The organism is Paenarthrobacter sp. NPDC092416 (genome assembly GCF_044755025.1).
Taxonomy (GTDB): Bacteria; Actinomycetota; Actinomycetes; order Actinomycetales; family Micrococcaceae; genus Arthrobacter.
Genome location: NZ_JBIVQG010000008.1, coordinates 56,605 through 113,006 on the forward strand (window position 1 = coordinate 56,605; position 56,402 = coordinate 113,006).

Annotated in this window: 53 protein-coding genes and 1 tRNA gene (2 of these 54 only partly in view); 20 read left to right on the forward strand and 34 right to left on the reverse strand. The window is 63.0% G+C overall.

Translation table 11 applies throughout. The annotated features are described in order from the left end of the window. Positions 1-565, forward strand: the 3' portion of a protein-coding gene (locus ACIQC5_RS15470; protein ID WP_400284038.1) for a hypothetical protein. Its footprint begins 254 nt before the window's first position; 565 of the gene's 819 nt are visible here — the last part of the coding sequence; its start codon lies beyond the left edge, outside the window; it ends in the stop codon at positions 563-565. Positions 566-595: 30 nt separating this feature from the next. Here ACIQC5_RS15470 and dnaB read toward each other — a convergent pair whose 3' ends face one another. Next, positions 596-1,984, reverse strand: coding sequence for a replicative DNA helicase (dnaB, locus tag ACIQC5_RS15475; RefSeq protein ID WP_400284040.1), 1,389 nt, complete (start codon positions 1,982-1,984; stop codon positions 596-598). A gap of 626 nt (positions 1,985-2,610) precedes the next feature. Between dnaB and ACIQC5_RS15480 the strand changes: the two genes are divergently transcribed. Both ACIQC5_RS15480 and ACIQC5_RS15485 read left to right on the forward strand, forming a co-directional pair. Next, entirely contained in the window at positions 2,611-3,084 is a 474-nt protein-coding gene (locus ACIQC5_RS15480; RefSeq protein ID WP_400284510.1) for a hypothetical protein, read from the forward strand. A gap of 7 nt (positions 3,085-3,091) precedes the next feature. Further along, positions 3,092-3,667 (forward strand): hypothetical protein, encoded by a 576-nt coding sequence (locus tag ACIQC5_RS15485; RefSeq protein WP_400284043.1) that lies wholly within the window; start codon positions 3,092-3,094, stop codon positions 3,665-3,667. A 6-nt stretch (positions 3,668-3,673) separates the two neighbouring features. On the opposite strand, the gene ACIQC5_RS15490 is transcribed toward ACIQC5_RS15485, so the two are convergent. Both ACIQC5_RS15490 and ACIQC5_RS15495 read right to left on the reverse strand, forming a co-directional pair. Further along, the gene (locus tag ACIQC5_RS15490; protein ID WP_400284045.1) at positions 3,674-4,036 is read right to left on the reverse strand and encodes a zf-TFIIB domain-containing protein; all 363 of its coding nucleotides are present in this window, start codon (positions 4,034-4,036) and stop codon (positions 3,674-3,676) included. A gap of 49 nt (positions 4,037-4,085) precedes the next feature. Further along, positions 4,086-4,712, reverse strand: coding sequence for an FMN reductase (locus ACIQC5_RS15495; RefSeq protein ID WP_400284512.1), 627 nt, complete (start codon positions 4,710-4,712; stop codon positions 4,086-4,088). Between the two features lie 181 nt (positions 4,713-4,893). Here ACIQC5_RS15495 and ACIQC5_RS15500 point away from each other — a divergent pair, with 181 nt between their 5' ends. Further along, positions 4,894-5,076 carry a hypothetical protein gene (locus ACIQC5_RS15500; protein WP_400284048.1) on the forward strand — a complete coding sequence of 61 codons (183 nt, stop codon included), beginning with the start codon at positions 4,894-4,896 and terminating at the stop codon, positions 5,074-5,076. Between the two features lies 1 nt (position 5,077). Here the strand turns inward: ACIQC5_RS15500 and ACIQC5_RS15505 are convergent, their stop codons facing one another. Beyond that, positions 5,078-6,061 (reverse strand): alpha/beta hydrolase, encoded by a 984-nt coding sequence (locus tag ACIQC5_RS15505; protein ID WP_400284051.1) that lies wholly within the window; start codon positions 6,059-6,061, stop codon positions 5,078-5,080. 228 nt (positions 6,062-6,289) lie between these two features. After that, positions 6,290-6,802: a GNAT family N-acetyltransferase gene (locus ACIQC5_RS15510; protein WP_400284054.1), complete on the reverse strand. Its 513-nt coding sequence runs from the start codon at positions 6,800-6,802 to the stop codon at positions 6,290-6,292. Between the two features lie 137 nt (positions 6,803-6,939). On the opposite strand from ACIQC5_RS15510, the gene ACIQC5_RS15515 reads away from it, so the two are divergent. From ACIQC5_RS15515 to ACIQC5_RS15540, 6 genes are all read left to right on the forward strand, one after another. Then, positions 6,940-8,382, forward strand: coding sequence for a GntP family permease (locus tag ACIQC5_RS15515; RefSeq protein WP_400284057.1), 1,443 nt, complete (start codon positions 6,940-6,942; stop codon positions 8,380-8,382). A gap of 45 nt (positions 8,383-8,427) precedes the next feature. Then, positions 8,428-9,678 (forward strand): CaiB/BaiF CoA transferase family protein, encoded by a 1,251-nt coding sequence (locus ACIQC5_RS15520; protein WP_400284060.1) that lies wholly within the window; start codon positions 8,428-8,430, stop codon positions 9,676-9,678. Continuing rightward, on the forward strand, positions 9,675-10,655 hold the full coding sequence (locus tag ACIQC5_RS15525) for a hydroxymethylglutaryl-CoA lyase (RefSeq protein ID WP_400284063.1): 981 nt from the start codon (positions 9,675-9,677) through the stop codon (positions 10,653-10,655). The genes ACIQC5_RS15520 and ACIQC5_RS15525 overlap by 4 nt, the downstream gene beginning before the upstream one ends. 2 nt (positions 10,656-10,657) lie before the next feature. Beyond that, positions 10,658-11,647 (forward strand): 2-hydroxyacid dehydrogenase, encoded by a 990-nt coding sequence (locus tag ACIQC5_RS15530; RefSeq protein WP_400284066.1) that lies wholly within the window; start codon positions 10,658-10,660, stop codon positions 11,645-11,647. Continuing rightward, positions 11,644-12,636 carry a glycerate kinase gene (locus ACIQC5_RS15535; protein ID WP_400284069.1) on the forward strand — a complete coding sequence of 331 codons (993 nt, stop codon included), beginning with the start codon at positions 11,644-11,646 and terminating at the stop codon, positions 12,634-12,636. Before ACIQC5_RS15530 ends, ACIQC5_RS15535 begins: the two co-directional genes overlap by 4 nt. Positions 12,637-12,727: 91 nt before the next feature. Then, positions 12,728-13,603: a hypothetical protein gene (locus tag ACIQC5_RS15540; protein WP_400284072.1), complete on the forward strand. Its 876-nt coding sequence runs from the start codon at positions 12,728-12,730 to the stop codon at positions 13,601-13,603. A gap of 13 nt (positions 13,604-13,616) precedes the next feature. On the opposite strand, the gene ACIQC5_RS15545 is transcribed toward ACIQC5_RS15540, so the two are convergent. After that, positions 13,617-14,408 carry an IclR family transcriptional regulator gene (locus tag ACIQC5_RS15545; RefSeq protein WP_400284075.1) on the reverse strand — a complete coding sequence of 264 codons (792 nt, stop codon included), beginning with the start codon at positions 14,406-14,408 and terminating at the stop codon, positions 13,617-13,619. Positions 14,409-14,479: 71 nt separating this feature from the next. After that, positions 14,480-15,331, reverse strand: coding sequence for a PhzF family phenazine biosynthesis protein (locus tag ACIQC5_RS15550; RefSeq protein WP_400284078.1), 852 nt, complete (start codon positions 15,329-15,331; stop codon positions 14,480-14,482). 58 nt (positions 15,332-15,389) lie between these two features. Here ACIQC5_RS15550 and ACIQC5_RS15555 point away from each other — a divergent pair, with 58 nt between their 5' ends. Next, positions 15,390-15,839, forward strand: coding sequence for a DUF1801 domain-containing protein (locus ACIQC5_RS15555; protein ID WP_400284081.1), 450 nt, complete (start codon positions 15,390-15,392; stop codon positions 15,837-15,839). 26 nt (positions 15,840-15,865) lie between these two features. On the opposite strand, the gene rplI is transcribed toward ACIQC5_RS15555, so the two are convergent. From rplI to rpsF, 4 genes are all read right to left on the reverse strand, one after another. After that, a complete protein-coding gene (gene rplI / locus ACIQC5_RS15560; RefSeq protein WP_400284084.1) occupies positions 15,866-16,318 on the reverse strand; it encodes a 50S ribosomal protein L9 in 453 nt (150 codons plus the stop codon). A gap of 18 nt (positions 16,319-16,336) precedes the next feature. Further along, on the reverse strand, positions 16,337-16,576 hold the full coding sequence (gene rpsR, locus ACIQC5_RS15565; RefSeq protein WP_003800144.1) for a 30S ribosomal protein S18: 240 nt from the start codon (positions 16,574-16,576) through the stop codon (positions 16,337-16,339). A 127-nt stretch (positions 16,577-16,703) separates the two neighbouring features. Next, complete coding sequence (locus tag ACIQC5_RS15570; protein WP_400284087.1) at positions 16,704-17,294, reverse strand: single-stranded DNA-binding protein; 591 nt, start codon at positions 17,292-17,294, stop codon at positions 16,704-16,706. A 50-nt stretch (positions 17,295-17,344) separates the two neighbouring features. Beyond that, complete coding sequence (gene rpsF / locus ACIQC5_RS15575; RefSeq protein ID WP_021473324.1) at positions 17,345-17,650, reverse strand: 30S ribosomal protein S6; 306 nt, start codon at positions 17,648-17,650, stop codon at positions 17,345-17,347. A 231-nt stretch (positions 17,651-17,881) separates the two neighbouring features. On the opposite strand from rpsF, the gene ACIQC5_RS15580 reads away from it, so the two are divergent. Next, entirely contained in the window at positions 17,882-18,220 is a 339-nt protein-coding gene (locus ACIQC5_RS15580; RefSeq protein ID WP_400284091.1) for a YnfA family protein, read from the forward strand. A 71-nt stretch (positions 18,221-18,291) separates the two neighbouring features. Here ACIQC5_RS15580 and ACIQC5_RS15585 read toward each other — a convergent pair. Beyond that, positions 18,292-18,374: transfer RNA gene (locus tag ACIQC5_RS15585), tRNA-Leu, on the reverse strand. Between the two features lie 125 nt (positions 18,375-18,499). Between ACIQC5_RS15585 and ACIQC5_RS15590 the strand changes: the two genes are divergently transcribed. Together ACIQC5_RS15590 and ACIQC5_RS15595 are read left to right on the forward strand one after the other, a co-directional pair. Next, complete coding sequence (locus tag ACIQC5_RS15590; RefSeq protein WP_400284094.1) at positions 18,500-19,159, forward strand: DUF1345 domain-containing protein; 660 nt, start codon at positions 18,500-18,502, stop codon at positions 19,157-19,159. A 27-nt stretch (positions 19,160-19,186) separates the two neighbouring features. Continuing rightward, positions 19,187-19,621 (forward strand): hypothetical protein, encoded by a 435-nt coding sequence (locus tag ACIQC5_RS15595; RefSeq protein ID WP_400284097.1) that lies wholly within the window; start codon positions 19,187-19,189, stop codon positions 19,619-19,621. 69 nt (positions 19,622-19,690) lie between these two features. Here ACIQC5_RS15595 and ACIQC5_RS15600 read toward each other — a convergent pair whose 3' ends face one another. The 16 genes from ACIQC5_RS15600 to ACIQC5_RS15675 all read right to left on the reverse strand — a co-directional run bounded on the left by ACIQC5_RS15600 (position 19,691) and on the right by ACIQC5_RS15675 (position 42,650). After that, complete coding sequence (locus tag ACIQC5_RS15600) at positions 19,691-21,109, reverse strand: amino acid permease (protein ID WP_400284100.1); 1,419 nt, start codon at positions 21,107-21,109, stop codon at positions 19,691-19,693. Positions 21,110-21,380: 271 nt separating this feature from the next. Further along, the gene (locus ACIQC5_RS15605) at positions 21,381-22,688 is read right to left on the reverse strand and encodes a M18 family aminopeptidase (protein WP_400284102.1); all 1,308 of its coding nucleotides are present in this window, start codon (positions 22,686-22,688) and stop codon (positions 21,381-21,383) included. A 37-nt stretch (positions 22,689-22,725) separates the two neighbouring features. Beyond that, positions 22,726-23,646, reverse strand: a complete 921-nt coding sequence (locus tag ACIQC5_RS15610) for an intradiol ring-cleavage dioxygenase (RefSeq protein WP_400284515.1) — start codon at positions 23,644-23,646, stop codon at positions 22,726-22,728. Between the two features lie 84 nt (positions 23,647-23,730). After that, positions 23,731-24,417: a response regulator gene (locus ACIQC5_RS15615; RefSeq protein ID WP_400284107.1), complete on the reverse strand. Its 687-nt coding sequence runs from the start codon at positions 24,415-24,417 to the stop codon at positions 23,731-23,733. Beyond that, positions 24,414-25,703: a sensor histidine kinase gene (locus ACIQC5_RS15620; protein ID WP_400284110.1), complete on the reverse strand. Its 1,290-nt coding sequence runs from the start codon at positions 25,701-25,703 to the stop codon at positions 24,414-24,416. Before ACIQC5_RS15620 ends, ACIQC5_RS15615 begins: the two co-directional genes overlap by 4 nt. A gap of 9 nt (positions 25,704-25,712) precedes the next feature. Continuing rightward, entirely contained in the window at positions 25,713-26,564 is an 852-nt protein-coding gene (locus ACIQC5_RS15625; protein ID WP_400284113.1) for an ABC transporter permease, read from the reverse strand. A 2-nt stretch (positions 26,565-26,566) separates the two neighbouring features. Next, positions 26,567-27,511, reverse strand: a complete 945-nt coding sequence (locus tag ACIQC5_RS15630) for an ABC transporter ATP-binding protein (RefSeq protein WP_400284115.1) — start codon at positions 27,509-27,511, stop codon at positions 26,567-26,569. A 157-nt stretch (positions 27,512-27,668) separates the two neighbouring features. Continuing rightward, on the reverse strand, positions 27,669-29,174 hold the full coding sequence (locus ACIQC5_RS15635; protein WP_400284118.1) for a phosphatase PAP2 family protein: 1,506 nt from the start codon (positions 29,172-29,174) through the stop codon (positions 27,669-27,671). A gap of 167 nt (positions 29,175-29,341) precedes the next feature. Continuing rightward, a complete protein-coding gene (locus ACIQC5_RS15640) occupies positions 29,342-30,535 on the reverse strand; it encodes an MFS transporter (protein WP_400284120.1) in 1,194 nt (397 codons plus the stop codon). Beyond that, on the reverse strand, positions 30,532-31,299 hold the full coding sequence (locus tag ACIQC5_RS15645; RefSeq protein ID WP_400284123.1) for a DeoR/GlpR family DNA-binding transcription regulator: 768 nt from the start codon (positions 31,297-31,299) through the stop codon (positions 30,532-30,534). Before ACIQC5_RS15645 ends, ACIQC5_RS15640 begins: the two co-directional genes overlap by 4 nt. 186 nt (positions 31,300-31,485) lie before the next feature. Next, entirely contained in the window at positions 31,486-33,168 is a 1,683-nt protein-coding gene (locus tag ACIQC5_RS15650) for an ABC-F family ATP-binding cassette domain-containing protein (RefSeq protein ID WP_400284125.1), read from the reverse strand. Positions 33,169-33,235: 67 nt separating this feature from the next. Further along, positions 33,236-34,492, reverse strand: coding sequence for an FAD-dependent oxidoreductase (locus tag ACIQC5_RS15655; RefSeq protein ID WP_400284128.1), 1,257 nt, complete (start codon positions 34,490-34,492; stop codon positions 33,236-33,238). A 13-nt stretch (positions 34,493-34,505) separates the two neighbouring features. After that, positions 34,506-36,527, reverse strand: a complete 2,022-nt coding sequence (locus ACIQC5_RS15660; protein ID WP_400284131.1) for a penicillin-binding transpeptidase domain-containing protein — start codon at positions 36,525-36,527, stop codon at positions 34,506-34,508. Between the two features lie 96 nt (positions 36,528-36,623). Continuing rightward, a complete protein-coding gene (locus ACIQC5_RS15665) occupies positions 36,624-40,505 on the reverse strand; it encodes an NPCBM/NEW2 domain-containing protein (RefSeq protein ID WP_400284134.1) in 3,882 nt (1,293 codons plus the stop codon). Between the two features lie 163 nt (positions 40,506-40,668). Further along, positions 40,669-41,325 carry a response regulator gene (locus tag ACIQC5_RS15670; protein ID WP_400284137.1) on the reverse strand — a complete coding sequence of 219 codons (657 nt, stop codon included), beginning with the start codon at positions 41,323-41,325 and terminating at the stop codon, positions 40,669-40,671. Next, positions 41,322-42,650: a sensor histidine kinase gene (locus ACIQC5_RS15675; protein ID WP_400284140.1), complete on the reverse strand. Its 1,329-nt coding sequence runs from the start codon at positions 42,648-42,650 to the stop codon at positions 41,322-41,324. The genes ACIQC5_RS15670 and ACIQC5_RS15675 overlap by 4 nt, the downstream gene beginning before the upstream one ends. 194 nt (positions 42,651-42,844) lie before the next feature. On the opposite strand from ACIQC5_RS15675, the gene ACIQC5_RS15680 reads away from it, so the two are divergent. After that, positions 42,845-43,930: an ABC transporter permease gene (locus tag ACIQC5_RS15680; protein ID WP_400284143.1), complete on the forward strand. Its 1,086-nt coding sequence runs from the start codon at positions 42,845-42,847 to the stop codon at positions 43,928-43,930. 30 nt (positions 43,931-43,960) lie between these two features. Next, positions 43,961-44,662, forward strand: a complete 702-nt coding sequence (locus tag ACIQC5_RS15685; RefSeq protein ID WP_400284145.1) for an ABC transporter ATP-binding protein — start codon at positions 43,961-43,963, stop codon at positions 44,660-44,662. 15 nt (positions 44,663-44,677) lie between these two features. Here the strand turns inward: ACIQC5_RS15685 and ACIQC5_RS15690 are convergent, their stop codons facing one another. Beyond that, positions 44,678-45,073: a winged helix-turn-helix transcriptional regulator gene (locus ACIQC5_RS15690; RefSeq protein ID WP_400284147.1), complete on the reverse strand. Its 396-nt coding sequence runs from the start codon at positions 45,071-45,073 to the stop codon at positions 44,678-44,680. An 82-nt stretch (positions 45,074-45,155) separates the two neighbouring features. On the opposite strand from ACIQC5_RS15690, the gene ACIQC5_RS15695 reads away from it, so the two are divergent. Continuing rightward, positions 45,156-45,761 (forward strand): NAD(P)-dependent oxidoreductase, encoded by a 606-nt coding sequence (locus ACIQC5_RS15695; protein WP_400284150.1) that lies wholly within the window; start codon positions 45,156-45,158, stop codon positions 45,759-45,761. Between the two features lie 6 nt (positions 45,762-45,767). Here the strand turns inward: ACIQC5_RS15695 and ACIQC5_RS15700 are convergent, their stop codons facing one another. The 5 genes from ACIQC5_RS15700 to ACIQC5_RS15720 all read right to left on the reverse strand — a co-directional run bounded on the left by ACIQC5_RS15700 (position 45,768) and on the right by ACIQC5_RS15720 (position 51,805). Continuing rightward, positions 45,768-47,210, reverse strand: a complete 1,443-nt coding sequence (locus ACIQC5_RS15700) for a phytoene desaturase family protein (protein ID WP_400284153.1) — start codon at positions 47,208-47,210, stop codon at positions 45,768-45,770. Further along, a complete protein-coding gene (locus ACIQC5_RS15705) occupies positions 47,203-48,753 on the reverse strand; it encodes a glycosyltransferase family 87 protein (RefSeq protein ID WP_400284156.1) in 1,551 nt (516 codons plus the stop codon). Before ACIQC5_RS15705 ends, ACIQC5_RS15700 begins: the two co-directional genes overlap by 8 nt. Positions 48,754-48,918: 165 nt before the next feature. Continuing rightward, on the reverse strand, positions 48,919-49,059 hold the full coding sequence (locus ACIQC5_RS15710; RefSeq protein WP_400284159.1) for a hypothetical protein: 141 nt from the start codon (positions 49,057-49,059) through the stop codon (positions 48,919-48,921). A gap of 607 nt (positions 49,060-49,666) precedes the next feature. After that, a complete protein-coding gene (locus ACIQC5_RS15715) occupies positions 49,667-50,251 on the reverse strand; it encodes a histidine phosphatase family protein (RefSeq protein ID WP_400284162.1) in 585 nt (194 codons plus the stop codon). Next, positions 50,252-51,805, reverse strand: a complete 1,554-nt coding sequence (locus tag ACIQC5_RS15720) for a CCA tRNA nucleotidyltransferase (RefSeq protein ID WP_400284165.1) — start codon at positions 51,803-51,805, stop codon at positions 50,252-50,254. A 196-nt stretch (positions 51,806-52,001) separates the two neighbouring features. On the opposite strand from ACIQC5_RS15720, the gene ACIQC5_RS15725 reads away from it, so the two are divergent. The 3 genes from ACIQC5_RS15725 to ACIQC5_RS15735 form a co-directional block, all read left to right on the forward strand. Further along, a complete protein-coding gene (locus tag ACIQC5_RS15725) occupies positions 52,002-52,505 on the forward strand; it encodes an NUDIX hydrolase (protein WP_400284518.1) in 504 nt (167 codons plus the stop codon). Between the two features lie 26 nt (positions 52,506-52,531). Then, positions 52,532-54,559, forward strand: a complete 2,028-nt coding sequence (gene murJ / locus ACIQC5_RS15730) for a murein biosynthesis integral membrane protein MurJ (protein WP_400284168.1) — start codon at positions 52,532-52,534, stop codon at positions 54,557-54,559. A 140-nt stretch (positions 54,560-54,699) separates the two neighbouring features. Next, positions 54,700-56,402, forward strand: partial view of an ABC transporter substrate-binding protein gene (locus ACIQC5_RS15735; protein WP_400284171.1) — the 5' portion only. Its footprint extends 7 nt past the window's final position; only the first 1,703 of its 1,710 coding nucleotides appear in the window; its start codon is at positions 54,700-54,702; its stop codon lies beyond the right edge, outside the window.

Genomic DNA, 56,402 nt, shown 5'->3' on the forward strand with positions numbered 1-56,402 from the left:
CTTCGTTCCTCAGTACACCTTTGACTGGTGCGTTGCAGCGAGCATCCAGATCGCACACAACCTCATGGACGACACCGGGGGCGGCTCCTGGGCCGGCCGTACCCAGCAGAACGAACTGTGGGAGATGGCCCGCGCGCGGTCGTCCGACTCCTTCAATGGTGCGAACCCGTTTGGTTGGGCGAAGGTGCTGACCGACGTTGGGATGGGGCCGTACACCGTTGTCAGTATCGCCGACTACAGCCAAGCGCTCACGACGGCGGCGCGCGCCATGTCTGATACAGGCCGCCCCGTTGGGCTGGTCATGTGGAGTGGGCGCCACGCCTGGGTGATGAGCGGGTTCGAGTCGGTTGGCGATCCCCGGCAGTTCCAGGATTTCGCCGTCACCGGCATACGCGTCCTGGATCCGCTGTACCCGTACGGCAGCGGACAGTGGGGTCCTTCGCCGGCGCCCAACAGCCTGCTCACCCCCGAGCAGTTGGCGACACAATTCGTGGTCCGTGAGCCGCGACGCTGGAGCAGCGCACTGCCGGCCGGCTACCTGTTGGTTCTACCCGTTTCTGCCTGACCAGCCCGGCGCGCCGCCCGTCGCAACTACCTAGAACCCGCCGCCCCCACCTGCCGAATCGCCTGCCATGTTGGCAAAGCGCGAGTAGTGGCCTTGGAAGGCAACCACAATGTCCTTCGTGGGACCGTTACGGTGCTTGGCGATCAGGATGTCGGCCTCACCGGCGCGCGGCGATTCCTTGTCGTAGACGTCCTCACGGTGGAGCAGGATGACCATGTCGGCGTCCTGCTCAATGGAGCCGGATTCACGGAGGTCGGACACCATGGGGCGCTTGTCCTGGCGCTGCTCGGAACCACGGTTCAGCTGCGAGAGGGCGATAACCGGGACTTGGAGTTCCTTGGCGAGCAGCTTGAGTGCACGGGAGAATTCGGAAACTTCCTGCTGGCGGGACTCGACCTTCTTGCCGGAGCTCATGAGCTGGAGGTAGTCGAGGATCACGAGCTTGAGGTCGTGCTGCTGCTTCAGGCGGCGGCACTTGGCCCGGATCTCCATGAGCGACATGTTGGGGCTGTCATCGATGAACAGCGGGGCATCGTTCATGCGGCCCATGGTGGTGGCGATCTTGGACCATTGCTCGTCCTTGATGGTGCCCTTGCGAAGATCCTGCAGCCCGATGGTTGCCTCTGCGGAAAGCAGACGCATGGCGATCTCGTTCCGGCCCATTTCCAGGGAGAACATGACGGTGGCCAAGTTGTGCTTGATGGCTGCTGATCGGGCGAAGTCCAACGCGAAGGTGGACTTACCGACGGCCGGACGAGCCGCGATAACGATCATCTGGCCGGGGTGGAGGCCGTGCGTCAGCTCGTCGAGTTCGTAGAACCCGGTGGGAACGCCCACCATGCCTTCGCCGCGGTGGCCTGAGGCCTCGATTTCGTCCACCGTAGACTCCATGACGTCCTTCAACGCCACGTAATCCTCAGCAGTGCGCTTTTCTGCGACGGCATAAACCTCTGCCTGTGCCTGGTTGACGAGGTCCTCCACCTCGCCGTCCTGGCCGTATCCCATTTGGACAATCTTGGTTCCGGCGTTAACCAAGCGACGCAGTACGGCCCGCTCGGCCACGATCTCGGCGTAGTAGCCGGCGTTGGCAGCGGTGGGCACCGTCTGGATGAGCTCGTGCAGGTACGCCGGGCCACCGATGCGGTTGATCTCACCCCGCTTGGTCAGTTCGTCGGAGACGGTGACGGCGTCGGCAGGTTCACCCCGGCCGTAGAGGTCAATGATGGATTCGTAGATTGTCTCGTGCGCAGGACGGTAGAAGTCGTGGCCACGGACGATTTCGACCACATCGGCGATCGCATCCTTGGACAGCATCATGCCGCCGAGAACCGATTGCTCAGCGGGGATGTCCTGGGGAGGTTTCCGGCTCGAGTCCGAAGCCCGAGTGCCCTCGATTGAGTCCAAGTGCGTAACTGACAAAGCCGTCCTCCATTTGTGTACCGCCGCAGACAAGTAATCTCGGCGGTGCGTAAAGCGCAGGTGACCTGGGATGGAAACCCTTTGGCATCCGGACCGGCCGGGTCTGCCTGATGCTTCCACTGGGGTACGACAATTTACTGCCTCCCCGGTTTCCACAACTTATCCACAACCGAATCCCCAAGCATGTTTGCGCTCGACTGCCAGTGGGGCCGGGAAGTGAAAAATATGGCGGTTTCCATACCTGAAACAGGTACCTGAGCTACGTTAGCGCTGCTCAACGCCGTCACCAACTGAGCCCTGTGGACAACATGTGGAATACCTGCCCCACGTTGTGCACAGTCTGTGCGTTACCCTGTGGATAGAGAAATTCTTTTCTCGGAAAGTGGCCTCTGACCTGCGGAAACGTTCATCACAGGCTGTGGACTAAAAATACTTTGTCGGGAAAATCATCCACAGCCGGCAGTCCACCAACGCCTCAAGGGGCGCCTGTGACAGACGAAACATGCCGAAATTGTGATGCACAACACAAGGCGTTCCTTAATTTGACAGCAGCCTCTCGGAAGCCTATGCCCGGAATGGAATGTGCTGTGGATAACCAGGTTCTGGCATAAGCTCTAAGCATGGGGCTGAATCTTGGTGATGTGCTGATGATTGGATTGCCGCTCATCATTCTCGTGGGCGTACTGTGGGCGCTCTCGGCGGCCTTCAAACCGCGCGATACCGGCCTCTCTGACGCAGAACGTTACCAACATGAGCTGGCCGTCCGCTCCGCCGCCCACCAAGCCGCACAAGCGCAGGCTGCGCTGGCTGCCCGGGCCCGTATCACTGCGGCCACCAAGCCAAGTCAGAACGAAGCCCAACAGACCCAGCAGGTGGAGCAGAACAGGGCCGCGCTCCAGGCGCGCGCGGGGAAATCCCCATCGTCCGGCCAGGCCGGATATCAGGGCGCAGTCCTACCCAATGGGCAACTCAATCCGCAGTTTGCCCTTGAGTTGCAGAACCTCGTGCGTAGTGGCCGCAAGATCGAAGCAATCAAAGTCCTGCGCCAAGCCACCCATTCAGACTTACTCACCGCTAAGAACTACGTAGATCGGCTCTGACGACGTCATGGATTCCATCCTCATCCCGCTCCTGATCCTGATTGCGGTCATTGGCGGCGTGCTCTTGCTCCTTCGCTCGTTCAGCAAGCGCTCGGCAGAAACCAGGGCGGGCATTGCTGCTGCCAACGCGCCAAAGGACCCGGTCCAGCTCGCCAGGGAATCTGCGGCCAAGCTGAACGAGGAACAGCACCGCCGCCTATACTCATTGATCGCCCAAGGGCAGGGAATGCAAGCGATCAAGCTGTACCTGCAAGCCACCGGGGAGGGACTGCGGGCCTCGCGCGACGCCGTCGGCGCTTTGGCCGCACATCCTCAACCGTTCACGCCCGAGTCGCCTGCCCAAAATCTCATCCCTGACGACGACGATGAGCCGGAGCGGTTCCCCTACAGGTACCGCGCGATCGTCAGCAAGGGCGACGTGACGCGCGAGGTGAGCAGCAACATGCTCAACGACGAGATTTATGGTCGGATCCGGACGTTGGCCAAAAGCGGCGACATCGAGGGCGCCGCACTTGCCCTGACGCGCCACTCCGATATCAACATCAAGCAGGCCCGCGAATTCATCGAGCTCCTGGACGACTAACCGCGACTAGAAATCGAACAGATCTCCCAGGAAGCCTTCCTTCTTCTTGCGTTTACGGCCGTATTCGTCCCGGCGGTCATAGTCACCCCTGCGCTCATAATCCCGGCGGTCATAGTCGCGTCGATCGCCGCGGTCATCGTAGCGGGGTTGTTGCGGCCGCGATTCAAAGGGGTTGTAGACGGGTGGCGGTGCGATCGGAGGCTGCGGCGGGGCCGGGGCCTGCCTCGCAGGGGCCGGCATGGTTTCGGCGGCGACGCGATCAATGATCTTGTCCAGTTCACCGCGGTCCAGCCATACACCCCGGCACTGCGGGCAATAGTCAATCTCAACGCCGCTTCGTTCGCTCATCACCAGGTCAATGGAATCCACAGGACACTTCATGTTTGGCCCAACGAGCGGACCCGGCAAAAAGTTCGACCTACCGGCCGGCTGAAATGCCCGCCAGCAGTTGCTCAAACGGCAGCGACTCCAGGGCTGGAGCCTTGCGTCCGGGCTGGGGCCCGGTCAGCAGTTGCACGAGTTCACCCGCAGCCCTCTCAACACGGGCGGAAAGCGGCGAGGCGCCGTCGTCGGTGTTTCCCCAGTCCTGGGGTCCGGCAAAGACGCCGGTAGCCGCGATCGGGGTCCGCAAGTAGCTGAACAGCGGACGCATGGCGTAGTCCAGGACCATCTGGTGGCGGTCGGTGCCGCCTGTGGCGCCCAGGAGTACTGCCTTGCCGTCCAACGACTTGGGGTCCAGGACGTCGATGAAGGATTTGAAGAGGCCGCTATAGGACGCGCTGAAAACAGGACTGACGGCGATGATTCCGTCTGAATCCTCGACGCCGGCGATCACTTCTGCGAGGCGCGGTGCGGCATAGCCGGTTACGAAGTTGTTGGCTATGTCCACTGCCAGGTCGCGGAGTTCGACGACGTCGATCCTCACCTCATATCCAGTCGCGCGCAACTGCCGCTCGGCAGAGGCGGCCAGTTGGTCCGCCAGCAGGCGGCTCGACGACGGGACGCCGAGTCCGGCGGAAAGGACGGTGATGCGGCGGGTTTCCATGGCATTCTCCTGTTGCTCGTTCATTCCCAGCTTACATGCATATGCATCTAAATGAGTGAACGAGGGAGCATCACGAACTATTCCCTCAGCTACGGTCAGCGCTTCCCCAGCTGAAGAGCCCGGTCGCATCCGGACGTCGAGTGACGAACGACGGTAAAATTGGGGCTAGAGGTGCATGGCGATGTCTATGGCTTTTGTTGTTGTCCTGGTCTTGTTGGGTGCGGCTTCCCTTGCCGCGGCGATAGGCACGGTGGCGTTGGTGATCCGCGACGGTCGTGGGGAGATTCCACTGGAACCTCCGGTTCGGCCGTGGTCGGCGGGACACCTGCCGAGTCGGCCGTACTCCACTCTTCCCCGCATTTAGCTCACTTCGACCTGGCAGCGTGTGTGGACAGGAAGTCGAAGGTCTTGTCCCTGGCATCGCGCGCCTCAGCGAAGTTCAAGTGGAACTGGTACTCATGCGGCAGCTCGGGGTCGTGGTCCGCAGCCCAAAACAACTCGGTCACCGGAACACCCGCTTCCTTCAGGCGATTGCTGTACGGAACCGACTGAAGCCATGTCAGACCATCGCCGTTGCCGCCGCTGATGAAGGTCGGCGGGAAATCCTTGGTGACAAAATCAATGGTGGACATAGTGCTGCCTGCGTATGTGGAGGACCAGTCCTTCGTTCCGGTGTAGGCCCACAGCGAGGTTTTGAAGCCCCACGCAACCAGGCCATTGAGGTCGGCCATGGCCCGTAGATCATACACACCGCAATGCAGGATGGTGGCCGCGAGGTCCGATTTCTGGAGCGCGGGCTCGATCCCCATCAGGTTGGCATACTCAGGGTTAACAGTGAGAGTGGTCATTTGGCTGGCCAACTGCGCCCCTGCTGAATCGCCGGCCAGGACAATCCGGCTGCTGTCCACATTCAATTCGCTGGCGTGCGCTTTGATGTAACCGAGCGCATCGTTGATGTCGCGTATCGCCGTGGGGTAGACGGCCTCCGGCGCGATCGGGTAGCTCAGCCCAATGGTCGTGTAGCCCTCGGCCGCAAGAATCCGAAGATAGGGTTCCACATCGCCTTGAGCCCCCGAGATCCACGCGCCGCCATGGATCCAGACGATCGTGGGGAGCGCAGTGGTAGTGCCCGCAGGAGTGAAAACATCGAAGGTGGAACCGGGCTTATAAACGACCCCGGCCCGCTCGTCCAAAGGAGTGTCGGGGACGTAGGGCGCCATCTCGTCAATGGTTGACTGCGCTCCGCGCTCAAAAACACTGCGAATTAACATGGCCGAGGGCCAGGGAGTCGCTGACAGGGCAAGGAGGATGACCAGGATCAGAATGATGGCGAGGTCGAGTTTCCGCACTCGGGAAGGACGCCGTCGCTTGGCCTGCAAAGCTGCCCTGGAAACGGGACCTAAAGGGGAACCGCCTCCTGCATCCGTCCGGGCTGATGCCGCGCCACTCACGTTGGCTTGAGTCGATTCCAATGGCCCCATTACACACTCCCCCAGTTGGTGCACCTGTGGACCATGCTAAGTCTGCGGGGCTGGATCGTGAAGGACCGGCCGATGAGAGCCCCGCGTCCCTCAAGGTCAGGGCAGCGGGCGAGCCGCCTTGAGCAAAAGCCCTTCACCGCCGTCGAACGTCACTGCATGAAAGCCGGATCCGCGCGCGACCTCGCGAAAGCCCCAGCGTTGGTGCAGTTTGAGCGACGCCGCATTGCGGGCATTGACCACATACCAGGCCTCGTCCGTCCTTGCCCATATCCACTCCAGCCTCTTCTCCGTCAGGGCCGCCGCAACTCCCTGGCGCCGAAAATCCGGCGCCACGGTGATTCCGCCGAGATAATAGCCAGCCGGCGCGGGGCCGGCGCTGTAGTCATGGAAGTGTGTTTTTGCCCAACCCACGACGGCGGAACCTGGGTTCCGGGGCAGGTCCGCCGGCGTCTCGGCCACCAGCACCAGCCGTCGAGCGTCGTTGATCGCGGCGCGGATCGCTGCTTCAAAACGGCTGGCAGCACTTGCGGAGGTGCGGCCGGCGGCGACCTCCACTCCGGCCATGGCCGCGACGTCATTCTCAAGGGCCGGACGTATCAGGAGAGCCATTGGCTCAGTCTAATTTGCAGAATAGGCTTGCAATATGAGTTCAAACTCATAATATGGGATTAGTGATGTGGCCCGCCTCACGGTGCACATCAGTTCCAAGCCTTCAATGTGGAAGGCCCAACGATCGGATTCCCCCCATGTCAGACATTGCCGTTCTGATCAACACGGCTGTAGCGGTTTTGGCCGCCGTCCTGCTGATCGTCCGTTTCAGAGTCAACCCCGTGATTTCCCTGATCCTTGCCTCCGTCTACCTCGGCTTGGCCGTCGGCCTCGGTGTCGAAGAAACCGTCAAGACCATTACCGGCGGCTTCGGCGAGATCATGGTGGACGTCGGCCTGCTCATCGCCTTCGGCGTCCTGATGGGCTCCATCCTTAACCAGAGCGGCGCGATCCGGCGCTTGGTGGAGCACCTGTTGAAGACCTTCGGCCCCAAACGCCTGCCCTACACCATGGGCCTCGCCATCGGGACCGTACTTCAGTCGATCTTCCTGGATGTCCTGCTCGTCATCTCAGCCCCGCTGGCCCGCAAACTCGCCCCGAAAATCGGAAAGCTGGGTACGGCCCGCATGGCAACCGCCATGGCCATCGCCCTGGAATGCGGCATTGTCTTCACGGTTCCCGGCGTGGCCTCGCTTGCCCTGGCGGGCCTGCTCAACGTCCCGCTCGGCAAGATGCTGCTCTTCGGCCTGTTGCTGGTCGTCCCCACGATCATCATCTCCATCGCCATCATGACCTTCCTTTTCCGCCGCGGTTTCTGGAATGAATCCAAAGACGAGGACCACACCTTCGTCGCTGAAGAAGACAGCGAGGGTGAGGAACCGGTGAACAACGCTCCGGCACCCGCCCCAACATCGGCAAACAACGAGCGGGGCACGGCAGCATCCAGCGCCCAACCGGCCGGCGGAACCGTCGCCGTCGTCGAGCGTGAACGCAAAGAAGCCCCTCTGATGGTGCTGTTCGCACCGCTCCTGACGTCCCTGCTCCTCATCGGCGCGGGCGCCATCCTGGAGATCTTCGAAATCGACATCCCCTGGCTCCAGCTCCTCGGCGAACCCGTCATCGCCCTGCTCATCGGCCTCATTGGCACCTGCCTGGTGACACGCTCCGCCATCGGCCAGAAGAAGGTTGAGGAGGCCATCGCCGTCGGATTCAAGGAAAGCGGCCAGATCCTGATCCTCACCGGTGTGGGCGGATCCCTGGCGGCCACGGTGAAGGCCGCGGGACTGGGTGACATCCTGGGCGGTTTCTTCTCGGCGAGCACCGTTGCCCCACTGCTGGTGGTGTGGGCCATTGCCGCTGTACTGCACATCGCCGTCGGATCCGTTACCTTGTCCGCCATCACGGCCGCCGGGCTGCTGGCCCCGATCGCACCCGCCATCGGCCTGGATCCTGTACTGCTGGCTCTCGCGGCCGGCGCGGGATCACTCTTCATGGTGCACGTCACGAGCAACACGTTCTGGCTCCTGCAGTCGCTTTTGGGCCAGAGTGTGAGGGGTGCCTTGAAATCAGTCACGGTAGGCGTCTCGGTGGCCTCCGTGGTCGCGATCCTCTTGATCATGCCCATGAGCCTGCTGTTCTAGCCCCGCACGACCCGCTCAACTACGAACCACGCACGAAAGAAGACCATGACACACGAAACAATCGCCCCGTTGGACGGCGTTCGGGTTCTCGAACTCGGCAACTACATCGCCGCGCCCACGGCTGGCAGGCTACTGGCTGATTTCGGCGCCGAAGTCATCAAGGTCGAGCGTCCCGGAACCGGCGACGAACTACGCAACTGGCGCCTTCACAAAGGCAACACGTCCATGCTCTACCGCACGCTGAACCGCAACAAGAAGTCGGTGGTCCTGGACCTCCGCACTGAGGCCGGCAAGCAGGCAGTCCTGGCGTTGGTCGCCAAGTCGGACATCCTCCTGGAGAACTTCCGTCCCGGCACCCTGGAAAAATGGGGGCTTGGCCCCGAGGTCCTCAACGAGGCCAACCCTGACCTCATCATCACGCGCATCTCCGCCTTCGGGCAGACAGGCCCATTGTCCGCGCGACCCGGCTTTGCCGCCGTTGCCGAGGCCTATGGCGGGTTCCGCAACCTCGTGGGCGACCCGGACCGCGCGCCCGTGAGGGTTGGCGTCTCCATCGGAGACTCGATCGCCGGCCTTTACGCCGCCTTCGGCTCCATGATGAGCCTGTACCAGCGTGAAGCACGACGCCGGGACGCAGCTGGCGCCGTGCCGCTCACCGAGCGCATCATCGACGTCGCGCTGAATGAAGCGATGTTCTCCATGATGGAATCCCTCATTCCGGACTACCAGGCGTACGGCGTGGACCGGCAGCGCGTGGGCGGCCGGATGGAAGGCATTGCTCCCTCCAACGCCTACGTGTGCAAGGACGGCGCGAGCATCGTGGTGGCCGGCAACGGCGACTCGATCTACCAGCGGTACATGCAGACCATCGGCCGGCCGGATCTGGCGGAAGACCCTTCACTGCAGACGAATGCCGGACGCTGGGCGAAGCGCGAGGAACTGGATCAGGCTATCGGCGCGTGGTCGGCCACACTATCGGGTTCCGAGGCGTTGGCAGCTCTCGAAGCCGCCGGCGTCCCTGCCGGTCCCATTTACACCGCCGCCGACATCAGCACGGACAGCCAGTACGCGGCCCGCAACATGATCCAGAAGTTCGACGTATCCACCGGCGAGGAGATCCTCCCCGGAGTAGGGTTCCCGGGCATCGTTCCCGTGATCGGTGACCAGTCGCTTCCCATCCGAAACCTTGGCCCGGACCTGGGCGAAAACACCCAAGAAGTCCTTGGCGGTCTCCTTCACCTGGATGCTGCCCAGATCGATGCGGCTTCCGGCCGCGAGGAGGCCCTCCGACCATGACCATCTTTGAAAGCCCCCTTGCCACAACACTGGGCAACGCCATCCTCCGGGACGTCACCTTGAGGGATGGCCTCCAGCTCACTGGAAAACTCCTGCCAACGGAGCAGAAGATCGAGACGGTGCGGGAACTGCTGCGGCTGGGCGTCCCCGCTATTGAGCTGGGTTCCATGGCCCGCGCGGACCTGGTCCCCACCATGGCCAACACCCTGGAAGTGGTCCAGGCCCTCACTCCGGAGGAACTGGAGAAATGCTGGATCTGGGTGGCGACACCCGGTCACGTTGCCAAAGCGGCCGCCGCCGGTGCGCGGAACTTCCAGTACTGCTTGTCTGCCTCTGATTCGCACAACAAAGCGAACATCGGCCGCACCACGGACCAGAGCCTCGCCGCGTTGCCCGAGGCCGTGGAGTACGCCCGGGCAGTGAATGGACAGATTCAGCTGTGCATCGCAACGTCCTTCACGTGCCCGTTCGAAGGCTACGTTCCGGAGGAGCGAATCCTGTCCATCGCCAACGATCCCCGGGCCGAGGGCACCACTGACATCGTCATCTGTGACACCCTGGGTCAGGCCGTTCCGGCCCAGGTGGCCCGCCTGATCACCCGCGTGAGGGACGAGAGCCCTGCCCGAAGAATCGTCTTTCACGGCCACGACACGTGGGGCTTGGGCGTAGCCAACACGCTCGCCGCAATCCAGGCAGGTGCTGCCATGGTGGACGGCGCACTGGGTGGCTTGGGCGGCTGCCCGTTCGCTCCGGGCGCCAGCGGCAACACCTCCAGCGAGGACATTCTCTTCGCCACCCGACCTGAATGGCTGACGCCTGACGTGTTCGGTGAACTGGTGGTCCTGTCTGAGAAACTGCTGACCGAACTCGGCGAACCTAACCGCTCCAAGGCCGCCCAGGGTGCACGTTCAAGGGCTGCCGCGTTCGACTGGGTCATACCTTCCGTTGTCGGATCACCCGCAACCGGAGGCAATTAAGCATGGGGAACCATTTCCTTGTCACAACAGCCATCCCGGAACCTGGGCTTCAACTCCTTTCCGACGCCGGCCAGGTCACCGTCCTGCCCGAACCACCGGACTACGCCACACTGGCTGAGCTCTGTGCATCCGGCGACTACGACGTTGTCCTCACGCAGCTGCGCGACGTCATCGACGCGCCGCTGCTTGCGGACGCCAAAGTGAAGGGCGTCTCCAATTACGCGGTGGGATACAACAACGTCGACGTCGACGCCGCCACCCGGCACGGCATCCTCGTGGGCAATACACCCGGCGTCCTGACCGACGCGACGGCGGACATCGCCATGCTGCTCATCCTCGGCACAGCGCGACGCGTGGTGGAGGCCGACCGCGTGGTCCGCGAGGGCAAATTCCTTGGGTGGGAGCCGGAGTTCATGCTGGGCCGGGATGTCTCGGGCGCCGTCCTTGGGCTGGCAGGTTTCGGCAGGATCGCCCGCGCCGTGGCGCGCCGCGCCCTGGGCTTCGGGATGGACGTGCTGTTCGCGCCACGTCCGCCGGGTGACCGGCCCGTCAGCGACGACGAACTCGGCGAATTCGCGGGCAAAGTCCGGCAAGTTCCGTGGCAAGAGCTGGCGGAATGCAGCGATTTCCTCTCCCTGCATGTCCCCCTCAACGAACAGACCCGACACCTGGTAAACGCCGATGTTCTGGCACGGATGAAGCCCGATTCCATCCTCATCAACACAGCCCGCGGTCCCGTAGTGGACGAGGCCGCTTTGGTACAGGCCCTCCGCAACGGCGTCATCGCCGGAGCTGGTTTGGATGTGTTCGAGGACGAGCCCCGCCTCGCGCCCGGACTCGCCGAACTCCCCAACACCGTCCTCCTGCCACACGTCGGCAGCGCAACCGTCCCCGTCCGCGCCGAAATGGCCAGACTCAGCGCGCTCAATGCGATCGCCATCGCCGAGGACCGTCAGCCACTGCACCCCGTCAACCTCCTCGCCAAGGCATGACGATCCTGGTCGCCCCGGACAGTTTCAAGGGGACGTATACGGCGGCTGAGGTCGCGGCTGCCATTGCAGCAGGAATTCACGACGGCGGCGGCTCGGCTACGCAGTTGCCCGTCGCCGACGGCGGGGAGGGAACGTTCGACGCGCTCTGCCGGAGCCTTCGCGCGTCGCCGGTGAGCGTCGACGTCGTCAATTCCTGGGGCGAGCCGTTGCAAGCGATCCTTGGGCTGGCACCTGACGGGACCGCCGTCGTCGAGGTTGCCCAGGCGAGCGGCCTGTCCACCGCGCGGAATAGTCCCCAGGACGCCATGTCGGCAAGCACCTATGGAACAGGGTTGTTGATTGCCGCGGCCGTGAACCTCGGGGCATCGCATGTACTGGTGGCCGCAGGCGGCTCGGCAACCACGGACGGTGGTGCAGGTGCGGTGCGCGCCATCAACGACAATGGCGGTCTCGGAGGCGCCCGAATCACGGTCCTGTCCGATGTCACTACCCCGTTCGTGGATGCGGCACGGGTCTTCGGCCCCCAAAAAGGCGCCGATCCGGCAACAGTTCGCCTGTTGGAAGAACGCCTGAGTCAGCTGGCTGCGTCATATCCCCGCGATCCCTCCGGCGAGCCGCGGACGGGCGCAGCGGGAGGCCTGTCCGGAGGGTTGTGGGCACATTTTGAGGCGGAGCTGGTGTCCGGGGCCGAGGCCGTACTGGACGCGGCGGGCTTCGATTCGCTGCTGAGAACAGCCGAGGCCGTGGTGGTCGGTGAGGGCAGGTTGGATTCACAAACCGGCGAAGGGAAGATCATCTCGGCGATCCTCGAGCGCGTCCGTAGGTCCGGACGCGACATCCCCGTGGTGGCAGTAGTCGGGTCCGTGGCAGACGACGTGGGAAACTACGCAGAGAACTTTGCCCGGGTTCTGATCGCTATGGATGCCGCGGCGATGCGGACCGCGGGGAAGACCATTGCTGCCCTTGGCTTGGGTTCCGAGCAGCTCTGACTACGACGGCTTGCTCGCCTTGCCGTCCAGCCAGAGTGTGCGTTCTGACCGTGCGTGGCGACGTGCTCAGCAGCGCCCCTACACTGATCGCATGGTGTGCCGACCGTGGCCTGTCCTCTCGGCGTGCGTGGCCCTGCTGTCGGTCATGCCACTCATGGCAGCCTGCGATAAGTCAGGCCGTGAGGCCCCAACAGACCCGATCGCCGTGGAGGTCAATCAGTCCCGGGACCAGTACGGCAAGGAGGCCATCCTGATCCAGCTCACCAACACCAGTGACACGCCCTTAACAGTGACCGCTGCGCGCTTGGACTCTGCGTTGTTCGACGGGGAGATTGTTTGGACGCCAGCCAACGGCAGCTTGGAGCTGCCACCCCGGCAGCCAAAGAGCGTTCCCGTCCCCTTGCCTCCAGCTGCCTGCGAGCCTGCTCCTTCCGGCCCTATCGCAGCAGCGGTTCAGTATTCGGCGCCTCCCGACCAGAATTCGCGGGAGGCCAAAGTGGAAGCTACAGATCCTTTCGGCGTACTCACGAGGAACTCCGACGAGCTGTGCCTGGCCAGCGAGGCTGCCGCGATCGCTTCCGTGGTCTTGGACCCCGGGCTGGAGGTGGCCCCGGACGGAAGTACCGCCGTCGTCCGCCTTGTCATTACCCCAGCCGCAACCTCCGCGGGCTCGCCGCAAAGCCTCACGATTGAGTCAATCGACGGGACCACCTTGCTTGCTGAAGTACCCGCGGATCCTTGGCCCCGCAACCTCACAGTCCCGTCGGGCGCAGTACAGCAGGAAGTGGCGTTGAGGATCCGCCCAGCCCGCTGTGATCCGCATGCGGTAGCAGAGGACAAGGTCGGCACGTTGTTGCCGCTGCGAATCCAAGTAGGCGAACGACACGGGCTGTTAAAGATCGCCGCTCCGAACGATTTGCGGGGGCGCATCTACGACTTCGTCACGGCGGCCTGCGGTGGGCAGTAGCTCAGGCCGCTCTCTAGCTCTCCCCGGGGAATCGCCCACCAATGAGCCTGGTCATGTGCTCAGCGGTGGCAAGCAGTGGCTCCACCCAGGCCTCGCAGGTCTCCAACGGCATCCGCAAAGTGGGGCCACTGATGGTCACCGCACCCACCAGGCTGGCAGCCGAATCAAACACGGGCGCGGACAAACCCGAGGCGCCGTCCTCCCGCTCGCCCACGGTGATCGCAAAACCATCCGCATGCGTTTTCTTGACTGCAATCTCCAGCTCTTCGGAGCTGGTGATGGTGTAGTCGGTGATGGGCTCCAAGGGGTCCAGCAGAACAGCGTCCATCAGTTCGGGGGACCAGGCGAGCAGGACCCTGCCGGCTGAACCCGCATGAAGCGGAACGATCTTGCCCAAGTGCATCTCACGGCGGAGCGCATGACATGTATCCGCCATGGCGACGCATACACGGTAGTGCTGCTCGGCTTTGAAGAAACAGGCCGTCTCGCCCGTGGTGTCCCGCAAGGTCTTGAGCAGTGGACTCAGGATGTCCACCACTTCCATGCCGCGGGTTGCGGGAGCTGCCCAGTACGCCATTCGCATGCCGATGCGGTAGGCGTCACCCTCGCGGTCGAGGAACCCCTGCGAAGTCAAGTTGGTGACCAGCCGCTGCACGGTGGATGTCGGCATTCCCGTGTATTCACGGATATCGCTCAATTGCAGCACCGGCTTTGACAGGGAAAAGGCATCCAGGATGGAGGTGATCTTGCCCAAGACAAGCAAAGGGTTGCCGTTGGCCTTCGCGGAAGCATCGGATGCTGACATAAGACTCACGCTAAACGCTGGCGGCAACCGACGCCAATCCCCCTGCCTGTCCCGGCCGAAACTCAGCTGAACTACAGCAGGACAGTCCCCTGGATGCACGTTGCCGACGCTCCGCCAACCCAGATTTCGCCATCCTCAACCTTGACGTGAATACGGCCTGCACGGCCCAGGGCCGTGCCTTGCGCCGCCACGTACTCGTCAGGCGCACGGCCACTGCCGATCAACCATTGCGCTGCGCCGGCGTTGAAGCTTCCCGTCACCGGGTCCTCCACCATGGCATCGTCGGGAATGAAGGTCCGGACCTCAAAGTCGACGTCGGTACCCGGCTGGTGCGGTCCGATCACGCCAACCTTGAGGTCACCCATCGCGACCAGATCCGGCTCGATAGCCAAGACCGCCTCGGCGGACTCAAGCAAGACGCCGATCCACTGAGGACCGTTGACCAGCCACGATGCGTCAAGCAACGCAGCCTCCGGAACCCTCAGGCCAGCCGCAAGTTGGGAGCGAACAGCCGCGTCCACTGGACCGAAGCGCGTCAGCGGCGGAGCAGCGAAAGCCAGCCGACCGGCGTCGTGCTTCACTCGAACCAAACCCGCTCCGCACTCCTGGATCAGTACACCGTCAGTCTTGGGCACTCCCCCGGCCTGCAGCCATGTGTGCGCCGAGCCCAGTGTTGGATGCCCGGCGAAGGGGAACTCCTCACTGCCCGTGAAGATGCGCACCTTGTAGTCCGCCCGGGGGTCAGTGGGCGGCAGCAGGAAAGTGGTTTCGGAGAGGTTCGTCCAGTTGGCGAACTGCTGCATAGTCCCGCTGCTGAGACCATCGGCATCCACCACGACGGCGAGCGGGTTGCCGCGGTACGGCTGGTCGGAGAAGACGTCAACTTGGTGGAACGGGCGGATGCGCAAGGCTTCTGAAGTCACCGCTGCAGGCTATCATCCAGTGCTGGCAGGCCCGCCCGCCGTCTGCGAGACTACCACCATGGCAGCGAACAAGACCCAGCCCACGGACGTGTCCGTCGAAGAATTCCTGGCCGCCGTGGAGCATCCCGGACGGCGTGCAGATGGCTTTGAGCTGCTGGACATGATGCGTGACATCACCGGGCAGGAAGCCGTCATGTGGGGTCCAACCATCGTCGGGTTCGGCAGCTACCACTACAAGTACAGCAGTGGCCGCGAAGGCGACTCCGCCGCCGTCGGATTCTCACCTCGGAAGGCCAACCTGGTGCTCTACGGTGTCACGGAAGGACCAGACGCCCACCGGCTACTCCCTGGACTCGGCAAGCACAAGACCAGCACCGCTTGCCTCTACGTCAACAAACTGGATGACGTGGACCGAGACATTCTGGCCGAGATGATCCGCAATGGGTACCGATACGTGATGGAGGAGGTCCACACGCCAAAAAAGACCCCCGCCACCGGGATCCGGTAGCGGGGGTCTTCCTATGCAGTCCGAGACTACTTGGCTGCAACGACCTCGAGGTCGATGACAGCGGAAACATCCTCGTGCAGGCGAACGTTGGCCTGGTACGAACCGACAGACTTGATGTGGTTCGGCAGTTCAACGTTGCGCTTGTCGATGGCGCCGAGGCCAGCGGCCTCAACTGCAGCGGCGACATCAGCAGGCTTGACGGTGCCGAAGAGACGACCCGACTCGCCGGCCTTCACCTCGAGCTTGACCTTCTTGGAGGACAGAGTCTGGGCCTGTGCCTGTGCAGCTTCAACAGAAGCGTGTGCACGAGCGGCGCGGGCAGCCTTGATGGACTCAACCTGCTTCTCGCCACCCTTGGTCCAGGTCAGAGCGAAACCGCGGGGCAGCAGGAAGTTACGTGCGTAACCGTCCTTGACCTCGACAACGTCGCCAGCAGCACCGAGACCGGTTACTTCGTGGGTCAGAATGATCTTTGCCATGTTAGTTAATCCCTTCCCTTAGCCGCGGCCAGCGCCGGAGTAAGGCAGCAGAGCAACTTCGCGGGCGTTCTTGATTGCCTGGGCGATCTTGCGCTGTTCCTGAACGGTAACGCCAGTAACGCGACGAGCGCGGATCTTTCCGCGGTCGGAGATGAACTTGCGCAGCAGTGCTACGTCCTTGTAGTCGATGACAGTGATGTCAGCGGCCTTCAAGGGGTTGGACTTTGGTTTGGGCTTACGGAGTTCAGCCTTAGCCATCGTGGAGCTCCTTTTCTATGGAGCCCGTGGATATTGATCCACGGGATGGTGGTGTTCGACGGCGGTCGATACCCGGGTGCCTTACGGCAGCCCCGGCAGGTTCCGGCGTCGGACTTTTTCTTGGTGTTTAGAAGGGAGGTTCGGAATCCGGGCCGTTGCCCCAGCCGCCTGCATTGCTGACACCGGGCGTAGCCCAAGGGTCATCCTGCTGTGCGGGCTGGTTGCCGCCCCAGTTTCCACCGGAGTTGCCGCCCTGGCTTGCACCAGCTGCAGCGCCACCTCCGAAGCCACCGGCGTTGCCGCCACCAAAGCCACCCTGGCCACCGTTTCCGGCGCCGAACCCGCCGCCGGAGCGCTGGGTACGGTTGACTTTGGCGTTTGCGTAACGCAGGCTCGGGCCGATTTCGTCGACCTCAAGCTCGATAACGGTGCGCTTCTCGCCTTCCTTGGTTTCGTAGGAACGGCTCTTCAAACGGCCGGAAACGATGACGCGCATACCCTTTGTGAGGGACTCGGCCACGTTCTCGGCTGCTTCGCGCCATACGGACGCGCGGAGGAACAGGGTTTCCCCGTCCTTCCACTCGTTCGACTGGCGGTCGAAGGTCCGGGGAGTAGAAGCGATGGTGAAGTTCGCTACTGCTGAGCCAGACGGGGTGAACCGCAGCTCCGGGTCATTGGTGAGATTACCGATGACCGTAATAGTGGTTTCGCCTGCCATCTACTGCCTCCTTGTTCGTTCCTGCGGGGTAAAGATCTGGAAGGGGCTGATTACTCAGCAACGACCTTCTGGTCTTCGGGGCGGATGATCTTGGTGCGCATGATCGTCTCGTTAAGAGACAGCTGGCGGTCAAGTTCCTTGGCGGTAGCCGGCTCAGCGGTGAAGTTCACCACTGCGTAGATACCTTCGGACTTCTTCTTGATGTCGTATGCCAGACGGCGACGGCCCCAGATGTCAACCTTTTCGATGGTTCCACCATCGGTGGTGATGACATTGAGGAACTTCTGAAGCGACGGCTCTACGGTACGCTCTTCGACCTCGGGGTCGATGATTACCATCAATTCGTAAGGACGCATATGTGAACCCACCTCCTTTGGGCTAAGCGGTTACGGTATTTCCGTAACAGGAGGTTCATTTGCGATGCTGTGCATCGCTCCCCCGCCGAAGATTCGGAAGGAGGGCGCAGCACAGACTTCAATATCTTAGTGCATCTCCTGCACTCAAAGCTATTCGGCGGATTGCACGACCGGAACAGGGCAATCGGCGTATGTGGATAACTGACTCCAGCCACCGTGAATACTGGGAGCATGACCGTCCTGAAGTCCACCATCCTCTTCATTCTGGCCGCCATTGCAGAGATAGGCGGCGCTTGGCTCATCTGGCAGTCGGTGCGTGAGGGAAAGGCCTGGTGGTGGGCCGGTCTCGGGGTGGTGGCGTTGGGCATCTACGGCTTCTTCGCGGCGTTCCAACCCGACGCCCACTTCGGCCGCGTCCTCGCCGCGTACGGAGGGGTCTTCATTGCTGGTTCCCTCGCATGGGGAATGCTGGTTGATGGTTTCCGGCCCGACCGCTGGGACGTGATTGGAGCCGTGGTCTGCATTGTGGGCGTCGGGATCATCATGTTCGCGCCGCGGGCCGGCTCTTGACGGGAGCCTCCAATCAAAGCCGGGAGACGACAAAACCCCCGGAAGATCACGGATCTTCCGGGGGTTTCCTGTGCGCGGAGGGGGACTTGAACCCCCACCCCCTTTCGAGGACTAGCACCTCAAGCTAGCGCGTCTGCCATTCCGCCACCCGCGCAGGGTGATTCGGAGAAACAGTGTTTCGTTTTTCTCCTCAACAGCGACAAAAACACTAGCACGAGGTTGCCCGATCCATGGATTTTGACGACGAGCAGACCCAGGCGCGCGGGCTAGGGTAAGGGCATGAACGACGTAACAGTCAGGCGTAGCCGGCTGCGCTTTGTGGTCATGGTGGCGGCAGGCGGGGCTGCACTGCTGGCCACGGGCATGACCGGCAACTGGTTCGATGCCCCGGCAGTAGGGTGGGCCGTCGCTGCCCTGGTGTACGTCACCTGGGTGTGGCTGGTGGTGGCCCGGATGGACCCAACGGAAACCCAACGGCATGCGACCTCGGAGGATCCTTCCCGGGGCGTCACGGACCTGCTGATCCTCATTGCCAATCTGGCCAGCCTCGCTGCCGTGGCTGCGGTGATCGTGAACTCGCACGCAGAAGGCACGGCCACCAGGGTGTACTCGGGAGCCTTGGCCCTGGCATGCGTCGCGCTCTCCTGGATGCTGGTTCAAACGCTTTTCACACTGCGCTACGCCGAGCTTTACTACTCCCCCGACGCTGACGCCGGAGGCGCCGTGGGCGGAATCAGTTTCAACCAGGACCGCCTGCCGCAGTACACGGACTTTGCCTATCTGGCCACCAGCCTGGGCATGACCTATCAGGTGTCGGACACCAATATCGGCAACCACAGGATCCGCACAGAAGCGCTCAAGCACAGCCTGCTTTCCTACCTTTTCGGCACCGTCATCCTTGCAGTGACCATCAACCTCGTGATCGGGCTGGCGCAGTAGCGCACACGCGGGCGTAGGCTTCTGGTCATGAAACCCCGGCACATCTGGTTTGCCGCGGTCCTCTTGGTGGCCGCGATTGGCGGCCTGGTGTGGTTCGCCTTGGCGCAGTCACCAGCGTGCCCGGCCATTCGTCAAGCCAACACGTCACCGATTGAATTACGAATCGCCTCAAAACCTATGCGTGTTCAGGCATGTTTCGGCGAGGCCTGTGCCCCACACCCTGTACAACCCACGCCCGATGGTCGCTGGCTAGTGGCACAAGAGCCGCCGTTCCTGGCACAGGCAGGGACGGCGACGGCATCCGGCGTAGCAACGCCCGGGTCCGTGAACAAGATCCGCGTCGTGGTCAAGGAAGCCGGCAAGCGCCAGCGGGACACTGTCTTCGACATCCCCACCACAGGCGGCACCCCGGGCGCGCAGTGCCCCGGACCCGTGGAGTACCTCCCCGTGGACGTGCCATAGGCGCCCTCAACGCCGAAGGGGCAGCCGCCGTCGTTCGCTGACGGCAACTGCCCCGGACGTTAAGGACGCTTACGACGACGGGCCGGAACCCAGCGTTACTCGCTCGGCGTCCCCGGTCATCACCTCAGGCGAGGCTGTGCCGCCGCCCTTGCGGTACCGCCAAACGCCGATGCCAACCACGATCGCGGCAAGAGCCAGCGAGAGGAAGAGCGATTCGCGGGTGGACTCGAGGATGACCATGCCAATGATGAGCGCCACGATGCTCCCGATGGCGATCCACGTGAGATAGGGGAAGAACCACATCTTGAGGTCGAGCTCTTTGGCGGCTGCGCCCATGCGTCGGCGCAAAATGAGCTGTGAGGATGCGATGACCAGCCACACGAAGAGGGCGATTGCGCCGGAGGTGTTCACCAGGAACAGGAACACCGTGTCCGGGGCGATGTAGTTCAGGCCAACCGTCACGAAGCCCACAACGGTGGACGCGAGGACGGCCGCAGCCGGAACGCCGCGCTTGGAGATCTTCATCCAGGACTTGGGGGCGTCGCCACGCTGCGAAAGCGAGAAAAGCATACGGCTCGCGGTATATAGGCCCGAGTTCAGGCAAGACAGGACCGACGTCAGGACAACGATGTCCATGATGGTGCCCGCACCCGGAATGCCGTAAAGCTCGATGACGGCAACATATGGGCTCTTGGCGACGGATGCGCTGTTCCACGGCAGGAGAGTGACAACGATTGCGATGGAGCCGATGTAGAAAATCAGGATGCGCCACACGGTGGACTTCACGGCCTTCTTGACGGCGTCCACGGGGTTCTCGGATTCGCCGGCGGCAATGGTTGCGATTTCAGCTCCGAAGAACGAGAAAACCACCACGAGGATGCCCGCAAGGACAGCGCCCGGTCCATTCGGCATGAAGCCACCCTGGTCCAGGAGGTTTGCAACCCCGGGCGCAGAAACACCAGGGATAAGGCCGAGGATCGCGGCGATGCCAGCCAGCAGGAAGATCACAATCGCAGCGACCTTGATGGACGCGAACCAGAATTCGAACTCACCGTACGACTTCACGGAACCTAGATTGGTGAGGGTCAGCAGCACCATCAGGATCAGGGCCCAGATCCATTGGTCGACGCCGGGAACCCAGCGATGCATGATGGCGGCACCTGCCGTGGCCTCGATTCCGAGGACGATGATCCAGAACCATGCGTAGAGCCAGCCAATGCTGAAGCCGGCCCAGCGGCCCAACGCCTTGTCTGCGTAGGTAGAGAATGATCCGGTCTCAGGATTGGCCGCGGCCATCTCGCCAAGCATTCGCATGACGAGGATGACCACAAGGCCGGCCGCCAGGTAGGCGAGCAGGATGCCCGGACCGGCCTGCTGGATAGCTGCGCCCGAGCCTACGAACAACCCTGCGCCGATGACGCCGGCGATGGCGATCATGGAGAGGTGTCGTGGCTTCAGGGACTTGGAAAGTTGTTGGTCAGCGTGCATGGATCGGCGCCGTCCTTAGTGTCTTTGGGAAGGGCCCGCAGTGATGTGCACCGGGCCACATGGCCTACCCACAGTAGCCAGCCTTGGACCGCAGAATCCTGTGCAATGGAACATTTGGGGATCCCGAAAACAGGGATCCTGCACAAAATGTAGATCATGAGGCATCTAAAGTTTCATTTTACGAACTTTTGAAACGCCCCTGAAATGAGTGCTTGAGGCTTATCGGCGAGCTTTGAAGCCACACGGCGCCACCTACGCGTGGCAACCCCCGTCAGGCAGCCGTGCGGAAGAACAGCTCCACCACAGTCGCCAAACCATGCGGATCCTGCACGCCGCACAGCTCGCGCGCGGAGTGCATGGACAACAGCGGGATGCCTACATCCACAGTACGGATGCCGAGGCGCGTAGCTGTCAGGGGGCCGATCGTGGAGCCACAGGGGAGGTCGTTATTGGAGACATATTCCTGATACGGCACATTCGCCGCATCGCACAGCCGCGCCCAGAGTGCCGCTCCGGTAGCGTCTGTGGCATAGCGCTGGTTGGCGTTGATCTTCAGCAGCGGACCGCCGTTAAGGACGGGCCTGTTGGCGGGATCGTGCTTCTCTGCGTAGTTCGGGTGGACAGCGTGGCCGGCGTCAGCAGAAACACAGAACGACGCCGCCAGGGCCTGCCGCCGCTGGCTTACCGAGGCGCCCAGGCCGTCTGAGATGCGCGTCAGGATGTCCTCAAGGATGGGGCCGCACGCGCCGGACCTTGAATTGGAGCCGATTTCTTCATGGTCGAAGGCAGCCAACACAGCGATGGGCCCGTCTTCAGGTGCGCCCGAAGCATGGGCAATCAAGGCGACCAACCCTGCGTGGGTCGACGATAGGTTGTCCATGCGCCCCGAGGCAAAGAATTCACCCTTGGCACCAAATACTGCGGGTGCCTGAGTGTCTGCGACCACGACGTCGTACCCGCCGATTTCGGCGGCATCTACCGAGGCGCCTTCGACGCGCTCGGCGAGCAACCCCAGCAGGTCCTCCCCGGCAGGATCGCCCTGGCCGAAGATCGGGTTCATGTGCTGCTGCTTGGAGAGAAGGAGGCCATTGTCATTGACCCCGCGGTCCAGGTGAATGGCCAGCTGCGGGAACCTGAGGAGCGGACCCGTGGCGGTCAGGTATTGCGTGCCGTCGCGCAGCACCAGCCGGCCAGCCAACTGGAGTTCGCGGTCCAACCAGGAATTCAGGAGCGGCCCACCGTAGACCTCGACGCCCGCCTGCAGCCAGCCGAACTTGCCGGTAGTGGGCTTCGGCTTGAGCTTGAACGACGGTGAATCGGTGTGGGCGCCAAGGATGTTGAATCCAGTGGTCGCTCCAGCACTTTCGGGTGTAACCCAAGCGATCAAGGCACCATCGCGGATCACATAGTAATTGCCGGCACCGCCGTCCCAGGGCTGCAGCTCATCCAGTCCCGTGAAGCCTGCGGCATTCAGCCGGCGTGCGGCCTCGTGCACTGCGTGGAAGCTCGACGGCGACGCCGTCACATACGCGCCCAGGTCCTGGATGTGGTCAGCTGCTGCGGAGGCATTCGAAGGCATGCCCCCGAGTCTAGCCCTGCTTTACGTGCCTCTTGGCCTAGACCGTGACGTTCAGCGCGGCTGTATATCCGCCAGCGACCGAGCCGGACATGGTGGCCAACTGATATATGCCTCCATCGTCACCAAAGACGTTATCTGAAGCCAGAGTCGTGTTGGGGAAGTTCCGTGCGCTCGACTCATATCCCGCAGTGGCGTAGACCTCGTTGCAGGCGGCCTCTGTGAGCGCGATCTGGGATACCGCCAACACTTGGCCTGCCGCGCTGGTGTTACTCAATGATTCAAATACCTCAAAGTGAATATGAGGCCAGCGGCCGTTGTAGGCACCCGGATAAATAGTGGTGAAGGTGACTTGGCCGTTGACGTCTGCTTCCTGGACCCCACGGAGGTAGTTCTCGTTCTCCAGCCCGGAGTCGTACAGGGAATACTTTCCGTTCCGGTCGCAGTGCCAGGCATACACGGCAGCCCCCGCCAGCGGCGAGCAACCGTTCGAATTGTCCAGCAAGGTCAGCGTGAAAGTCAGCGGTACGCCTTCTGCCTTGGTGGTGGATGTTCCGAAGCTGGACGTGATGTCTTTGCGGACCACTCCGGATGCTTCAAGCACGTTCGGGCCGTTGGAACCGTCGCCCGGGTAGGGACCCACAGTCTCCTGGGGGATCTCCACTCCGCACTCTGCGAACGCGCGCGTCACGGTGCTCGTAGCGGAAGGCGTTGCGGTCGCCGTCGAACTTTCCGTTGTGGTGACGGTTGCGCTGGCAGCGGCCGACGGCGCAGCTGTGCTGCCGCCCGTGCTGGGCGTACAGGCGGCCAAGGCTGCCGCCGTCCCGGCGCCAAAGAGGACGCCCAATGTGCGTCGCCGGCTCAAGAGCGTTGAGAGGTCGAATTCGAGGCCACGATCATGGTTGGGGTGCGGCTGGTCGGTGTCGGGTCGGCCCTGGGAAGGCTGCTGAGGAAAAGTCATCATGTGTCCATGAAAGGCGCGGCGGCTATGCCTTGTACATGGCCAGGCTGTGGCGGGACTGTGAAATGGAGCCTGAACGCTGCGTCAGTAGTCCGGGTTGCTCGGCACCACAAGCCCGGTCTCGTACGCGTACACCACAACCTGAACACGATCCCGCAGCTGCAGCTTGCTGAGGATCCGTCGGACGTGGGTCTTCACAGTGGCCTCGGAGAGGAAGAACTTATGGGCGATCTCCGCATTGGACAGGCCCTCGGCGATTGTCGTGAGGATTTCGGTCTCGCGCGGGGTGAGTTCGTCCAGCAGCGGGTCGCGGTGGGGAGCGGCTGCAGGTCCCGGCACATGCCCGCCCCGGACGTACGTTTCCAACAGGCGCTGCGTTACGCGGGGTGCAACCACGGCATCGCCACTGGCCACCACCCGCACGGCGTGCACCAGCTCAGCGGGGGCAACATCCTTGAGCAAAAAGGCAGAGGCTCCGGCTTGCAGCCCGGAGAAGGCATATTCGTCAAGGTCAAAAGTGGTGAGGATGATGACCCGGGCTTCCGACCCGGAATCCGAGATCCTGCGCGTGGCTTCAATGCCGTCCATGGTGGGCATTCGGACGTCCATGAGCACAACATCGGGTTCCAGGGCTTCGACCTGCCGGACGGCTTCCGCGCCGTCTGAGGCCTCCCCGACCACGGTGAAGTCGTCTTCGCCCTCAAGAATGAGCCGAAAGCCCATACGGAGCAACGGCTGATCGTCCGCCAGCAGCACTTTGATATTGGTCATGATTCCCCCTTTTCGCCATTCCAGCGGAGCTCGGCGTGGACCGCCCAACCTCCCCGTTTCCCTGGACCGGCACTGACGATTCCAGCATAGATTCCCGCGCGTTCACTCATCCCGGCGATGCCCTGCCCTGTGCCCAGGCTCCTCACCGGTTCGGCGCCACCTTCCCGGGTTCCGCGACCGTCGTCGAGCACGTCAATGGTGACCAAATCGCCGTCGCGAGCCACCTGAACATCAACCCGGCTGAGCGACCTGCCGTAGCGCAGGACGTTCGTCAGCGATTCCTGCACAATCCTGTACACCGTGAGTTCAAATGCCGGGTCGGCCGGCAGCGCCGGTCCCGTGTGCGCGTAGTGCAGAGGCAGGCCCGCAGTGCGGAAACCGTCAAGGAGCTTCGCGAGGTTGTGTCCGGACTCAAGCGGCGCAAGGGGCGCCGGCCGTCCGGAATCATCACGCAGGACTCCCAAGACCCGTCGCATGTCCGCAAGCGCTGCACGGCCTGTCCGAGACAGTTCGCCCAGGACGTCACCGGCGCGCTCGGGGTCCTTCCTGACCACCACTGCCGCTCCATCCGACAAACTGATCATCACCGTCAAGGAGTGAGCCACGACGTCGTGCATCTCGCGGGCGATCCGGTTGCGCTCGGTGACCTTTCCCAGCTGCGTGGTCCGCGCCGCCCATGCGGCGATCTCGGCCTCGTGCTCCCTGCGTTGCCGCACGGAAATACCGATGCCGGTGGCCAGAAGGTTGGACAGCAGGATGGTCACCGCAGTGGCGATGTTGTTGATGAGGTGGAAGTTCTCCGGGAGATCCTCGATGGTGCCCATGGTGCTGGGACTCGTCCACATGAACAGGTAGAGCAGGCTAAGAGGCAGGCTTGCTGCGCCAAAAACCACCAACGCGAGCGGCCGCCGTTTGGCCGCCGCCACGGCATACAGCGCGAACCACAAACCCGCCGAAACGTTCGAACCCCAAGGATTCAAAACGGTCGCCGCGACTTCCAAAAGGGCGACGGCGGCAACCACCTGCAGTGGGTAACGTCGCCTGAACGCCAGCACAGCGGCAATCAGCAGCAGAATGGAGGTCGCGAGCCATTTGCCCTCGCCGATCGAGGCGATGATGGTGGGCAAAGCCAGAAGGACGTAGCAGAGTACCACCACGGCGTCCATGGCACGGGGGCGCTCAAAGAAGTAGCGCCGGATCCGACCCCTGCGGCGCTGGGCGATTTCAGCGAAAGACGCGTCGACCGTAGTGGCCAACGCGTCCTTCGGCTGTGAAGCTTCACTCATGGATTGAGCCTAGACGTCCCGCTTCTTCAACAGGACCATGGCCAGGGCTACGGGAACCACGACCCATGCGCCAAGAACCAGCGCTGCCTGCCACACCTCCAGCGTGTCGGGGACATGCTCGACGGCGGTCAGCGGGTTGATGGTGTTTGTCGGAAGATACTTGCGGGCTTCCACAAAGAAGTCGCCGGGGATGAGCTGGAAGGCAATCGGTGCAACGAAGAACAGGCCGACCAGGCTCATGATTCCGCCGGCCGAGTTCCGGACGATGGTTCCAAGGGCCATACCAATGGCCGCCACAGCGGCCACGTAGACGCTGTTAACCAGCAGGAGCTTGATGGACTGCGAGCTGCTGAGGTCCAGCTTGAGGTCGTAGCTGTCCACGATCGGCAGAGCCACCAGACCGGCGATGTAAGTGGACACCGCGGTCAAGAGGAAGGCGCTCACCATGACCACAATGAGCTTGGCCAGGAACGGCGAGATCCGCTTGGGGACCGCGGCGAATGTAGAGCGGGCCATTCCCGTGGTGAACTCCGAGCTCATGAGCAGGACGCCCAGGGAACCAAGGATGAGCTGCGCGAACGAGATACCCGCCGTGGGGATCGTGACAGCAAGGTCCCCGCCCTGCGCGGCAATCGCGGCCGCGGCTTCGGGATCGGCAGCCGCCTGTTCGGCAAACTGTCCCGTTCCCCACGCGGTAAGTGCGGCGAAGCCCACCATGACAACCGCCGTCGACGCCAAGAGGATCAGGGTGGACATGAGGGTGCGGAACTTGATGAATTCCGAGTTCAGCACACGGTGGAAAGCCGGCCCGGGACCGACGGAATTGCGGATGGACCTGCGGTCCAAGGTAGTGGTGCTCATGTCTATTTCCCTCCGGCCTGAACGGGAACCGAGGCCCCGGTGGTGATGTGCGAGTGGTATTCGACCTCGTCCTTGGTCAGCTCCATGTAGGCCTCTTCCAGGCTTGCCTGAAGCGGAGTCAGCTCGTAGACCATGACCTGGTTGTCCAAAGCAGTGCGGGCAATGCCGCGGGGATCCAGCCCGGAAACTTCGAGGAGTTCGCGTTCGTGGACTTCCACGGAGACGCCGGTTCCTGCGAGCAGTTGCATGAGCCGCTCCGGCTGGTCCGTGCGGACGCGGGTCCTGGCCTGGCCTTTACCCGTGATGATCTCCGCGATGGGTGCGTCGGCGATGATCTTGCCGCGGCCGATCACGATCAGGTGGTCCGCGGTGAGGGCCATCTCGCTCATGAGGTGGCTGGAAAGGAATACCGTGCGACCTTCGGAAGCCAGGTACTTGACCAGGTTGCGCACCCAGACCACGCCTTCCGGGTCAAGGCCGTTGACCGGCTCGTCCAGGATGATGGTCTGAGGGTCACCCAGGAGAGCAGCAGCAATACCGAGGCGCTGACCCATTCCCAGCGAGAATCCCTTGACCTTCTTCTTCGCCACATCTCCCAGGCCGGTCATTTCGATCACTTCACGGACGCGGCTCTTGGGGATGCTGTGCGTGGCAGCCATGGCCAACAAGTGGTTGTAAGCAGTTCGGCTCGTGTGGACCGCTTTGGCGTCCAACAAGGCGCCGATTTCACGCAGTGGTGCAATGTGCTTGGCAAACGGCACGCCATTAACGGTCACGGAACCGGCGGTGGGAGTATCCAGTCCCATGATCATGCGCATGGTGGTGGACTTGCCGGCACCGTTCGGGCCAAGGAAGCCCGTCACTCGTCCGGCTTGGACAGTGAAACTGACGCCGCCTACGGCGGTCTTGTCGCCGTAGACCTTCGTCAGGCCTTTTGCTTCGATCATGGAAGCGTTCCCTCCTCGGAGCACATGGCTGTGCAAGTGAGTTTTGACTGTACTTACAACGCTAGCCACGGAAGGGAAGGAAATCGCCTGTCTCAGGGATGATTCAGGGTCCAGTCAGGGTAGTCCTCGCGGATGACCCTGAGACGCGCAGAGCGGCTCAATCAGCCGCCGGGAGCGGCGAGTAAACGCGCAGCTCGCCCGCCTTGACGGTGAACTGCGCGCTGCGCACACCGGGTTTGGGTTCGCCGTCGACGGCCAGCACCAGCGGCTCACCGATCGCCTCGACCGTTATGGCCGTGGCCTCGGTGAGGTGCGTGACTTTGGAAGCGGCAACAGTGCCGGTCAGCACCGCCCACAGCAGGCGTGCTCGCGCGAACGGCTCATCCGCTGTGATCATGCGAAGGTCGAAGACGCCATCGTCGAGCACCGGCCTGCGAAGTGGGGCATGGTCGCTGGGGTAGTAACGGCCCCGGCCCAGGTACAAGATCCACAGCTTGTGCTTGACGCCATCTACGGTGAGTGTGGTGGGCGAGTTGACGGCGAAGGTACGCAACGACGCCACGACGCCGGCCAACGGCTTTCCGAGTGCCGGCTGAAGCCGTTCCCTCCGGCGGACAAGGTTCGGATATACGCCCACGCTGGCCGTATTGAGCATGGCAAGTTGGGAGGTCTCCGGCATCTCGGGCAGTCCACGTTGGACCACAACGTGCCCCAGGTCTACGAAGGCGGCGTGCCCGTTCGACACTGCGGTTGCGGCGTCCTCGATCGAGTTGGTGCCGAGGTCGCGGGCGAAGTGGTTGAGGGTACCGCCAGGCAGAACCAGGAGCGGTAGTGAATATTCGACGGCGGCAGCAGCCGCACTTCCTACCGTTCCGTCGCCGCCCCACACACCAAGCGCAACAGTCCCGGGCCGGGTCGCCACGGCGTCAATCTCAGCCGCTACGTCTTCACCCTCGGCGATCTCACGTATATACGACTTTGGGAATATGGCCTTAAGAAGCTCTCCCGTCTCGGGGGAGTAGGAACCACCCCGGACGTTGATGGCAATACTCAGCCCCTCGCCGTCGGAAATGGCGGGCGCCTCCGCAGAGGTCCGGCGCGGCGTGGGCTCGGGCGGCTTCAGCGGCCACCATTTTCGCGTAACAAGCGCAGCGCCGACGCCGATGGCTGATCCGAAGAAGACATCAGACGGCCAATGAGCTCCGGTATGAACGCGGGAGTATGCGACGCCGGCTGCAATGGGCGCCAACGCAACTCCAAGCACGGGGGAGACAAATCCGGCACCCATTGCAAATGCCGCCGCCGAAGCCGAATGCCCGGAGGGCATCGAGGAACTGATCGGTTGCGGGTGGACGAAACGGAACACCGGCAGGTGCTCGGGAAGTGGACGGGCCCTGGGCAGCAGCGTCTTGAACAAAAGGTTGGTGACAGCTGAGGCCACGCCCAACGCCAGGACACCGTGGAGCGCGGCCCGACGGGGCTTGCCCGGCACTGTTGCCATCACCCCTGCGATCCCGAACCACAGCTTGCCCTTGGTGGCAGCGGCCGAGAGCTTGCGGAAAAAGTCGTCGTGGTTACCCTGTGGTTGGCGTGAAACAGCCCTGACAAGGAAGTGATCGAACCTCGCCACACGTTTGGGACCTTTGCCCAGGAAGCCTCGCATTCATCCACAGTAGCGTCCGGATCCGACGGCGTCCGCTCCCGGCTCACGGGCAGCGCCGGGAACGCTGGAAAACGCCGGAATCGCAGGAACGCTACCGCGATCGGGCAGCGTTCCAGCGATCGCGCAGCGTTCCGGCGATCGCGGCGGCAGGACCCGCTCCGGGGTTCCTACTTGGCGCGCAAAGGCTTTGCAACGCCAGCAAGGATCAGAGCCAGCAGAATAGGCGCTCCGATAGCCAGCAGGGCCGTGTGAATTCCCGTGTGATCGCCCAGGTAGCCAAGAAGCGGCGGGCCGGCCAAGAAGGCGACGTATCCGATGGTGGACACAACGGAAACACGGGCGGCTGCGTGCTTTGGATCGTCTGCAGCGGCGGACATGCCCATGGGGAATGCCAGCGCTGCACCCACTCCCCAGAGTGCGGCTCCGATGCCTGCCAGGATCACGTTGCCGGCAAAGACGAACAATGCCAGGCCAAGCGCAGCCGCCGCCATGCTTGCACGCAGCACCGCGACGCGGCCGAATCTGTCAATGACCTTGCCGCCCAGAAAGCGCATCGCAGTCATGGCTGCAACGAAGAGCGCGAAAAGCAGCGCCCCTGTTGATTCGGACGCTCCGAGACCATCAACGGCTGCCTTGGCAATCCAATCGTTCCCCGCGCCTTCGGTAAGCGTGGCGCCCAGGACCACAACGCCGATGAGCAGTGTGCGCGCGTCCCGCCAAGCCGTGGGTCCCTTCTCAGCCGGGACACCGCCGTCGAGGTTTCCGGAAACTGCCGATTCGTGAGGCAGGAAGTAGCGCGGTGCCGTCAGCGCCAGGACCACTGCGATAACCGCGATGACCAACAGGTGCTCCGGCAGGCCGACGCCAAGTTGCGAGAGTCCGGCGCCTATGAGGGCACCCAGGAACGCGCCACCACTGAACGCGGCGTGGAACTGCGGCATGATGGTGCGCTTAAGCCGGTGTTCGACGTCTGCCCCTTCAATGTTTTGGGCGACGTCCCACAGCCCGACGCCGATCCCGAAGAAGAAGAGGCTGATTGCCGTTGCCGGAACCGAGGTGGCCAGGAGGGAGAAGGCTATGGCCGCGCCCGCGGCGCCCGCGACGATACCGGCCACGCGAACCGTGTTGGCCGTGCCGATCCTGCCCACCACCCAGCCCGCAGAAGGCAGTGCCACAAGCGATCCGACGGCGGTGCACAGCAGCAGAGTGCCCATCTGGCCGGACGTGAGGCTCAGAGCCTCGGTGACGGCTGGGATGCGGGCCGCCCAACTCGCGAACACCAGGCCGTTCATGCCGAAGATCAGGAACGTCGCCACCGCAGCGGCATTGACGTTGGTGGTACTTCTGGTGCTGGTGGTCATGCAATCACAACTTCCACGGAGAGTTTGTCGAGCCGGGCGAGATCCTCGGCAGACGGTTTCAGGTCCGTCACGATGACGTCTACTGTGTCCATCGCAGCAACCAGGGCTATTGCACTGGCGTTCCATTTGCTGCCGGCACAGCCCACAATCACCCGCGACGCCGACTCGAGGCCTGCGCGTTTGACGGCGGCGTCGTCGAGGTCGTGGGCCAGCAGGCCGTCCTTGAGGTTGACTGCGCATGGCGTGACGACGGCGGTGTCGAATCGCAGCGAGCGGATATTGGATTCCGTCATGGGTCCGCGGAATGACTGTTCTCCAAGGACCAGCCTCCCGCCGGGCAGCAGAACTTCAGGGCGTCGGCCAGCTTTGTCCGATGCCAATGCTTCCACCGAACGCAGGGACATCGGCATCACCGTGAGATCACGCTTCGCCAGCCGCCGTGCAATCTCGGTCGCTGTGGAACCGCTGTCCAGCCACACGTGTTCACGGTCGCCGATCAGCGCATCAACGGCCAACGCGATCCGGACTTTGGCGTCCTGCTCTTCGAGTTCGCGTTGCCCGTATCCCGGGTTTTCGCCACGGGCAAGCAAACTACGGGCACCGCCGTGGACACGTCGGAGCACTCCGTTGCCGGCAAGGATCTCCAAATCGCGGCGGATAGTGGCTCCGGAAGCCCCGGTCGAGGCGACGAGCTCGTCCACCGTGATTTCTTCGCGCTTGCGCAGCAGCTCGCCTATGAGCCGGTGGCGGTCAGCAGTTCCCATAGTTCAAGGGTAGCAAATTATGCTCATTTAATCATGCAAAGTGATCAATTGCGCATAGACCCTCTCCCACATCCCACCGCCATTTCCCCAACGCTCTCCCACATCCCACCCTTAAACCGGGAACGCTCCATCAACGAGTGATGGAGCGTTCCCCAAAATTGGCCGGGAACTGACAGAGCGTGCGGGCTATCGGGCGCGATCCACGCGCTTCTCGTCCCACACGGGTTCCTCGGATTCGTACACCTTGCCGTCCGAACCGAACACCAGGAAGCGGTCGAAGGACCGGGCGAACCAGCGGTCGTGCGTGACAGCCAGGACGGTGCCTTCGAAGGCATCGATCGCCCTCTCCAATGCCTCACCTGAGTGCAGGTCCAGGTTGTCCGTGGGTTCGTCCAGCAAGAGAAGCGTGGCACCGGAAAGCTGCAGCAACAGGATCTGGAACCGAGCCTGCTGGCCACCGGACAGCGACTCGTACTTCTGCTCCGACTGACCGGCCAAACCATAGGAATCCAAGGCACCGGCCGCGGCCTCGCGGGGGAGGCCCGAGCGGTGTTCGTCACCACGGTGGAGGATCTCCAACAGGGTCCGACCCAGCAGATCCGGGCGGACATGCGTCTGCGCGAAGAATCCGGGCCGGATGCGGGCACCAAGTTTCACGGTGCCTTCGTGCGGAACCTCAGCAATTACGACGTCGGACACCGGCAGGTGCTCGCGCTCGGGATCGGTACCGCCCGTCGCGAGCAAACGCAGGAAGTGGCTCTTGCCGGAACCATTTGAACCAAGGACACCCACGCGGTCGCCGAACCAGATCTCGGTGGAGAATGGCTTCATGAGCCCGGTCAGTTCAAGCTTTTCGGCCACCACTGCACGTTTGGCGGTGCGGCCGCCTTTGAGGCGCATCTTGACGTTCTGCTCGATGGGCAGTGCCTCGGGCGGGCCGGCCTCCAGGAACTTGGCAAGACGCGTCTGCGCTGCCTGATACCTGTTGGCCATGTCCGAGCGGAACGCAGCCTTGTTCTTGTACATGTTGACGAGTTCTTTGAGCTTGATGTGCTCCTCGTCCCAACGCTTGCGGAGTTCCTCAAACCGCGCATTGCGGTCCGCACGTGCCTCCACATAGGAGCCGAAGCCGCCACCGTGGATCCACGCACCTGCGCCATTAATGCCCGGTTCAAGGGTGACAATACGGCCGGCGGCGTTGTTCAGGAGCTCGCGGTCGTGGCTGATGAACAGCACGGTCTTCTTCGACTCATTGAGCTTGCCCTCAAGCCAGCGCTTGCCTGGGACATCGAGGTAGTTGTCCGGTTCGTCGAGGAGCAGGAGTTCATCCGGGCCCGCGAAGAGTGCCTCCAGCACGAGGCGTTTCTGTTCGCCACCGGACAGCGTCGATGCGCGGCGGAACTGGGCCTTGTCAAAGGAAATCCCCAAGGCCGCCATGCACACTTCGTCCCAAACCGTCTCGACGTCGTAGCCGCCGGCGTCGCCCCAATCCACGATCGCCTGGGCGTACTTCATCTGGGAGGGCTCGTCGTCGTGCTCCATCATGGCGAGCTCAGCTTCTTCCACGGCTTTTGCTGCCGCGGCGAGTCCCGGAGGGGCAGCGGAAACCAGGAGGTCGCGGACTGTCGAGTCGTCGCGGACCTGGCCCACGAACTGGCGCATGATGCCCATGTTCCCCGAACGGCCAACGGCACCCTCGTCCGGGGTGAGGTCTCCGGAAATGATTTTGAACAGCGTGGTTTTGCCGGTTCCGTTGGGTCCGATCAGCGCCGTTTTGGTGCCGTCGGGGACCTTGAAGGTCACGCCGTTGAGCAGTTGGGTGCCGTCGGAGAGGAAATAGTCGATGCCGGAAACGTCAATATGAGCCACCGCCCAATCTTCCCACGCCGAGGTATTGACGCTCGACGGCGGTACTTGGGTTGCGCGTGAAAGCGGACTATGGCTTCCGTCGGGCAAAGCCCGGTGCATGCTCCGGACGCGGCCCGAAGGCGATCATGCGCGCCGGGAGCTTGGCGAAGCCAGGAACGTGCCGAGCCACAAAAACGAGCGGCTTGGGTGGGTTCGGCTGCTTGCCTGCCATCACCTGAGAAAACACGGCGCGATGCAGCAGTCGCTGGAACGTTTGAACCACAACCGTGGGCAGCCAGCGCCGCTTCTGCACCGCGGCGAGATGGCCGTCGTCGAGCGTTTCACTCAACAATGGAGCGGCAATCACGCGGGCTGCGGCCACCGCATCCTGGACAGCGAGATTGATCCCCACGCCACCGGCCGGAGACATCGCATGGGCGGCGTCCCCAATCAACAGCAGCCCAGGCTTGTGCCAACGGGGTAGTCGGTTGAGTTTCACGTCGAGCATGTGGAGATCATCCATGGAACGGATCTGATCCACGCGGTCTGCCATGTCCGGCCGCAATCGGGCAACGCGGGCGCGGAAAGCCTCCACGCCTTCGGCACGAAGCTTCGGATCGAGACCCTTCGCGGCCAGGTAGGCGATCTGGTGGTAATCCTTGCGGGTCAGACTCAACAACACATCGGAGGCGCCAAAACGGGGCGAAATCGACGCCACGGGTTCGTCCTCGTCCGCCGTGCGCGGCAATCGGAACCACCACGTATCAAAAGGCACCGGGAACTCCCGCGGGACCATGCCGGCCTTGGACCGGAGCGCGGAACTGCGACCGTCGCAGGCAACAGTCAGGGCGGCCCGCACTTCACCGGAGCCGTTTGTCTCGCCGGTCAACGGATCCCGCGTGCGGTACACCACTCCTGCAACCGCACCGGAAGCATCGCGCAGCAAGTCCGTAGCTTCCGTGTTCATTCGAAGCGTGAACCCGGGCTCTTGTTCTGCGGCCTCCACCAAGAGGGTGAGCAGGTCCCATTGAGGCACCATCGCAACATAGTTATAGGGAGCCTTGAGCAGTCCGAAATCAGCAAGCACCACGGAGTCCCCGGATCCGGCAGGCAGACGGAAGTTGCCGAGTTTACTCTGGGGAAGCGCGCCGAAACCGTTCCCCAGGCCCAGTTCGTCCAGAAGGCGGATGGTGGAAGCATGCACCGTATCGCCCCGGAAATCGCGCAGGAAGTCTGCGTGCTTCTCCAGAACGGTTACCTTGACGCCGGCTCGAGCCAGCAGCAATCCCAGCATTACTCCGGCCGGACCTCCGCCGACAACAGCACACTGGGTAGTGGTTTCCATGGTTTCTCCCGGATTAGCCCGCCGCGGTCAGGAACGTTTTCAAAAGGGGTCCGCTGGTGGTGGCTCCGAGTCCGCCGTCTTCAACGAACACTGCTACCGCCAAGTCGCCGTGAACCGCGACGATCCACGCGTGCGTCTTGGGTGGGTCGTCGGTGCCGAATTCGGCCGTCCCGGTCTTGGCCCCCACCGGTGCGCCCGGCACTTGGGCCAGGAATCCGGCGTGCCCTGAGGTCACCACCGCTCGCATCATGTCGGACAGCGCTGCTGCTTCTTCCTTGGTGATGGGCTTGGTGGACACCGGAGCAACGGGCGCGGTGCTTGCGGCTTCGGAAGCTGACGACGGCGATGCGCTGCCGCTCTCCGAGGCGGGCGCGGCGTCGCTGGCGTTCTGAGAGGCCTGGGTGCTCTGGGTGCTCTGGGTGCTCTGGGCATCAGCGTTGAGCACGAGCTGGGGTGAGACCGGCGCGCCGTTGGCGACCGAAGCGGCCATGATCGCGGCGGAAAGGGGCGAGAAGAGCACCTTGCCTTGGCCGATCATGGATGCTGCATGTTCGGTACCTTCCGCGGCGCCCGGGACGGAGCCCAAGAACGCATCCGCTCCAAGCTTCGGAGCTTCCACTGCCACGCCAAGAGCCATCGCGGCCGACTCAAGCTGGTCCTGGCTGACCGTGTCACGAGCATTGATGAATGCTGTGTTGCAGGAGTGTGCGAACGCGTCCCGCAGGGCCACGGAACCCAGTGAACCCTCGGGGTAGCCTTCGGCATTCTTGAAGGTGCGGCCGTCAACGGTCAGCGTGGAAGGACATTCAACCTTGGAATCAGGGGTAGCTCCATTGCGGAACATGGCCAGTGAATCGACGATCTTGAAGGTGGATCCTGGAGCGTACTGCCCCAGCATCGCCGTGTTGTAGCCGTTGCTGCCGGGACCGGACGCAGCCGCGAGGACAGCGCCCGTCGAGGGCTTGAGGGCCACGATCGCGGACGCGGGCCCAACCCCGGACAGCGTCTCTTCGGCCAACTGCTGCAGTTTCAGGTCCAGCGTGGTCTTGAGCGTGGTTCCAGGTGCTGGCAGCGATGAGAAGAACACCTTGGTGCCGGGGGTCTCGCCGTCAGACTTCTTCTCCGGTGTGGCAACAACTTCCACGCCGTCCTTGCCGCGCAGCAGGGAATCGTATTTCTGCTGCAGGCCGCCGGTTCCGGTGGTGTCACCCGCGCGGAGGGCACCGTTGGACTTTTCGATCTGCTCGGCGCTGGCCTGGCCAACACTCCCCAAGAGGGCGCGCGCAAACGTTCGCGTGGGCGCAAGAGCCATGGAATCCAGGAGGCTCACGCCGCCCGGGATGGCCTTGATCCTGGCCTCGGTGATATCAGCCGTATAGGCACGGAGAACGATGCCTTCCACGAAGGCCTGAGGACCCGAGGCGGCGACCTGCTTGGCGTATTCCTCAGCATCCAACCCGAGCAGCGCCGCCATGGATCGCGCAGAGGCATCCGCCTGCTCGGCCGGAACCTTGGTTTTGTCGATGCCAACCCGGAACACAGGGCGGTCCTCCACGATCGGAGCGTCCCCGGCACCGAGGATCTGGCCGCGCTGGGCGGGAACGGTCTTTACTGAGAGCGTCTCGCCGTCCGAGAGTTGCGGGGCGAGCAACTGCGGGTTCCATTGAACAGCCCACTTGTCGCCGGACTTCTTTAGGGTGGCTTCGGAGCTGTATTCCCATTTGGCCGAACCGATGTTCCAGCTGTAGCTCAGGGGAAACGTTGCGGTGTCGCCTTCCAACTTCACTTCGCCGGATTCCACAGACGGCTTGGCGTCGAGTCCCTCAAACACCGACTTGAGTTGCTCATTGGCTGCTGCAGCGTCCTTGCCCTCCACCGTGAGTGAACCGACGTCGAGGGCTGCCAAAGAGGAGGCAAGCTGCTTGGCCGCGCCCTCCGCACCGGCGCGGCCGTCATCGCAGGCGGTCAGCGAACCAGCCACAACGAGTGTTACGAGACCAAGGACAAAGTTTCGTGTTTTCCCCACCCGCGCCATTATGCCCCGTTCCCCCGACAGTTTCTTGTCTGGGCCATTAACCGGAACCCGCCCCACCCAAGGAGATGGGCAGGGCGGGCGCTCGGGCACCTCAGATTATGGTGCGCAGGTGAATTTTGCATCACCCCAGACACCATGCGCGCCGTTGATGGAACCGGACGGATCCACCGCGAGTTCCACGTACGCCACACCTGTCAGGTCAACGGAAACCGCTTCGGGAGCGAAGCCAGGCGTGTACGTCCGAGATTGATATTTGTTCACGCCGTCGGCATTGACCTTGAAGATGATGTTGCCGCCGAAGCCACTCTCAAGACCCACCTGCGACGTAAACGAGGTGCACTTACCGCCCAGGTAATACGTGATCTTGGAGGCTGCGTGCACGCCCAGGCCCTTGGTGAAGACCGGCTGCTGACCCGTGGCGGGATCCGTGTAGTTGATGGCCAGTGGCTTATCCGGGGACGAGGCCGAGTCCTTGTTGGCTACGTTCTTGCCGATCACGCCGTAACCGTTGAGGGCTTGAACCCACGGCGTTTCGGACGCGTACACCGAACCGCGCGGAGCATCCGGCAACGGCTGCGACGTCACCTTCCAGTCGAAGAACTTCACTCGTGTATCCGTCGGCAGCGTGACAGAGGCAAGTTCCTTGGTCGGATTGAGCCTGACAGTGTTGGAGAACGCCTGGTACTTGTATTGCGTGTATTCCGGGGACGGTCCGTTGGCGTTGTTGCGGCCTTGCTCGGACACCGCGAGCACGGCCCCGTTCAGCACCGACGGTTGCAACCAGTTGGGGAAGAAGATGGACTGTTTTTCCATGCTTCCATCGGCATATGTCAGGGTCAGCACAGGGCTGGTGCCATTGCCTACAGCCGCCGAGCCGAGGATAGCCAAGTGCGTTCCCTTGCCCTTGACGGAGATGGTCTGGGCAGACAACGCCACGGAGTTGGGGACATCCGGCCCTGCGGCAGGCCAGGTGTAGTCAACCTGCGTTGGCTTTCCGGCATCCACTGTCACCGTACTGCCGGGCCGGACACCGCCTGCCGGCACCGGAGCGGCAGCCAGCTGCTCGGCAGCAAAGGTGGCCCCTCCGCCGTCGAAGTTTCCAAGCGCCTTGCCCGCCACGGTGGTCACGGAAACGGTGTTGTACGCAGCCGCCAACGAGCCGTAGGCAACATAGATCTGGTTGGCTCCAGTCACAGACTGCGCGCTGGAGTCAGCAGCAGCGTACGACGCCGAGACCCGGACAGTCTGTTGACCCGCCTTCGCGATGGAGCCAGGTTTGATGACGAACGTCGCTGTGATTGTCGCGCCGCCTTCGACCTTTGCGGCCGTTGCTCCGGAGGAAGAGACTACGGTCCAGCCCTCGGGCAGGACCGGCGTCAACACCACGTTGGTCTTGGCCTTGGTTCCGGTGTTCACGAAAGCCGCGGTGACTGTGGTTTCCTGGTCCTGGAAGACCTGTTGGCCGGTGGTCACTCGAACTTCAGCTGCGGTGACTTCCTGGCTCTTGCCGCCCAGCGGGCCGGCCTGCTGGAGCTGCACAGTAGCGGACTGGTTCGAGGCGAGCGAACCCGTCTTGACCCAAATGGTGCCGTTGTTGGCCTCGTCGAAATACCAACCGGTGGTTGCTGCATCGTAGGCGGCTTGGTCGGTGTGCTGCGCCAACTTGGTGCCGCCGATCTTCACCTCCTTGGGCGCTGCACCGGCATGGACCTTGAGCTGGTAAGGACGGGCTGAGGCCTTGCCGGTGTAGTCGCCCTTGCGCTCACCGATGGACACCTTCACGCTGCTGTCGCCCGTGCCCGGTGCGTCCACGGTGAAGAGCTGGCTGGAGGACTTGCCGTCCTTAAACTCGCGGGTGACCTTGTCATCCTCGTAAAGCCTGAACGTGTCCTGGCCCTTGGCGTAGACGTCCAAGGTGATCATGGAATCTTCGGGAACCAAGGACGCGTTGCGGGCCACAATGCCCTGCGGGATCACCGCACCGGCACGAACGAAAACCGGCAGCCTATCAAGGGGTGCGTTGTAGCCGTTAAGGATTTGCCCGCCCTGGTAGAGCTTGCCCGTCCAGTAATCCACCCACTGCTGACCCTCGGGGAGAAATATGCCGTTGCGGACATCGGTCTGGGTGAAGACAGGTGCCACCAGGAAATCGGAGCCCAGCATGAACTGGTTGTTCGCCTCGGCGCCGTAGGACCACTGCTGCTCGGGGAACTCGAGTGCCATGGAGCGCATCATCGAAACGCCTGTGGCTGAGGACTCCTGGGCAAGCGTGTAAATGAAAGGCATGAGTTGCTGGCGCAGCTGGAGGTACTGGCGATTGATGGCCGTGGCCTGGTCACCGTAAAGCCACGGACGCTTGTCCGTCGATGCCCAGCCGGACATGGAGTAGAGCGCCGGTGCGAAGGCCTTCCACTGCAGGTCGCGCACGTACGACTCTGCGGAACCGCCGAAGATGCCGTCAACATCGCCGGTAGTGAACGCCAGCCCCGAGTTTCCGGCTCCGGTGAGGGCCGAGACCTGCCAGCGGACGGCGTCGAGGTTTCCTGAATGGTCACCCGTCCACTGCATGCCGCAACGCTGGGAGCCAGCCCAGCCTTCAACCATGAGTGAAGTGCCGCGGGCGTTCGAGTACTGTTCGATTCCGCCGTGCGCAGCCTCGCAACCGGTGAGCGCTTGGCGGTATCCCTGGCCCACCCACGCGACGTCGAGCTTACGGAGCCGGACTCCGGCCTCGCCTACTTCGTATTCTTGGTTGGTGAGGGAACGCTGCGTCCAGAGGCCCACTTTGAGGTCGGTTTCTTCCTCGATGTTGCTCACGGTTTCCGGGAGTTGCTGGTACTCGCAGCCGTAGCCGTCATTGACCAGCATCCAGCCTGCAGGCATGTCGTTCTCGACGAACTTCCGTGCCGTCTTGATGGCGTCCGGCGTGCGCTGCTTGGCGCCGTCGGGATCGCCGTAGCCGGACGACGAATAGCCCGGGTTGGAGCGGTTGTAGCAGTCGGCGTCGCCGTATTCCAGGGCGTAGACCGGGGGCATCATCGGCTTGCCGGTCAGCGTGGTGTAAGCGTTCAGGGACTGCTTGTAGTCGCCCACGAAGTAGTAGGCGTCGAAGCGTTTTTCCTCATGGGTGGTGCTGGGTTGTCCGCCGAAGTTGTAGGAGCCGCGGGCAAAGGTGTCGCGCAGGACACCATATCCCTTGGAGGACATGTAATACGGGACGGCGTTGGGGTAGCCGTCGTCGTCCCAGTCGAAGTTCTTGGCGATGTTGATCAGGGCGCCGGTGTGAACGGAGCGGCCGTTCTGCATGCCGCCGCCGATGAATTGTTCGCCGTCCTGCTGGGCAAGGTGCTGCGTGGCCGAGTTCGCGCCAAAAGTGATGGGGGCCGACTCTTCCAAGACCAGCGAACCGTCCGCCCGGATGACACGCAGTTGGGTGGTGGCTTTGTTGATCTCGACGCTGATCTTAGCCGTCTTCAAGACCAGCCAGTCGCCGTCAGTGACGGTTGGAGTGACTCCGGGGAACTTGTCCTTGCCCACCACAATGTTGGCGGTCCTGGCCGGGTCACCCTGGTCCGTGTTGGCGGGATCGGTGAACGTGCCGCTGGGGTCGGCTTCCAGGCGGAAGTTGCCGTCGTCCAGGAACGTAACGCGGATGGCGCCCTTCTCCGTGGAAAGGTCGACGACGTTGCCGGACCGAGTGAAACCGGTCACCGCCCCGAGGGGTACTCCTCCGGCGTCAACGGGCACTTCGGGCGTAACGGTTTTGACGGCGACGGGATCGCCGGGAGCAGCGGTGGCGGCTGCTGCGAAGGTCAGGGCGGGGATTGTTCCAGCAAGGAGGAGCGATGCCAGGCCGAGGGACGCGGCCTTCCTGGCGAGCGTTTTCTTCCTGCTGGTCCGGCCAAAGCCGGAGTTGGTTGGCGCGAGTCCGGTGCCGCTGGGGGCAGCGCTGGACAGGCCCAAGGAGGGTGCGGACATGAGGGGCCAACTTTCGACGAGTGATAGTTTGTGATCTAACTCATAGCGAAACGTGCACTAATCGTCACTTGTCTTGGGCAAAAGGTCAACCGTTTCACCAAAATTGGTTACCCAGCTGGGACAGATCAGCGTGGTTGGGCGGGCGGCAGCGTAGTTGGGCGAGTCAGCGCCCGCGGATGATCCGGCGCTGCGTAGCGACGGCGATGGCAGCCGTGCGGTTGTCCACGCCGAGCTTGCCGTAGATGTGCACCAAGTGCGTCTTGACTGTGGCCTCGGAAATGAAGAGCTGCTTGGCCATGGCCCGGTTGCTGAGGCCCGTGGCCAAGAGTTCCAGCAGTTCAATCTCCCGCGAACTCAGCGCCGGTATCGGGTTCTGGATCCGGCCCATGAGCCGCGCAGCAACCTCGGGAGCCAATGCAGTTTGCCCCGCCGCTGCCGACAAAACGGCCTGCCTGATCTGCTCCGGGGGTGCGTCCTTCAGCATGTAGCCGCTTGCCCCCGCCTCGACTGCGGCGAGGATGTCGGCGTCGGTGTCGTACGTCGTCAGGATCAGGACTGGCGGCGGGGGAGTCCCGGCCTCGCCAGCTTTTATCTTTCCCGTTGCGGTAACGCCATCCATGCCGGAACCCATTTGGAGGTCCATGAGCACCAGGTCCACAGGCTCGCCGAGAGTATTCAGCTTGCCCAATTCGGCCAGTGCCGCATCGCCGTCTGAGGCCTCGGCCACTACCGTGACGCCGGGGAAGTCAGCCAGCATGGCGCGGAGTCCGGCCCTCACCACGGGGTGGTCGTCCACCAGCAGGACGCGGATGTCGCTCATGCGGCACCGTCCTCGGCAGGCAGCGGCACGCGAATGGCCACCACCGTCCCTTCGCCCGGTGCGGACTCGATGTCCAAGCGTCCGTCCAGCGCGGCCAGCCGCTCACGCAGGCTCTTAAGCCCGACGCCGGTTCCGTCGCCACGCGCTGTACCGGCCGCCGTCGACGGCTCGAAACCGATGCCGTCGTCGAAAACGTCCAGGGTCACCTCCGAGCCAAGAAAGGACAGGGTCACGACGGCGGTGCGCGCTTTGGCGTGCGCCCACACGTTCGCAAGGGAGGCCTGGGCGGCCCGGAGCAGGGTGGTCTGGTACGCATTCGGAAGTTCCACCGGCGTACCCACGAGTTCGAAGCGGCACCGCAGCAACGTTCCCCGGGCAGCGGCTTCAGTCTCCGTCTTTTCGCAAAGCCGGCGGAGTGTGTCCACCAGGTTGGACTCCATCAGATCCGGCGAACGCAGGCCCCGCACGAAACTGCGGGCCTCGGCCAAGTTCGCAGATGCCGTGTCCTGCACGATTCCCAGCCGCTCCTTGGCCGTTTGAAGTTCGCCGTCGTCGATTGCCTTCTCCACGGATCTGCCCATCAGGACGATGCTGGAGAAGCCTTGCGCCAAGGTGTCGTGGATTTCCCGGGCGAGCCGTTCACGCTCTGCCAGCATCCCGGCGTCGTGTTGGGTTCTTGCCAGTTCTGCCCGGGTCCGGCGTAGATCCTCTGCCACGATGCGCTGGTTTTCGGCCTCAAGGAACAACGCCCGGTAGGCCAGCCCGGTGACCACGGCGAAGGCGGCCCCAAACACCGGTCCCAGGACCATTGCGAGCTGCAGACCGCCGTCGGCCAGTCCTCTGCTGTGGAACCAGAGCGCGCCGACCAGCAAAGCCGTGCTCGCCGCGATGCCCGGCAAAGCATACCGCCGGGGGAGCAGGTGCAGTTGCAAGAAGAAGAGCGGAAAGGCGACCCATGCGAAGTCGCTGCTGACCAGCAGGAGCAACAACCACAGAAGCATCACTGCGCCTAGCCACCAACCCGCGTACGGCGTGGGATTGAACCGGGAGGGGTCGCTTGCGTGGCGCTTTTCCATGACCGTTCCGGCCAGGTACACCAGCGACAACAGAGCCGAGAGCGCCAGGCCCGCAGCTACGGCAACAGCCGTCGGCGTCCCGGCAGTGCCCACGCCACTCAACAAACGGGCCACAGCAACCAGCAACAGCACTGCGAAGCCGACGTGGAGGCTCACGCGGAGCACGCGAAGGATCGTGGCGGCACCGGTGGGGGCCTCGGCTGGGTTCTCCTGCGGCTCGCCCGTGACGTTCCGCAGCTCGTTCTGCATGCCTCCCAGCGTATCCCCGGCCTGGGACTTAACCTGCGAAATTCTGCGGCCTGGAGCCCGAATCAACCGATCGGTTGATGGCCCCCTCAACCCCACGGCGTTCGCCAATCCATCCGGCGTCCGATGCCCCGGAAGCCTGGCGGCGGAAGAGTTGATGACAGCGGGACCAAGCCCGAATCTACCGAAGGAATCCGATGTTTCTTGCCATCCGCGACATCCGCTTCGCCAAGGGCCGCTTTGCGCTCATGGGCAGCGTGGTTGCACTCATTACGCTGCTGCTTGTCATGCTGTCCGGGCTCACGGCCGGGCTCGGAAACCAGTCGACATCGGCCATTGCCGCCCTACCGGTGCAGCAGATCGTGTTCGGCGCACCAGCCGGTGGCGAGCCCACGGCGTCGTACACAGAGTCGGAAGTCTCATCGGGTCAGCTCGACGCCTGGCGGTCACAGCCGGGAGTCTCATCGGTTCAGGCACTGGGAATCAGCCAAACCCGGTTCCAGTCCCTGGGCACAGACGGAATGCCCAGCGGCACGGCCAACGTGGCGGTCTTTGGCGGGGACGGCGGAAGCGCACCGGCGCCCGTCGAAGCTGGAACCGTGGTGGTGGGTGAATCACTGGCCTCGGATTTGGGACTGGCGACCGGAAGCCGTGTCAGCGTGGGCGGCACGGACTTGACTGTCGCCAAGATCGTGCAGGACCAGTGGTACTCGCACACCGGAGTGGTGTGGACAACGCTCGAAACCTGGCGAAAGATCGCGCATGCCACTCCCGGTACGGCCACGGTTCTGGGTGTCACGTTCGACGCCGGAGCTTCCGTTGACATCGACGCCGCCAATGCGGCGGCAGGCACGGTCAGCGCCGACACCGTGGGCTCGTTCCAGGCCTTGGCCTCCTACAAGAGCGAGAACGGGTCACTCATGCTCATGCAGGCATTTCTTTATGGCATCTCCGCGCTGGTGATCGTGGCTTTCCTGACGGTCTGGACGGTGCAACGAACCCGGGACATCGCCGTACTCAAGGCCATGGGGGGTTCCTCTGCATACGTCCTGCGGGATGCCTTGGCACAGGCCGGTTTGGTGCTGTTGGCAGGGGCCGCCGTGGGCGGAGCGGCCGGGCTTACAGCGGGTCTCTTCGCCGCCCAGGCAGCGCCTTTCCTTATCACGCCGCTGACCACGCTGCTGCCCGTACTCGGGATCATCGTCTTGGGCCTTGCCGGAGCCGTCCTGGCCGTCCGTAAGGTCACCAAGGTTGATCCGCTGCTGGCCCTCGGCGGCAACTAAATCTCTAGCATTCCCTGAAAGGCATACATCGTGACTTCCGCACTTACCCTGCTCAACGTGTCCCTCGAATACCCGGACGGTGGGTCCACCCTGAAGGCCTTGGACACCGTGAACCTCAAGGTCAGCCGAGGGGAGTTCCTCTCCTTGGTGGGCCCGTCCGGCTCGGGAAAATCCTCGCTCCTCGCCGTGGCAGCAACACTCGTGACGCCCACCTCCGGACTTGTGGTGATCGACGGCCAGGACGTCTCCGCCCTCAAGGAATCCGAACGCACTGCATTGCGTCGTGACAAGGTGGGCATCATCTTCCAGCAGCCCAACCTGCTGCCTGCACTGACCGCCGTCGAGCAATTGCTGATCCTTGATCATCTGCGTGGCAAGTCAGTCCGGGCAGCCAAGCAGCGCGCAGAGGAGTTGCTTGATGTCGTTGGCCTGGCGGGAGTGGGACACAAAAGGCCGCATCAGCTTTCCGGCGGGCAGCGGCAGCGGGTTAATATCGCGCGGGCACTCATGGGCAGCCCCACGGTGCTTCTGGTAGATGAGCCAACGGCTGCCTTGGACCACGAGCGGAGCGAATCGATTGTCCGGCTGCTGAGGCGAGTCACTGACGAGTTCTCGACGGCCACCGTGATGGTCACGCACGACACCGAGTTCCTGCCCCTGACCGACGCGGTCGCGACCATGCGCGACGGCCGCCTCAGCCGCGCGTTGGAACCGTCCGGGCAGCCCAACTAGACGAGAGCAACGTCCCTATCGGGAGCCGAGGAGCGCCTCGTCCTGGGCGTCGTCGTAGGCGTCGCGCGCCTCGAGGATGGTGGGAACGTGGCTCTCGGCCCACTGGCGCAGCATGCCGAGCGGCTGCAGCAGGGACTCGCCCGTCTCCGTGAGCGCATAATCCACCCGAGGCGGCACTTGGGCGTACACGGTACGCGTGATGAGGCCGTCCCGCTCCAACGCCCGCAGAGTCTGCGTCAGAACTTTCGGCGTCACAACGCTGACCATCTTCCGCAATTCGGAGAAACGCACGGGACCATCGCCCAGTACCTGGATGACCAACGACGCCCACTTGTCGCCGATTCTTTGGAAGATCACGCGAGATGGGCAATTGGGGTCCAGGATGTTCGCTGGGAAGTCTTTGGTATCCATGAGGTAACTAGGTTCCTTTGAAGCTATCAGTATCCAGTAGATACCTTTGGGTTATTGCAAGGATAGCAACCCAAGGAGAGACATGAAAATCGCAGTTTACGGCGCAACGGGCATGGTCGGCAGCCAGATCGTCAACGAATCCGTGACCCGCGGCCACCAGGTGACCGCCATCTCCCGCAAGGGCGCCGAGGTTGCCGGGGCAACCGCCCAGGCAGCGGATTTGGCCGACGGCCAGACGTTCGCGTCGGTGGCGAAAGGGCACGACGTCGTTGTGCTGGCTGCAGGTCCCAGCCGCACCGGCGGCGACCATGCAGAATGGCTCGATGCCATGGCCACCGCTTACAGCAACGCCGAAGGTACCCGGCTCATGATTGTTGGCGGCGCGGGTACCTTGGAGATTGATGGCGTGCGGCTGCTCGATTCGCCAGACTTCCCCGAGGCTTACCGGGCTGAGGCAACAACTGCAGCCACGGCTCTCGAAGCCGTCAAGCAGACTCCTGAGTCCGTGGACTGGACTGTCCTGGCTCCGGCACCCCTGATCCAGCCGGGCGAACGCACTGGCGACTACACGGTGGCCAAGGATTCCCCCGCCGGCAACAGCATCTCCTCCCAGGACTATGCCGTAGCCATGCTCGACGAGATAGAGAGCCCGGCCTACCGCCGTGCACGCTTCACGGTCGCCAACTAAGGCGAGCTATGCCAAGCCCAGCCCGGGTACCCGCATCTGGAATATGTCCCTGAGTGCATGTTTTGCTGCGTGGTATCCGGGCAAGCCAGTTACACCGGGACCGGGCGGCGTGGAGGAAGAGCACAAATAGACGCCGGGGAGAGGTGTGCGCCAGGGAACCGTGGACAGGACAGGCCGCCGCAGGAGTCCGCGCATGTCCACCAGTCCCGCGCTGAAGTCGCCCCCAACATAGTTCTCGTTGTACGAAGCCAGATCCACCGCCGTCGTGGCCTTCGAGGCAACAACCACATCCCGGAAGCCGGGTGCGTACTTTTCGATCCTGGCTGTCACTGCCTCGGTCATGTCCACATCCGAGCCTTGCGGGACATGGCAGTAGCTCCACAGAACATGCCTGCCGGTGGGTGCCCGGGACGAATCAACCAGAGATGGCTGGGACACCAGGACATATGGGTCCGCGGGGTGCTTGCCGGCAGCCACCAGGTTCTCTGCCTCGGCCATGGCAAGCCGCGAGCCGCCAACATGGACGGTCCCGGCTTTTCGAAGTCCCGGAGCCAGCCAGGGGACAGGCTCAGAGAGGATGTAATCCACCTTGCACGCAGCATTCCCAAAGCGGAATGCTTCCAGCGCTGAGCGGTACCTGTCAGGAATGTCGGCGCCGCCCAACCGCAGCAAGGCCGGCGCCGCGACGTCCAACATGATGGCTTTCGCGGGCCTGACCTGATCCAGCGTTTCCACGCGAATTCCGGCATGAATGGTCCCACCGTGCGCGGTGAAGTCCTCTGCCATAGCGGCGGCTATGGATGCCGATCCGCCCACAGGGATCACCCAGCCCCCTGCGTGGGCAAGAACACCCAGCAACAACCCGGCTCCCGTGGCACTGAGCGACGGCAATGGCGCCACGGCATGCGCCATCACGCCAGTGAGCAAAGCCGGTGCGGCTTCCTCCTGGAATCTCCGCCCCCATAAGGGCGTTCCCTGGTCCAGCGTCGCGAGCCCAAACCGAAGCGCTGCGATCGGATCACGGGGCATTCGCAGCAACTGGTTGCCCGTAAAGTCCATTACCCCGCCCACGTGGTCCAGCAGCGGAGCCATGAGGCGTCGGTAAGCCGGACCGTCAACGCCAAGTTCCATTGAAGTCCGCTCCAGCGACTGGTACGCCAGCGCAGCGCCGCCTACGTCCAGGGGCGTTCCGTGTTGCACTTCCGGAAGAAGCAGCTCCACTCTTTTCGGGAGCTCGAACGCACGGAAGAACGGCGAAGCAAGGGCCATTGGATGTACGGCGGAGCATACGTCGTGCAGATAACCGGGCTCAATCAGCTCGGTTGTCCGCGTTCCACCGCCGATCGTGGCTGCCGCCTCGTACAGCTGGACGTCCAGGCCCGCGCGTGCCATGACCACCGCAGCGGCAAGTCCGTTCGGGCCGGAACCTACGACGGCCACGTCAGCCATCGCTGCCGGCCTCTGCCGCGTGAGGTGCTGAAACCTTCGGGGGTGCCGTAGCGTTCCGGTGTGGATGAGCCGCCCGGGGAGCTGCCGTCCGGGCCCGCCATGGGAGCACCGACAATGTAGGGTGCCACAGGTCGATCCGTAGCCAGTCCGCCGTGTGGTTGAACGGGCCACCGTGGGGATCGTCGGCCCCAGACGCGCGAATGGGATCCTGTGCGGGCATCCAGATGTCCATGACCACGCGTGCCATCAAATATGCAGTCGCTGCCATATGCAGCAGCACGGAAAGGACGTAGTAGGGCATGTCGATGTTGTGCTGCACGGATCCACCGCTGGTCGCCTGGCCGAGATACATCCAGATAGCGGCCCAGTGCAGTCCCTCTGCAGCCTGCCAGATGAGGAAGTCCCGCCAGCGCGGCCGGGCGAGGGCAAGCAGGGGGATGAGCCAGATGACGAACTGCGGTGAGTACACCTTGTTGGTCAGGATGAAGGCTGCAACGATCAGGAACGCCAGCTGGGCTATGCGGGGACGACGCGGGGACACCAAGGCCAAAGCACCAATCAGCGCACACGCCAGAACGAACAGATACAAAGCCAACGAGTTGATGGTCTCCGCAGTCAGCTGTGGTTGTTGGAGCCTGTCCGCTACGAGGTTGAACGCGAACCACGGGGAGCTGTAACCGGCAGGGCGCTCCTGGGTGAACTCGAAGAAGTAGCGCCATCCTGACGGGTTCATGGCCGCAATGGGGAGATTGACTACCAGCCACGAGGCCGCGGCGGCGGATGCCGTGATGAAGAATGCCTGCAACCGGCCGCTGCGCAGGGCCAGCACCAAAACCGCCCCCAGAATCAGCACCGGGTACAGCTTCGTGGCCGTACCCAGCCCAATGCAGACTCCTGCGAGGATCAGCTTGTCGCGGGAGAAGAAGTACATTCCAAGGGCGAGGAGGGCCACTGCCCACATGTCCCAGTTGATGAAGCCGGCCAGAATGATTCCCGGTGCGACTGCCACCATGGCGGCATCCCAGGGACGGCGTTTGCTCATCCTTGCCGTCAGAAGGACAGTGACAATCCACACCGCCACGATCAGCGTCGCATTGACGTCGAAGTAGCCCAGGATCCGTTCGTTGCCTGTCCCCTGACCGGGCACCAACAGTGCCGTCACACCGGCGATGATCCCCATGAGCACGGGGTATTCGAAGAGACTGCCTTGCGTGAAGAACGGAAAGACGCCATCACCCAAGCCGCGGTTGCGGAACAGTTCGGGGAAGTCGGAATAGCAGGTGGCATAGAACTGCACGGGTGTTTGCCAGCCATTGACCCGGCAGTAGTCCTTCACCAGGACGGCAAGGAGGGCAGCACACACAGTCAGGATGATGAGGACCCGCTCAGCGGTGAACGGTCCGGGGGAAATCCGCCCGGGTGATGAGTGTTGACCGAGGGGGCCGCCTACGAGTTCCGTGAAGTTGCGAAGCAAGGAGTCGCTCCGGCTCGGAACCACTAAGCGAGCACGCTTTCGCTGCCGGTGCGGCGTCGTCTCCTGCATGGAATCGAGCATACCGTCCGGTCATGGAGGCGGCCCACCGACCACGAACCCAGGGCAAGGAACTCACGGGTTAAAGGCAGGAGCCCACGCGTCGCCGCGTGGGCTCCTGGAGGATGATCGTGAATGTGTGACATCAGGATTTCCCTTCGAACTTGCTGAAGGGAATCAGCGGATGAGTCCCATCTGGTGCAGGACGACGTAGACGTCCTCACGCTTCTGGTCGGCCAACTGACCGTTGAACAGCGTGCGGTCCTTGGGAGCGTCGGTGCTCTTGAAGAACCGGAGGTCCTTGAGGCGCTTTGGCATGGTTCACCTCCTTTCATGGTGATTGAATTGCCGGAATTTGGGCACAACAATTAGAGCCAGCAGAATTCAAGGGAAATCAATGGCTAAAAAGGGCACAAATGCCCGACGCTAATAAGGGGGATAGGCGGACCGAAACGGGAAACCCCGAATGACCATGCACAATGTGTGCTTCCTGCAGCTGTCCCCAACAAGAAGCTGGTTCCGAACTTTGGGGAAACTGCGCACCCACGGCCTGCTGGCTGGGTCCGCCTCTGCTACTGACCTCTCAAAACGCCACCCGGCAATTGGTGGCCCATGAAGACCGCCGGCGTCAGGCCGGTCCGGTGTTCAGGAGGTGGTCAGTGGTTCGAAATATGCTTCGAAAAGAGGCGTCGAACAGCAGCAGAGGCCGGGGCAGCAGTGATGGTCATCTTCCATCCGCTAGTCAAAGTAATCATTTTTCCCAACCTCCTCTTCTGCTGTGGCATTGGTCCCGACTGATTAATCGGGGAATGCGCGCCAAGTTCCCGGCGGGTCGCTCTGGGAACAAGATATAAGCTACCTCATGGTGAGGACTTTTGACCAGCTCAATTCGCTAATTTGCCAAAAGTTTTTCTAAATTCGTGTTTTAGAGACCCCAGCGGACAATTGCCGGCGTGCGCTTGTCCCAACCGAGGGTGCAGACCTTGGCCGTGCCGAGAATGAAATGCCGGCCTTCTTTCGCGTCCATTTCCAGCCAGCGGGCTGTGAGAATGCGGGAGAAATGGCCGTGGGCAACCACAAGGACATTGTCCATGCCCGATTCGAGGACACGGCCGATGATCTTGTCGGCACGCGCCGCAACCTCGTCCAGGGTTTCGCCGTTGGGCACGCCATCGGTCCAGATCAGGTAGTCGGGGTTGTCCTTGCGGATGAGGTCGGAGCTGACGCCTTCGTAGTCGCCGTAGTTCCATTCGACGGCGAGCGGCTCGTGGACCGCGTCCGGGAAACCGGCGAGTTCAGCGGTGCGGCGCGCGCGGCGTAGCGGGGAGGTCAGTACGAGGTCAAAGTCGATGCCTTCAAGGACTTTGCGGGCCTCGACTGCCTGCTGTTCACCTTCGACAGTCAAGGGAAGGTCGGTCAGGCCGGTGTACTGGCCACTCTTGGACCATTCCGTCTCGCCGTGGCGCAGGATCCAGAGCTGCGGACGTGCGGGCAACATCGCGGCGTTCAATTAGGACTCCTCTATTTCTTCGCGGGCCATTGGTGTGGCTGACGCGGACGGTGACTCGGCAAACACGGACGGTGACTCGGCAGTTGCCGACGTGGCATCGGTTTCGGCCGAATGATCGACGACGGCGGACTCGGGTTGCGCTTCCCACCACGCCAAGAGCTTGGACTTGGCTTCCTCGTGGGACAGCGGACCGTGCTCCATTCGTTCTTCCAGCAGGAACTTGTATGCGCGGCCGACGACTGGCCCCGGCTTCAGTCCGAGCATAGCCATGATTTGCGCACCATCGAGGTCCGGCCGGACGGCTGCCAACGATTCCTGTTCCAACAGGGCAGCAATGCGCTGTTCCAAGTCATCGTAGGCAAAAGACAGACGGTCGGCCTTGCGTTGGTTACGTGTGGTGACGTCAGAGCGGGTGAGCCGGTGCAGGCGTTCCAGCAGGGGGCCGGCGTCGGTCACGTAGCGGCGGACGGCGGAATCGCTCCAGCCAGCCTCGCCGTAACCATAGAACCTCATGTGCAGCTCCACGAGCCGTGCGACGGCCTTGATGGAGTCGTTATCGAAGCGAAGGGCCTTCATCCGCTTGGCCACCAGCTTCGCCCCCACCACGTCGTGATGCCGGAAGCTGACAGCGCCGCCGGGTTCGAATCGACGCGTAGCCGGCTTGCCGACGTCGTGCATTAACGCTGCGAACCGAAGCACAAAGTCCGGGCCCGGAACCGCACCGTCGGGGCCGGTTTCCAGCGCAGCCGCCTGTTCGAGGACCTGCAGGGAGTGCTGGTACACGTCCTTGTGGCGGTGGTGTTCATCGGCTTCGAGGCGAAGCGCGGAGACCTCGGGAAGAACAAATTCGGCCAACCCTGTGTCCACCAGGAGATCGATCCCCACGCGCGGGTGCGCGCCGTTGATCAGCTTGACCAGTTCATCGCGGACCCGCTCGGCTGAGATGATCTTGATGCGATCGGCCATCTGGGACATGGCGAGCCGGACGTCGTCATGAACCGACACGCCAAGCTGGGACGCGAAGCGGGCTGCACGCATCATGCGAAGGGGGTCGTCAGAGAAGGACGCCTCAGGCGCACCGGGTGTGGCGAGTTCGGAGGCGTGGAGGTCCCGGACGCCACCGAACGGGTCCACCAGTTCCAGGCTCGGCAGGCGCAAGGCCATGGCGTTGATGGTGAAGTCGCGGCGGAGCAGGTCCTCGGTCAGCGAACTGCCAAAGGCGACTACGGGCTTACGCGAATCGGGATCGTACGCCTCGGCCCGGTAGGTGGTGACTTCGATCTGGAAGCCGTTTTTCTTCATCCCGATCGTGCCAAACGCCCGTCCGATTTCCCAGAAGTTGTCCGCCCATTTCTTGATGACGGCAATCGTCTGGTCCGGGGTGGCGTCGGTGGTGAAGTCCAGGTCCGGGGAGGTCCTCCCCAGGAAAAGGTCGCGAACGGGGCCGCCCACCAGCGACAGCTCGAATCCAGCATCGACAAATCGCTGCCCGAGGTCGAGCACCACGGGGTCGATGGTGAAGTTGACTGAAGAGCTGTCCAATACGTGCGCCATAGTCCCTTAAGCTTGGCAGATTTTTGCGCGGCATTGGGCCACAGTTCCATCCGAAAACCAGCGGACCCGTAACGCGTGTCTCCTGCCGTCCATCTTGTGGCCATGTCCCGGTCATCACTCGAGGGCAAGAGTCGTTAGAGTGGACTTCATGGCCAATCCGATCCCGAGCGCTCCTGGCAGGAGGACGAACGCACCGTTGCCGTCGGCAATCGGCGCCCACGTCGCGCCTGCCCCGCAGCACCCGGTGCAGGCCTCGCTTCCCACTGTGGAGGAAGTGTCGGCGGGCGGCGTCGTAGTAGATACGTCCGACGGCGAACTCCGGGTTGCGATTATTGCCCGCCTTAATAGGGGTGGCCGACTTGAATGGTGCTTGCCCAAAGGTCATCCAGAGGGCCGGGAGAACAACGAGCAAGCCGCTGTCCGCGAGATTGCCGAGGAAACCGGGATCGAAGGCAGCATCCTGGCACCCCTGGGCAGCATTGACTACTGGTTCACTGTCAGCGGCCACCGTGTCCACAAAACCGTCCACCACTTCCTGCTGCAGGCCACGGGCGGCGAGCTGACCATCGAGAACGATCCGGATCAGGAAGCCGTGGACGCAGCGTGGGTTCCCATCCAGGAACTGGCGCGCAAACTGTCCTTCCCCAATGAGCGGCGAATCGCCGATTTGGCGCGGGAAGTACTGCCCGAACACCTCTGACACAGGTACATGGGACGATAAAGGCGATGTCTGAAGCCAAAACAACCCAGTCCGTTCAATCCGGAGAAGCACGTTCCAGCGCCATCATGGCCGCCGGAACGCTTGTTTCGCGGTTCCTTGGCTTCGCTAAAACATGGATGCTGGGCGCCGCCCTCGGCCTGGGTTCAACGGTAAATGACACGTTTATTAACGCGAACAACCTGCCTAACCTGATCTTCCTGCTGGTGGCCGGCGGCGTGTTCAATGCTGTGCTCGTCCCGCAGATCATCAAGGCAAGCAAAGCCCCGGACAGGGGAGCGGACTACATCAGCCGGCTCCTGACTTTGGCCGTGCTCGTGTTGCTTGCCCTAACAGCGCTGGTCACTCTCGCTGCTCCGATGGTCATCGACCTCACCACGCAGGGATATTCGGAGCAACAGAAGGCCCTGGCCGTCACCTTCGCGTTCTGGTGTCTGCCGCAGATCTTCTTCTATGGCCTGTATGCCCTGTTAACGCAGGTACTCAACGCCCATGGAGCCTTCGGTCCGGCGATGTGGGCGCCCATCCTCAACAACATCGTGGCCATCGCCGGCCTGGGCATGTTCATCTGGATCCTGGGCGCCAACTACACCAACCCGCACACGCTGGACAATTGGGGTTCCTTCCAGACGTTCCTGATTGCCGGGTTCTCCACGTTCGGTGTGATCGCCCAAACCGCAATCCTCCTCATACCCGTACTCCGGCTGCGGCTGGGCTTGCGGCCCCGCTTCGGTTGGCGCGGTGTTGGACTCGGCCAGGCAGCCAAGCTGAGCGTCTGGACGCTGCTGACTGCCGCCGTCGGACAGCTGGCGTTCCTTTACGTCATGAAGATCGCTACCATTCCGGGCGCCGAGCGCCTCCGTCTGGACAACGCGGGGGACACTACGGCTGCTGCCACGCTTCCCGGCAACGCCGTTCTGGAAGTCGCGAGCCAGCTGTATCTGCTGCCACATTCGATCATCGCGCTCTCGCTTGCGACTGTCCTCTTTAACCGCATGTCGCGCGCGTCCCAGGACGGCAACAAGGCCGAGCTGCGCGATGCTCTGTCCCATGGCCTGCGAACCATGGCGGTGGCCACAGTTTTCGGGGCGCTGGCCCTGTTCGCCCTGGCCGGGCCGCTTGGCATGTTCTTCTCCGGCGGCGAGCCATACGACGGCGTCATGCTGGCACAGACGCTGACGATCCTGGCGCTCAGCACCCCGTTCATGAGTGCCAACTTCATGATGTCCCGCGTGTTCTACGCCAACGAGGACGCACGAACGCCGCTGTACGTACAGTTGCTGCTCGCGGTCGTTTACGTGGTGGGTGCGTTCATCATCCAGTTCCTGCCGGTGGGCCAGATCATCTACGCGATCGCCGTACTGTATACGCTCGGCAACATCCTCTCCGTGGTGATCAGCGTCTGGTTCCTGCGCAGGATGCTGGGACACCTGGACGGTCCCCGGATCGCGAACTCGTATATCCGTATGGGCTACGCCGGGCTGGGTTCCGCCCTTGCCGGCGCTCTCGCGCTGTGGCTTTTGGGCAGTTACCGGTCCGACGGTTTCGCCTGGAGCAGCCGCCCGGCGGCCTTGGTGACGGTGGTCGTCGTCGGACCCGTCATGTTGGTCGCGTATCTGTTGCTGCTGCGTGTATTCCACGTCAGTGAGCTTCGCGACCTCATGCGGCCGTTGCTGGGCCGCCTGGGTCGCGGCGTCCCGGTCCCCGCATCCAGCGGCGCAGAAACCACGACGGCGGCACGCGCCACAGTCTCGGACGATACTGGTTTGATTCCGCGCATCTCCGGCGAGTTCGACGCCGCTTCCTTCAGGGCCGGACCGGCACTAAAGCCGGAACCCGCCGTCGAACACCACGATGGCGACTCAGCCGAGCACCTCCAGGATGCGCCCACAACATACCTCCCCGACGAGGACGTGCCCAGCACAGCACAGGGTGGCAGGTTCCGTCAGCAGGTGCCGTTGCCGGGTCGCCGCACCTACCAAGGCGAGCCAGGACACAATCCTTACTTCCCTCGTCGGCGGGGTCGGAAGAAGTGAGCCGGTGCCGTCTCCCGTGGTGACGGCATGCAATCGGCTAGGCTAGAAACGAATACAGGTAGTTGCAAAAGCGGCTCAACCGGCACGCCGGGCGAGTCGCATGCAGGACCCGCAGCTCCCGGACAGCCTAGGAGGAACACGTGTCCCACCCGATCGACGTCGGATCAGTGCTTGGCGGCCGCTACAAGGTCACGGCCACCGTATTGACCTCGCATGACCAAGATCTGGTGCTCGACGGCGTGGATCAGGTCCTCAACCGCCCCGTCAGCATCCTCGTCGCTGGTCCCGGAAACGCCGACCAAGTAGCTCAAAGCGCCCGCGAAGTAGCTACGGGGGAGCGCCCGGGCCACGTCCAGATCCTGGATCTGGGCGTCAGCGACAACACTACATACCTGATCACCAACCACAGCACTGCTCCGGATCTTCTGGACCTCGTGGTCGCCACCAACCCGCCGTATGTGGAACCGTTCTTCACGGAGACCCTCGGTAGCGAAATCTTTGGCCAGGCGCGCACCTACGAGCCCGAAACGTATGACGGCCTGTACGAGGACGACGAGCACGAAGCCGAGTACATCCAGTACGACGAGAATGGCTACGCCGTTCAATCGTCGGACAACGATGCCGAGGACCAGCAGTACACGCCCGCTGCGGCTTCCAGCAACGTGCCGCCGATGCCCGCATCCAGCCCTTCATCGGCCAAGGGCGGCCTTGCTGCCAAGCTCGCCGCTGCAGCAGCGGGAGCCGGGGCGGCCAGTGCCGCTGCCGCCGCCGCGCTGAAGAACGCCGGTTCTCGAAACGCCGACGGCGGTGCTGACGCCGCGTCGGCTGGTTCCGCTGAGGCTACGTCCGGTGCCTCACGGCAAACACAGGCCGTACCTGCTTCGCCGTCTGTTCCCGCACAGCCGCCGACCCAGGCTGTCCCTGCCTCGACCACACCTGCTCAACCAGCAACTCCGCCGGCTGCCACAGCATCTGCCTCACCGACGGCTCCGGCGGCCCCGGCGGCTCCGGCGACAGAGCCCAAGGTGTCTCTGTGGTCTGAGGAAGACTATGGCTTCGCCGGGGGAGCCGCCGCCCCAGGTGGTGCAGCGTCCGGTGCTAACGACTCAGGCTACGATCGTGCGCCAACCAGCTTCCCGGCGTCGGCCGCTGTTGCCGAAGAGTACGTTGAGGAAGACGATGTTTACGAGGATGATGCGCCGGAACGTGAACCGCGGTCTTTGCGGTGGCTCGTCGGCGGCTTGCTGGCCGCAGTCCTGATCGTGGGACTTGTTCTCGCTGTTACCAACCTTGGCAGCCTTCTGCCCAGCGGTGCTCCGGCAGCAACGGACAAGACGACCGCACAGCAGCCAACAGGTACTGAGTCCGCGGAACCATCCGCCAGTGAGACCGCTGCTCCTGCAGCACCTCCGGCGATTGATGGGATTACCCGCCTCGGCGACTTCCCCTTCGCAGCAACGTTCGACAAGGATCTTCCCAAAGCCTTTGATGGCAACGCTGCGAGTTACTGGTCGGACATGGAGTTCGCGTCGGCAAACTGGGGTGGACTCTCCGAAGAGATGCCGCTGGTGGTCAAACTGAAGGAGCCGGCAGAGGTCAAGTCTGTTGTGCTGAATCAGTTGGGCGGCTCGGGCGGAAGCATCAGCGTTTTCACCAACGATCGTCCGGCGATGGATGGCGCCAAGCTCGTCGGCACCAACAGCTTTACTTCACCCGAGCTGACAATGCCGCTTGCTGCACCTACCCAGACGCAGTACGTGATCGTCGTCATCAAGGCCTTGCCCAAGCTGGCTGCCCCCAAGACGCAGTTCGGTTTCGGTCTGCGCCTGGCCGAAGTCACGGT

What these genes read in the sequence shown, in the direction of transcription:
- ACIQC5_RS15510 (WP_400284054.1), bottom strand. Translation starts at nt 6,802, where the DNA reads ATGGCTCTCCTGATACGTCCGGCCCTTGAGAATGACGTCGCGGCCATG.
- ACIQC5_RS15525 (WP_400284063.1), top strand. Translation starts at nt 9,675, where the DNA reads ATGACCATCTTTGAAAGCCCCCTTGCCACAACACTGGGCAACGCCATC.
- ACIQC5_RS15530 (WP_400284066.1), top strand. Translation starts at nt 10,658, where the DNA reads ATGGGGAACCATTTCCTTGTCACAACAGCCATCCCGGAACCTGGGCTT.
- ACIQC5_RS15590 (WP_400284094.1), top strand. Translation starts at nt 18,500, where the DNA reads ATGAACGACGTAACAGTCAGGCGTAGCCGGCTGCGCTTTGTGGTCATG.
- ACIQC5_RS15485 (WP_400284043.1), top strand. Translation starts at nt 3,092, where the DNA reads ATGGATTCCATCCTCATCCCGCTCCTGATCCTGATTGCGGTCATTGGC.
- ACIQC5_RS15540 (WP_400284072.1), top strand. Translation starts at nt 12,728, where the DNA reads ATGGTGTGCCGACCGTGGCCTGTCCTCTCGGCGTGCGTGGCCCTGCTG.
- murJ (WP_400284168.1), top strand. Translation starts at nt 52,532, where the DNA reads ATGTCTGAAGCCAAAACAACCCAGTCCGTTCAATCCGGAGAAGCACGT.
- ACIQC5_RS15555 (WP_400284081.1), top strand. Translation starts at nt 15,390, where the DNA reads ATGGCAGCGAACAAGACCCAGCCCACGGACGTGTCCGTCGAAGAATTC.
- ACIQC5_RS15670 (WP_400284137.1), bottom strand. Translation starts at nt 41,325, where the DNA reads ATGAGCGACATCCGCGTCCTGCTGGTGGACGACCACCCCGTGGTGAGG.
- ACIQC5_RS15720 (WP_400284165.1), bottom strand. Translation starts at nt 51,805, where the DNA reads ATGGCGCACGTATTGGACAGCTCTTCAGTCAACTTCACCATCGACCCC.
- ACIQC5_RS15630 (WP_400284115.1), bottom strand. Translation starts at nt 27,511, where the DNA reads ATGATCGAAGCAAAAGGCCTGACGAAGGTCTACGGCGACAAGACCGCC.
- rplI (WP_400284084.1), bottom strand. Translation starts at nt 16,318, where the DNA reads ATGGCAAAGATCATTCTGACCCACGAAGTAACCGGTCTCGGTGCTGCT.
- ACIQC5_RS15500 (WP_400284048.1), top strand. Translation starts at nt 4,894, where the DNA reads ATGTCTATGGCTTTTGTTGTTGTCCTGGTCTTGTTGGGTGCGGCTTCC.
- ACIQC5_RS15695 (WP_400284150.1), top strand. Translation starts at nt 45,156, where the DNA reads ATGAAAATCGCAGTTTACGGCGCAACGGGCATGGTCGGCAGCCAGATC.
- ACIQC5_RS15605 (WP_400284102.1), bottom strand. Translation starts at nt 22,688, where the DNA reads ATGCCTTCGAATGCCTCCGCAGCAGCTGACCACATCCAGGACCTGGGC.
- ACIQC5_RS15710 (WP_400284159.1), bottom strand. Translation starts at nt 49,059, where the DNA reads ATGCCAAAGCGCCTCAAGGACCTCCGGTTCTTCAAGAGCACCGACGCT.
- ACIQC5_RS15640 (WP_400284120.1), bottom strand. Translation starts at nt 30,535, where the DNA reads ATGACCACCAGCACCAGAAGTACCACCAACGTCAATGCCGCTGCGGTG.
- ACIQC5_RS15520 (WP_400284060.1), top strand. Translation starts at nt 8,428, where the DNA reads ATGACACACGAAACAATCGCCCCGTTGGACGGCGTTCGGGTTCTCGAA.
- ACIQC5_RS15665 (WP_400284134.1), bottom strand. Translation starts at nt 40,505, where the DNA reads ATGTCCGCACCCTCCTTGGGCCTGTCCAGCGCTGCCCCCAGCGGCACC.
- ACIQC5_RS15545 (WP_400284075.1), bottom strand. Translation starts at nt 14,408, where the DNA reads ATGTCAGCATCCGATGCTTCCGCGAAGGCCAACGGCAACCCTTTGCTT.
- ACIQC5_RS15615 (WP_400284107.1), bottom strand. Translation starts at nt 24,417, where the DNA reads ATGACCAATATCAAAGTGCTGCTGGCGGACGATCAGCCGTTGCTCCGT.
- ACIQC5_RS15705 (WP_400284156.1), bottom strand. Translation starts at nt 48,753, where the DNA reads ATGCAGGAGACGACGCCGCACCGGCAGCGAAAGCGTGCTCGCTTAGTG.
- rpsF (WP_021473324.1), bottom strand. Translation starts at nt 17,650, where the DNA reads ATGCGTCCTTACGAATTGATGGTAATCATCGACCCCGAGGTCGAAGAG.
- ACIQC5_RS15700 (WP_400284153.1), bottom strand. Translation starts at nt 47,210, where the DNA reads ATGGCTGACGTGGCCGTCGTAGGTTCCGGCCCGAACGGACTTGCCGCT.
- ACIQC5_RS15570 (WP_400284087.1), bottom strand. Translation starts at nt 17,294, where the DNA reads ATGGCAGGCGAAACCACTATTACGGTCATCGGTAATCTCACCAATGAC.
- ACIQC5_RS15595 (WP_400284097.1), top strand. Translation starts at nt 19,187, where the DNA reads ATGAAACCCCGGCACATCTGGTTTGCCGCGGTCCTCTTGGTGGCCGCG.
- ACIQC5_RS15680 (WP_400284143.1), top strand. Translation starts at nt 42,845, where the DNA reads ATGTTTCTTGCCATCCGCGACATCCGCTTCGCCAAGGGCCGCTTTGCG.
- ACIQC5_RS15600 (WP_400284100.1), bottom strand. Translation starts at nt 21,109, where the DNA reads ATGCACGCTGACCAACAACTTTCCAAGTCCCTGAAGCCACGACACCTC.
- ACIQC5_RS15580 (WP_400284091.1), top strand. Translation starts at nt 17,882, where the DNA reads ATGACCGTCCTGAAGTCCACCATCCTCTTCATTCTGGCCGCCATTGCA.
- ACIQC5_RS15625 (WP_400284113.1), bottom strand. Translation starts at nt 26,564, where the DNA reads ATGAGCACCACTACCTTGGACCGCAGGTCCATCCGCAATTCCGTCGGT.
- ACIQC5_RS15690 (WP_400284147.1), bottom strand. Translation starts at nt 45,073, where the DNA reads ATGGATACCAAAGACTTCCCAGCGAACATCCTGGACCCCAATTGCCCA.
- ACIQC5_RS15610 (WP_400284515.1), bottom strand. Translation starts at nt 23,646, where the DNA reads ATGACTTTTCCTCAGCAGCCTTCCCAGGGCCGACCCGACACCGACCAG.
- ACIQC5_RS15645 (WP_400284123.1), bottom strand. Translation starts at nt 31,299, where the DNA reads ATGGGAACTGCTGACCGCCACCGGCTCATAGGCGAGCTGCTGCGCAAG.
- ACIQC5_RS15535 (WP_400284069.1), top strand. Translation starts at nt 11,644, where the DNA reads ATGACGATCCTGGTCGCCCCGGACAGTTTCAAGGGGACGTATACGGCG.
- ACIQC5_RS15635 (WP_400284118.1), bottom strand. Translation starts at nt 29,174, where the DNA reads ATGCGAGGCTTCCTGGGCAAAGGTCCCAAACGTGTGGCGAGGTTCGAT.
- ACIQC5_RS15495 (WP_400284512.1), bottom strand. Translation starts at nt 4,712, where the DNA reads ATGGAAACCCGCCGCATCACCGTCCTTTCCGCCGGACTCGGCGTCCCG.
- ACIQC5_RS15515 (WP_400284057.1), top strand. Translation starts at nt 6,940, where the DNA reads ATGTCAGACATTGCCGTTCTGATCAACACGGCTGTAGCGGTTTTGGCC.
- ACIQC5_RS15620 (WP_400284110.1), bottom strand. Translation starts at nt 25,703, where the DNA reads ATGAGTGAAGCTTCACAGCCGAAGGACGCGTTGGCCACTACGGTCGAC.
- rpsR (WP_003800144.1), bottom strand. Translation starts at nt 16,576, where the DNA reads ATGGCTAAGGCTGAACTCCGTAAGCCCAAACCAAAGTCCAACCCCTTG.
- ACIQC5_RS15675 (WP_400284140.1), bottom strand. Translation starts at nt 42,650, where the DNA reads ATGCAGAACGAGCTGCGGAACGTCACGGGCGAGCCGCAGGAGAACCCA.
- ACIQC5_RS15655 (WP_400284128.1), bottom strand. Translation starts at nt 34,492, where the DNA reads ATGGAAACCACTACCCAGTGTGCTGTTGTCGGCGGAGGTCCGGCCGGA.
- ACIQC5_RS15660 (WP_400284131.1), bottom strand. Translation starts at nt 36,527, where the DNA reads ATGGCGCGGGTGGGGAAAACACGAAACTTTGTCCTTGGTCTCGTAACA.